This window comes from Chroogloeocystis siderophila 5.2 s.c.1, assembly GCF_001904655.1.
Lineage (GTDB): Bacteria > Cyanobacteriota > Cyanobacteriia > Cyanobacteriales > Chroococcidiopsidaceae > Chroogloeocystis > Chroogloeocystis siderophila.
In genome coordinates this window covers 228,878-282,821 of record NZ_MRCC01000007.1, presented here as the reverse complement: position 1 = coordinate 282,821, position 53,944 = coordinate 228,878, and the positions used below count along the sequence as shown (strand labels likewise).

Below are 53,944 nucleotides of genomic sequence, written 5' to 3'. Positions count from 1 at the left end.
AAAAGCCAGCACCCCTTTCATTGTCATTTTTCTATTATCAATGAATCAGCCCTGGCGGGTATAGGTGGGATCGGTAAAACTACTTTATCAGTGAAAGTTGCACAAAGCGTGCAAGACTGCTTTGAGTTTGCCATCTGGCGCAGTCTCCGCGACGCTCGATCGCTGAATGCATTATTGACAGTGCTGATCAAATTTATTTCCCAACAGCAGGAAGTTCACTTACCAGATACAGTAGGTGGTAAAATTTCACGATTGATTGAATACTTGCAGGCTTTGCGTTGTTTACTCATTCTCGATAATTTTGAAACAATCTTCAGCAGCAACCAAGAAATTGATTGAATCTTACCGAGGAAATCCACTCACGCTAAAGATTGCCGCAACTTCAATTTTAGATTTATTGAATGGTAGCATTGCGGATTTTCTCCAGCAAGGAACGATTGTTTTTAATGGAATTTGCAATTTATTAGCGCGGCAAATTCAACGGCTATCACCTTTAGAAGCACAAATTATGTACTGGCTAGCGATTAATCGCGAACCCGTTTCAGCCGCACAGTTGCAAGCAGATATTGTGCCTGCGGTATCGCGATCGCAGATTGTCGAAACTTTAGAATCATTAAATTGGCGAGCGCTTATCGAAATAAATACCGCAGGATTCACGCAACAACCTGTTGTCATGGAATACATGATCGATCAACTGATTAAACAGGTTTGTACAGAAATTACAACAGGTACAATTCAATTTTTCAATCGTTACGCGCTGATGAAAGCGACAGCCAAAGACTACTCCGAGACAGCCAAATTCGCGTCATTGTAGCGCCAATTTTAGCCAACTTACACGCCCAGTTTCAAGCTTCCGCCGCAATTGAACAGCAATTAAAACGTACGAACCGAATTTACTACTTTAGGGTACGGCGGCGGTAACACAATTAATCTGTTACGTCAGTTGCATGTTGATTTTAGCGATTATGACTTTTCTGGTTTAACGATTTGGCAAACATATCTTGCGGGAGTGAACTTGCATCGAGTTAATTTTGCAAATGCTCATTTTGCCTAATCAACTTTTACCGTAGCTTTAGTTAATACCCTCTGGGTCGAATTTAGTCATAATGCTAAACTCATTGTGACGAGTAATGCTAATGGTAGTGTTCGCGTGTGGAATGCCGCAGACGGTCAATACCTACGTAACTACGAAGGACATATTGGTTAGGTGTGGATAGAGACTTTTAGCCCCGATGGTATAATGCTTGCCAGTTGCGGCGAAGATGGCAAAACTCTCGCGAGTGGCAGTCATAACGAAACAATTCGGCTGTGGGATGTTACAAAGGTAACGTGTTTATGTACTATGCGATCGCCTCATTCTTACTAAGCGACGAACATCACGAATATTCAGAGTTAAACTCGCGCCAATACTGCATCACTCAAGCGCCTTGAAGTTATCGAAACCTAAAAGAGTCAAGGCTTCAATTAAATGCGATCACCTCCAACGCTGCATAATCGCATTTACTTATACTCCTGTTTAACACCGCTGATCACACTTTTGCTTGCTGAGTTCTTCACATTTTGTTACAAAGGTAGGAAGACGTTCCGTAAAGCTTAAAACGTTATGTTGTTCGGCGGACTTAGTGGTTTAACCAATCCCACTGGCACTGACTGGGGAGAGCGGATGCTCAACACAGTTGCCAGCCAAACGATTCGCCATTTGTTCACCCGTAGCGAATCGGTAGAAGTCGCTGTCCGCTGTTATCCCTCTAGTAAATTGTTGCAAGGTAGTATTGACAGCTTCAAAATGAGCGGTCGCGGTTTAGTGATTCGTAAAGACTTTTATGTCGAAGAAATGTCGTTTGAAACTGATGCGGTGGCGATTGACTTTAGCTCGGTTCTCGGCGGTAAACTCACGCTCAAACAACCTACACAAGCGGTTGCGCAAGTTACCTTAACTGAAGATGGCATTAATAATGCTTTCAATGCTGAACTTGTCAAAAAACGCCTTCAAAATCTTTCTCTAGCAGGCTTAGCCGATATTTCCGGTGGTGAGTCAATTTCTTTCAGCGATGTTCAAGTCCAACTGTTACCAGAAAACGAAGTCAAAATTGCTGCTAAAGCAGATATCAGTAACGGCGAACTCGTACTAATTAGCCTAAAAGCAACTTTAGCAGTAGAACGACGCCGACGTGTCACTTTTCAAAACCCCCAATTTGAAGCTCAAGACATTCCCGAAGCGCAACGCGAGCTTTCGCAAACTTTAACTAATGCTCTGGCAGAAATTTTGAATAACATGGTTGACCTAGATCGCTTTGACTTAGATGGCGTTATGATGCGGATCAACCGTTTAGAAACTCAAGGTCAAAAACTCATCTTCAGCGGCTACGCCCAAATTGATCGCATTCCTGGGAATGCCTAGTTGAGTTGCCTTGAGTTATTACTGAGGCAGTACTTTGAGTTTATCTTAGTTGCACTTCCTCGATTAGGTCGTTGTGGAGCGATCTTAAGAATAAAATAACTGGATCGAGTTATCAATTATGATGCTAGTTTGAGATGCCACCCACAACGATATTCCTGCTATTGCCATTCATATCTAGTAGATACTTGGCAAACAACCTATCGAGGGATTGTGTCAGCCGAGCATTTGGTGAACCTGTCATATGAGCGCAGAGCAAACGCTTGGTATGATATCTTCAGCCAAGCCTCAAACGGCGGTAACTTTACTTATGTTGCTGAGAATGAATCTGGCGAGATTGTCGGCTTTGCCAATGGAGGAGCAGAGCGTACAGGCGATCCAATATACAAGGGTGAATTGACTGCCATTTACATTCGACAAAGCTATCAGCGAAAAGAAATTGGAAAGTATTTAGTACAAGCTGTTGCGCAAAGGTTGCGGCGCTCAGGCATTAAATCAATGTTAGTGTGGGTTCTCGCCGATAATCCCGCGTGCCAATTTTGTGCTGTACTTGGAGGAAAACAAGTCCGCGAACAAGAGCTTGAAATTGGCGAAAAATCGCTGATCGAGGTAGCTTATCCCTCTTTTGTCACATTGGCGATAGTAAAATTCAGATGTCTTGCTGCATTTAGGTTTCGCCCTTTTGCCAAATTTGATTTACCAAAATAGGAAAGTCATGCTACATCAGCATTTTAGAATTCGCTCCAGCAGGAGTGACACAAGAGGGATATGGTTGGATAGATACGGCAAATCTGACAAACATAGTTATTGGGTAGTTATCGTTAGACAAAGTACTTTTAAATTGTTGATAGAGCGATCGCACAAAGTAAACCTCTTGCCTTCTTTATGGGAACTTTGTTTGTCCCGCAGGCACGATCGACGGCTGAAGTGCCTCATCCCTTGGCCACAGCGTTTTTGAAAGCAGTTGCAGTCAATACACACTATGACTTACTGTGTACACAAATATTTGGTATCTAGCAAAGTCCCTGGCGAACCGCCCCCCAACCCACGCCAGTTCCTACCAAGACTCATAACCGGTAGCGCCGCTGGGTGCGAAAGTCGGGGACTTGCTTGAGTGTATCAATCAAGTAAGTGGGCGGCATGCTCAAAAAGCCAGCACCCCTCTCATTGTCATTTTTCTATTATCAATGAATCAGCCCTGGGAGATGCGAGGGGGATTTAGGGAAGAAATTCCCACGCCATTGCTGGGTTAACCGGTCGTGGCTAGACCGACTGATTTTGGATCGACTAATTTAAGCGTGTTTTGCAACAGATCCTGCCCTTCAGGAAGTTGGCCTGTGCGGAGCCAGTGCTGAAGTTCAGCCGGAGGTTTAACCTGTTCTAAGGGCGATCGCAATGCTTCGCCCTCCAAAATTTCGGTTTGCAGTAGCGTCTGGGCAGTTTCTTCAAGCAGTTCCCGGTTTGTTTGCAAGACCGATAGAGCGACATGGTGAGCGCCATCGACAATTTCTTTCACCTCATGGTCGATTTCCTCTGCTACCTTGGGGCTGACTGAGCGGCGCGGGTTCGGATAGCCTTCCAAAAATTGCTGCTGAATTTTTTCAAACGCCACCGGGCCTAATTTATCGCTCATGCCGTACAGGGTTACGGCACGCTCCGCCAGATCGGTCGCTTTCTGAATATCATCACTTGCCCCTGTAGAAACTTCGCCGAAGATGAGTTCTTCCGCCGATCGCCCACCCAGCAAGGTCGCAATTCGTCCTCGCAATTCACTCTCGACCATTAAAAACCGATCTTCTTCCGGCAATTGCAGCGTATAGCCCAAAGCCCCTACGCCTCGCGGCACGATCGAGATTTTCTCAACTTTTCCTGCCCCTGGCATCAATGCCCCAACCAAGGCATGCCCCACTTCATGGTAGGCAACGGTCTTTTTCTCTAGATCATTGAGGACGCGCGATCGCTTTTCTAAGCCAGCCACCACTCGCTCGATTGCCTCATTAAAATCGGCCATCGTCACGGCATCCCGGTTTTGGCGGGCGGCGAGTAGGGCGGCCTCATTCACCAAGTTGGCCAAGTCGGCTCCGACAAATCCCGGCGTGCGGGCAGCAATTTTGTCTAGATCCACATCAGCAGCCAGCTTGACCCGTCGGGCATGAACCTCCAGAATGGCTTTGCGTCCGATCTTATCGGGGCGATCAACCGCAATCTGACGATCAAAACGACCGGGACGACGCAGGGCAGGGTCCAGCACCTCTGGGCGGTTGGTTGCCGCCAGGATGATGACCCCTGTATTGGCATCGAAGCCATCCATTTCAGTTAGTAGTTGATTGAGGGTTTGTTCGCGCTCATCGTTGCCGCCCACAAACGGGCCGCCCGCCGCCCGTGATTTACCAAGGGCATCGAGTTCATCAATAAATACAATACAGGGAGCCTGTTGCTTCGCTTGCTCAAATAAGTCGCGCACCCGTGCAGCCCCAACCCCAACAAACAATTCAATAAACTCGGAACCAGAAATGCTAAAGAAAGGAACACCGGCTTCTCCAGCGATCGCTTTTGCCAGCAGGGTTTTACCCGTTCCGGGTGGACCCACTAATAACACGCCCTTAGGAATTTTGGCACCCAGACGGGTATAGCGATCAGCGTGCTTAAGAAAATCCACAATCTCCTGTAGTTCTGCCTTCGCTTCATCGATCCCGGCCACATCTGCAAAGGTAACCCCCGTATCCCCCTCTGAGTAAATTCGGGCTTTGCTTTTACCCACCGTCAGTGCCGCTGGTCCTCCCTGAGCGCGAGTAAACAACCATGCCCAAATGCCGAAGAAGATCAGTGGCGGTAAAAACCAACTTAAGAGGGTGCCGATCCAACCCGTGTTGCTGGGCGGCGGAGCCGCAAATTCCACATTATGCTCTCGCAAAATCTTGGGCAAGTCCAAATCAATTGCCACTGGCGTTGTGGCAAAAACACGTGGCGATCCGGCTTCGCCGGGTTTGGGCTTTAACTGATACTCAATCCGATTCGGAGTAACAATCGCCCGTTCCACTTGTCCGGCTTCGACCTGCTCAACAAATTCGCTGTAAGGAACTTCCGGTAGTCGCGGACCCAAGTTGGGGAAGATCAGTAAGTTTAGCAAAAACAGGGTGACTAGAAAAATCAATAAGCTGCCACCCACATCTTTGGGGTTGGGTTGCTTTCGCGATCGTTGAGTTTCAGTTTCCACTGGCATAAGCACAACTTCCTTTCACAATCCTCAGTTCGGAAAACCCTCAAAGGTTCAGAAGGTTCTGGACGGGAAACGCTACTTCTGTGAAGAACCTACTGAAGATTAAATCCTGCATATTTACTGATTAGAGTAGAACATTCAAATCTGTGGAAAAAATGAGTACCGCGATCAAAACGATCATCCAACCAGATCGTTAGATTGTTGAGAGCATTCCTCAGAAAGTCCTCAGATTTAGTTGTCAACTTATTGGGTGTAGGTACGGTGTCAGTCTGAAGACCCTTGTTTGACAGCACCAGGCGTACATTGCGTAATTAGATTGCGTATTTGGAGGACGAATATCCTATGGCAACGATTAGTTTGAATGTTTCCACGGTCAAACCGCTGGGTGATCGCCTGTTCATTAAAGTAGCTCAGGCGGAGGAGAAAACATCTGGCGGAATTTTGCTACCTGATACCGCCAAAGAAAAGCCTCAGGTCGGTGAAGTAGTGCAAATTGGACCGGGTAAGCGTGATGAATCAGGAAATCGCATCCCAATGGAGGTCAGCATTGGAGACAAAGTTCTCTATTCCAAATATGCCGGCACAGACGTTAAGTTAGGCAGCGAAGATTACGTTTTACTGTCAGAAAAAGACGTGCTTGCCATTGTTGCCTAGAGACCTCTGCTCATTAAAATGAGCAAAAAAATCTGCTTTAGTTTCTGTTAGTTTCTGTCAAGTTCGGCTTCGTCGGCTGGATTCCTGTCAAACGTTCTACGCTCATGATCTCAATCATCTCAGGGAGGTAATTATCTATGGCCAAAACCATTTTGTACAACGATGTCGCTCGTCGCAGTCTTGAAAAAGGGATTGATGCGCTGGCAGAAGCAGTGGCTGTCACCCTTGGTCCCAAGGGGCGCAATGTGGTGTTGGAGAAGAAATACGGCGCACCACAAATTGTCAATGATGGTGTGACGATCGCCAAAGAAATTGAGCTAGAAGATCACGTAGAAAACACCGGAGTGTCTCTCCTGCGGCAAGCGGCATCGAAAACGAACGATATTGCGGGAGATGGAACGACCACTGCAACCGTACTCGCCCATGCCATGGTTCGAGAGGGATTGCGTAACGTGGCAGCCGGCGCAAATCCGCTGACACTGAAACGCGGTATTGATAAAGCCACCCACTTTATCGTTGACCGAATTCAAGAACATGCCCGTCAGATTGATGACTCAAAATCAATCGCCCAAGTCGCCACAATTTCTGCGGGCAACGATGCTGAAGTTGGGCAGATGATTGCCGAGGCGATGGAGAAAGTCGGCAAAGAAGGTGTGATTTCCCTAGAAGAAGGGAAGTCCATGCAGACGGAACTGGAAGTCACAGAAGGGATGCGCTTTGATAAGGGCTATATTTCCCCTTATTTCGTGACCGATGCAGAACGCATGGAAGCGGTTCTGGAAGAACCCTATATCCTAATTACTGACAGAAAGATTACCCTAGTGCAAGATTTGGTGCCAATCCTGGAGCAAATGGCACGAGCAGCCAAGCCACTCCTGATCATTGCCGAAGACATTGAAAAAGAAGCGTTGGCAACCCTGGTCGTGAACAACATGCGTGGCGTATTGCGAGTCTGTGCCGTCAAAGCACCAGGATTTGGCGATCGCCGTAAAGCTATGCTGGAAGATATTGCTGTTCTTACCAACGGTCAGGTAATCAGCGAAGATACGGGCTTGAAGTTGGAAAATGTCAAGCTGGAAATGCTTGGTAAAGCGCGTCGTGTCACCATCACCAAAGATGACACCACGATCGTGGCTGAAGGCAATGAAAAAGCCGTCAAAGCCCGCTGCGAACAAATTCGTCGCCAGATGGAAGAAACCGACTCATCCTACGACAAAGAAAAACTGCAAGAACGATTGGCGAAGCTCGCGGGTGGTGTTGCTGTCATCAAAGTGGGAGCCGCGACGGAAACTGAATTGAAAGACCGTAAACTCCGACTGGAAGATGCCATTAACTCGACCAAAGCTGCCGTGGAAGAAGGAATTGTGCCTGGTGGTGGCACCACCTTTGCTCACCTAGCTCCTCAACTGGAAGAATGGGCAAAGAACAATCTTCAAGATGAACAATTAACGGGTGCAATGATTGTGGCACGTGCCCTCTATGCGCCCCTGCGTCGGATTGCAGATAACGCCGGCGCGAATGGTGCGGTAATTGCTGAACGAGTGCGAGGGCTGCCCTTTGACGAAGGCTATGATGCCGCTACAGACACGTTTGTGAATATGTTTGAGGCTGGCATCGTTGACCCAGCGAAAGTTGCTCGTAGTGCCCTGCAAAACGCTGCATCGGTAGCGGGAATGGTGCTGACAACCGAGTGTATCGTTGTTGATAAACCAGAACCAAAGGAGAAAACCCCCGCAGGCGCCGGAGCAGGCGGCGGTGACTTTGACTACTAAGGTAACGGCTGAAACTGACACTTACCATTGAGGAGGGAATATTGGTTTCTCTCTTCAGTGGTATTTGTTAGTCAGGTAACTGAAGTTAATCAAGCACTTTCCATGTTTTTACTTGCTGCCAAATCAGCCGCCGCTAGCCAACGCCAAGCTGAAATTGTTGAAGTCATTTTACGCAATGGCTGGAATTACTTCCGCAGTCGCATTATCAAAGATGCCCAACCAGAACAACCCGCTTTACCACTGCCGCACGTTCTCAGGCAAATTCTCATTGAGTTAGGTCCGACCTTTGTTAAGCTCGGGCAGTTGCTGAGTACTCGCCCAGATTTACTAAGTCCAGAATATATTTCAGTCTTAGAAACCCTGCAAAACAATGTTCCAGCTTTACCCTGGAGTGAAATAGAACCAGTTTTACAAAACGACTTTGGAGAATCATTTCAATCTGAATTTCTCACCATTGAACCCGTAGCGATCGCGGCTGGTTCTCTGGCACAGGTGCATCGGGGGATTCTGAAAAATCGTCAAACTGTTGCCATTAAAATTCAACGTCCTGGTATTCGAGAAATTGTCGAGCGGGACTTGGAGGTTCTAGAATCTCTTGCTAACTGGTTTAGTCGAGATAAATTTGGACAAGCTTACGACTTACCTGGCTTAGCAGAAGAATTTCGATACAGTCTTTTGGGCGAACTTGATTTTTATCGAGAAGCTCGCAATACGGAACAACTCTGTCAAAATCTAAGAAATAGCCGTTTCTGGAAACCTGGACAAGTCGTTGTTCCCAAAGTGTATTGGAATTGGACAACAGATCGCATTCTGACGTTGGAATGGATTGAAGGGATCAAGCTGAATCAGGTTGATCTCCCCGAACCCCGCAAAAAGCGACTGGCAACCTTAGCGGTTCAGGTGGTGATGCAACAAATCTATCTGGATCGATTTTTTCATGCCGATCCGCATCCTGGTAATTTTTTATACATCGGTGATGAAACTCAAGACCGATTAGCCTTACTCGATTGTGGCATGGTTGCCATGATCGACCCCCGCACACAAAGTATTCTCACCGATCTGCTCATTGGCATTGTGTACGAGCGACCCAAAATTGTCACTCAGGCCATTCGAGAGTTGGGGTTTACCCGCTTAGAGGTAGACTTACGCGCAATTGAGTCTGCCTTTGACCGCTTGCTGAGGAGATTTTATACTCGGCCTTTAACAGAAATTAACCTGGCTGAGTTACTCAATGAAGCACTGAAGGTGCCACGAGAAAATAATATTCAAATGCCAGGAACGATTGGGTTATTCGTGAAAACGATCGCCAATGTGGAGGGAATCGCCCGCCAACTCGATCCCCTATTTCCCTTTGTAGAAGTCGCGCGTCCTGTTGTGGAACAGGCAATTCGTCTGCGCCTATTTGGAACTGAGCTATGGCAGGATGCTGTGCAGTCGAGTCTTTATTTATCCCGGTTAACTACCCAGTTTCCGCAGCGGTTTGAAGTGTTACTCGATCGCCTGGAGCGCTCAGAATTAGGAATCAATCTAGGTTGGCGACTGGAGCAAGAATTTCTGCACACGCAACAACAAGGGATGAACCGTTTGAGTTTAGCTATCCTGTCGATGGGTTCGCTGGTTTCTGGCGCAATTCTACAGCAATTATTGGGACACGATCCCTTATCTCCTCCTTTGATTGAAATTGTTAGTCAAGGCTTACTCTTATCTGGCATTGGGCTGATGAGTTGGGTCATTATCGCTCTTTTGCGTCCCTTTTGATTGCTTTTATTCTATGTACTCAAAACAATGTTTTTTTGATGAGAGCCAAAATACTATCTATTACATACTGCACTGCCAATGCCGCGAGTAAAATTCCCAACACTCTGGAAACGACATTAATCCCCGTCCGTCCAAGCCACCGAGTCAGGGTTTGGGCGATCGCCAAGGAACCATAAAGCAGCAACAATACGAACATGGCGATAGCTAAAACGATCGCCGTACCAAAGGGATAGATTGCCGCTTCCCCCTGCAAGACTAAAATGCTGGCTAGGGTCCCAGGCCCGGCTATTAAAGGAGTCCCCAAGGGAAAAATACTAATGTCTGTCCGGGTTTGGGCTTCCGATTCTTCTGCCTTAGTTTCTCGCTGCTGCTGGGCAAACACCATATCAACTGCAATTTTCAGTAACAAAATTCCAGCAGCTACCTGAAAAGCCTCAACACTAATGCCTAGATAACGTAGCAAGTTATTCCCAAACAATGCAAAAACTAATAAAATTCCTCCTGCGACTAAAACCGCCTGACGAATGATTCGCATTTGCACTTTAGGCGCATACTCGCCAGCCAGGGTCAGAAAAATGGGCACTAACCCAATCGGGTCGAGAACGACGAAGAGGGTGAGGAATGCCCGCAGAATAAAAGAGGTCATGGGAAAGATAATGAAGCATCAAGAATTGGCAGGTGTCAACGCCGTCGCCAGAACTTCCTCCGCCGCACTCACGGGTACAAACTGAAGCTGATGGCGCACTTCTTCTGGCACATCTTCTAGATCCGGTTTGTTCCGCTGGGGGAGAATCACTGTCTTAATCCCTGCTCGATAGGCGGCTAATACTTTTTCCCGAATTCCCCCCACTGGTAGCACTTTGCCCCGCAGCGTGATTTCTCCCGTCATGGCCACATCATTACGAACCAAGCGACCAGAGGCAACAGAGGCGATCGCCGTCACCATCGTCACCCCCGCTGAGGGTCCATCCTTGGGTGTCGCCCCAGCTGGCACATGCACATGCACGATTTTGCCCATAAATACCTTGGGATCAATCCCCAATTTTTCCGCATTAGACCGCACATAGGACAGGGCTGCCTGAGCAGACTCACGCATCACATCCCCCAGCATCCCGGTTAACACCAACTGTTCGGCACGTCCAGGCATCATGGTCGCTTCCACAAATAACACATCGCCGCCAGCAGGAGTCCAGGCTAAACCCGTGGCAATACCGGGGCGATCAATCCGTTCCACCACTTCATCAAGAAACCGGGGGCGACGCAGATAATCAGGAAGTTGCTCGGCTTCGACGGTAGTGGCTGTCACTTTTCCTTCCGCAATTTGGCGAGCCACTTTGCGCACCACCGCACCAATTTCTCGCTCCAGGCTGCGCACCCCTGCTTCACGGGTATATTCCCGAATAATCCGCTGGAGTGCCGCATCGGTAATTGCCAGTTCCTCTGGCTTGAGTCCATTTGTCCGTAGCTGTTTGGGCAGCAGATAGCGACGAGCAATGTGCAACTTCTCCATTTCGGTATAGCCGGAGAGACTTAAAACCTCCATGCGATCGAGTAAGGGAGAGGGGATGGTTTCGACAGTGTTGGCTGTGCAGATAAACAATACCCTGGATAAATCAAAAGGAACCCCCAAATAGGTGTCTACGAAGGTATGATTTTGGGCTGGATCGAGGACTTCCAGCAGGGCTGCTGCTGGATCGCCCTGAAAACTTCTGCCCAGTTTATCCACTTCATCCAGCATAAACACTGGATCAGCCGTTTCGGCTCGTCGCAGAGCTTGAATTAAGCGCCCTGGTAACGCCCCAATGTAGGTACGACGATGACCGCGAATCTCGGCTTCATCACTCACTCCGCCTAAACTAATGCGGACAAACTTGCGTCCCATTGCCCGGGCGATCGACTGTCCCAGGGAAGTTTTACCCACGCCGGGTGGCCCCACAAAACACAAAATCGGTTCGCGGCGAATATCTTCTAGCACCGGTTCTGGAGGCTTTTGGGAAGCTAGTGCCTCTTCTGGAGCCTTTTCCTGGACAGAGGATTGCTCTTCCAGAACAGCAGCGCGTTCACTCTTGAGCTTTTTGACCGCCAGATATTCCAGAATCCGGTCTTTGACCTTCTCCAGATCATAGTGATCTTCATCTAATACTTGGTGCGCATATCCCAGGTCGATCGCCTCCCCCGTGGTCGTGTTCCAGGGTAAACTTACCATCCAGTCGAGATAGGTACGAATCATGCCATATTCGGGTGAAATGGCGGGCAGTCGTTCCAGGCGTGACAATTCGCGGAATGCCTCTTTACGGGCTTCTTCGGGGAGCTGGGCTGCTTCCAGTTGGTTGCGTAGTTCTTGAATTTCTGCTTGTTCTGCGTTTTCTTCACCCAGTTCACGCTGAATTGATTTCAATTGCTCCCGAAGAATGTATTCCCGTTGAGATTTAGAAATTTTTTCCTGGGCATCCGAGCTAATTTGCTGCTGTAACTCCCGTACGGCTAATTCTTGTTGGACAATCTCAATCAGTCGCTGGAGTTTATTTTCCACTGCATCTAACTCCAGGATTTCTTGCCGCACGGGAGTTTCCATCGGGGTCATTGCCGCGACTAGGTAAGCAAACAGGCGAGGATCGCCAATGTTCTCACCAGCGGCGGCTAATTCGTTAGGAATATCCTCCGTCAGGGGCACCAGTTTGCTAAACAACTCACCCAGCGTGCGGCGCAGCGCTTCCAGTTCCGTACTCGCTGTCACCTGCTCGGTCGATTGTTCTACCCGCGCGACCAGAAAGGGTTCGGTTTGCAGAAATTCCAGGATGCGAATGCGCTCCAGTCCCTGAACGACGAGTTGGAGGGTGCCATCCGGTAAACGCAACAGTCGGTGAATAATGGCGGCTGTCCCCATACGGTAAATATCATCCGGACCTGCTGGACGGGCCTCTGGGTGCCGCTGCGCCACCAGTGCCACTAGCCGATTAGTACGCATGACTTCATCTACAAGCTTGACTGATCGCTCTTGCCCGACGACTATGGGAGCTACCGCCATGGGAACAACAACGGTATTGATCAAAGGTAATACAGGTAAGGCATCGGGAATTTTGGCAATATTTTGGGCGTCTGTTTCGGGACTCCGATCAGTACTGATAGAATCAATGTTCATAATCATACCTCCATTTTAAGTATAATTACATATAAAAATCCTCGGTCGTAACGAGCTTGGATGCGATCGCGCTCAATTCGCTGCTGGATGGGAACTTCCAGTCGAAAAGCACCATAGTGAATGTTAACAGCGTGGTACAGTCCCTCCCCTTCAAAGCTCTCCCAGGGGCGCACACCTTGAATTATCAGGGCATTTTCGTAGAGGGAAATTTCAAAGTCTTCTTCCACCATGCCCGCCACTTCAACTTTCACAATTAGGGCGGTGGGCGTTTCATAGAGGTCGGCGGCGGGTTGCCACTGTGGATAGGCAAAGCTTGCCTGAAGTTGACCTTCCCAAACGGTGGACTGGGAAGGCGAAGTTATGCCAGAAAAAACACCCGTATATCGGTAGCTAAATCGACGGTAGCGCATAAATTTGATGGTTTCAATGATGATTTTGATAGATAATTGTCTTTTTCCTGGAACTGGCAATCACCAGAGATGTACTTAAGCTTCAACAATAGGCATTTTGCAATAAAATTTTGACTCCTTAGAATGACAATTTAGTGTTTATCGTGGTGCGAATTTGCGATCAGGTTTTACAAACTTGATTTAACTCGATAATCCCACCCCATCTTCAATCCAAATGGCAACCGTGCCGCCATCAGCCAGGAAATCAGCCCAACCAAATTCATCAGTGTAGAGTTCTTCGGCTTTACTGCCATACATTTCGTAGCGATCGCGCACAACCAGGAAGCCATCTGGCGTTGCTTTAATGGTTGCCAGGTGATAGAAACGTTTGCTCGAACGTCCCGTATTCATACGAATTGCCTCCACACGGTTGTATGCATTATTGATGACAACAGCCATAGCCCCCTTTGCGCCAGGAACAAACCCCAATCTTACCCAGCCTGCAACGTTGGGATTGGCGTAATATTGTTCTTCACCTAGAGCAAACTGCTTTCTCAGTTGCAGGAGGAGATCGAGATAGCTATTCCCTGAGAGTTGAGCGCGATGCCACTGCCTTTCTGCCTCATACCAATTGCCTGAACCATAATAATCGGGGAAGAAAATACAAGGATACCCCTGCCGCCGTAGCAAAATGTAGGCATAGGCTAACGGCTTAAACCACTCCTCGACATGAGATTCATAGAAACGACCATACTCATAATCATGATTCTCAACAAAAGTAACCGCCAGTGCTGGTTGTTCAGCCATCAAGGTGCTGCTGTTGAGGTTTCTCAAATCATAGGCTTGCCCCTGACGACTGGCATCACCAAACTTGAATCGCAGGGGAAAGTCAAATAAACAAAGTCGTTGGGGATAGTCACCTTCTGATGTAACCCGTTTAATATAAGCATGGAGGGCATTAAGATCCCCAGAGAGATATTCTGCAACAGCAAATAAGTTTCTACCAGTAGACCAGCGAACGTGCCCTAGCCATTCGCGGATGAAGTCGGCATTAATGTGTTTCACTGCGTCCAGCCGCACGCCATCCACATCAAGCTCCTGAACGAGCCAAGACCCCCAGTATTTCATTTCCTCCCGCACATCATAGCGCCCATAATCCAGATCGCAGCCTGCTAAATAATCGTAATTCCCTTTTTCTAGGGATACCCATTGGGCAAAAGATTTGACTTGGGGAATATAATTTTCCTCGTTAAACAAGTAGCGATAAATATATTTGCCAGACGGTTCAAAAAATTCCCAGTCCCCTTGGCGAATTTTTGCGGCGGCATCCACACTATCAAAATGGCGAGAATACCATTTGAAGCTAGAGTACTTATTTTGCCGATCTGGGTATTCAAACTTTGTGTACCCTTGAATTTCAATTAGACCGCTTTCGTAGCCATCCCACCAACGCTCTATGTTGCGATTATCTTTCTCAACTCGAATTGCCTGCCAATAGTCATCCTGAGCACCTCCCATTTTGTGATTGAGAACCACATCGGCATAAACTTGAATTCGCTGATTTGTGCCATCACTGTGTAGTGCTTCGATGGCTGCTAGTAAATCTTGTTTGCTGCCATATTTAGTTTCTGGATTCGGATCGGGATCGCCAGAGATGGGAAATTCGCCAAGCTCAAAGTGAGCATAGACATCATAGCCAACGCTATTTGTGCGATTGAAAGCTGGCTTGTAGGCTGGTGGAATCCAAATTGCATCAATGCCAATAGATCTATAATGAGGAGCTTCATCTCTGAGAAACTGCCAAAGCTTTCTCCCCTGGCTACCGGGAAAACTATTTTCCTGGAGAAACCAGTGAAAGCCCTGCAACATGACACCATTTAGCTCAGAAGACACTTGGTTTTCCTCCGTATGCCAGGCGTGTCAAGTCATTTTCCCTCATGTTCATGATAGTGACCTCAATTAAGATCATTAAGATCATTTTCAGGGCAAAATTTGATTGATTCCATTCAATCTAAAAGTGGAAAATGCCAACCACCATCGAGTGGAGTCAGGCGATCGGCAAGGGGAGGTCCCCATGTGCCGGGTTCATACTCATAAACTGGCGATTTTCTGGTCAAAATAGGCTCCACAATTCGCCACTGGGCTTCTATTTCCTCCTGATGGGCAAACAGCATGGGTTCTCCTTTAATTGCATCTCCTAAGAGGCGCTCGTAGGGTTGCATTTCACTCGCAGGTTCAACCTGAGCAACCAGTCCTACTTCATTACCAACCATTCCCTCACCGGGTGCTTTAGAGCGAACTCCGATCGCGGTTAACATATTAGGACTGAGACGAAAGTAAAAATAGTTCGCCAATCCAAACGCCCGTTCACCAAACACATCTTGAGGAGGACGCTTGAGCCTGAGTAACACTTCTGTTGCAGAAATCGGTAGACATTTCCCCGCGCGCAGGTAAATTGGCACCCCTGCCCATCGCCAGGTTTCGAGTTCGAGCTTGATCGCTGCAAACGTTTCTACTTTAGAGTCAGGGGCAACATCAGTCTCCTGGCGATAGCCACGATATTGCCCCCGAACAACATCGAACGGATCAATTGGACGAATTGCTTTTAAGATACGTGCTTTTTCTTTGCGAATTGCATCACTATCCTCGGTGAGTGGTGGCTCCATAATGAGGCATGCAAGCACTTGAAGCAGATGATTTTGGATGACGTCTCGAATGGCGCCTGTTTCTTCATAAAACTTGCCGCGCCCCTGAATATCGAGAGTTTCAGCCATTGTTATTTGAATGCTAGAAACATGGGTACGGTTCCAGATGGGTTCTAATAGGGAGTTGGCAAAGCGCATATAAAGCAGATTCTGAACTGGCTCTTTGCCAAGATAATGGTCAATCCGAAAGATTTGTTCTTCTGAGAACAGCGTGTGGAGAATTTGATTCAGGTGGCGTGCAGATGCAAGATCGCGTCCAAAGGGTTTTTCTACAATGACACGCCCATTTTGAGAACAATTGACCTGCTTTAATCCAGCTACGACGGTGCTAAACAGGCTGGGCGGAATCGCTAAGTAAAATAAGGGACTCTTTGAGTTTTCTAGGACATGACAAAGCTTTTCATAAGTCGCGCGATCGCCATAATCTCCTGAAATGTAGCAAAGTAATGAACACAGCTTCTTAAAGGCAGCTTCATCCACCCCTTCCCGTTCCTCCAGGCTGCTGTGAATATGGCTTTGTAATTGCTCAATGCTCCAGTCACGCCTTGCTACCCCAATCACCGGAATATCCAGGTGTCCCTGCTGAATCATTGCCTGCAACGCTGGAAAGATTTTCTTGTAGGCTAAATCACCTGTGATTCCAAACAAGACAAGTGCATCAGACGGTGTGGCTACGATCATTTACCTCCAGAACCAGAACGGTAGGTTTCCACATGTCCACCAAACTCATAGCGCAAAGCAGAGAGCAGCTTATCTGCAAAGTCGGCTTGACCCCGTGAGCTAAATCGCGAGTAGAGGGCTGAACTCAAAACAGGCGCCGGAACGCCTTCTTCAACAGCAGCAATCAGCGTCCATCGTCCTTCTCCAGAGTCAGACACATGACCATCGAAGTCGTTTAATTGGGGATCTTTGAGCAGGGCAGTTGCCGTTAAATCGAGTAACCAGGAGCTAATCACACTGCCTCTACGCCACACCTCTGCGATATCGGCAAGATTAAAGTCGTAGTGGTAAAACTCTGGATTTCGCAAAGGCGTTGTTTCTGCATCCACAGCGTGCGCCTGTTTACCAATATTGGCGTAGTGCAGAATATTTAGCCCTTCAGCATAGGCTGCCATAATGCCGTATTCAATGCCGTTATGCACCATTTTGACAAAATGCCCAGCACCGTGAGAGCCACAGTGCAGATAGCCTTGCTCCACCGTTCCGACCCTTGTTACACGACCCGGTGTGCGTGTTGCGGCGGCAACCCCAGGAGCCAAGGCCGCAAAGATGGGATGCAATCGGTTTACTGTGGCTACCTTGCCACCAATCATTAAACAATAGCCGCGTTCCGCTCCCCAAATGCCGCCGCTGGTGCCGCAATCCACGTATTCAATGCCTTTGACTTTTAACTGAGCTGCGCGACGTATGTCATCAACGTAGTAGGAGTTGCCGCCATCAATTACAATATCGTCTGCATCGAGCAAAGGTACTAGTTCATGCAATGTAGCATCTACTGTTGCGGCTGGCAACATCAGCCAGAAGGTACGGGGTTTGGCAAGCGCATTCACTAAATTAGAGAAAGCAGTCACGCCACGGGCGATCGCTCCTTCCTTTACTAATGCCTCTGCTTTTTCAGGTTGGCGAGTGTAGCCAATAACTGTATGTCCAGCTTGTGTTAGCCGACGTGCCATGCTAGCACCCATCCGCCCTAGTCCGATTAATCCGAGTTCCATAACAAAAATCTCATCCATCGACTTTTTGCATTTAGACTTTCCATAGAATCGACAGAATTCCTCCTATCATTGCGCTAAGAGTGTAGATAATAGTCAAAAGCCAAAAGATTTGCGAGTAACGCCATCCAGTTTGATGGAAACGGTCGATCAGATGGGACAGGCTAATATCGAGTAAAAAAACGTTCATCCAACTGAGGGCGATCGCCACTGCCCATCCATAGATGCCACTATCCGTCAGGGCACCAACCAGAATCCAGGTAGCACTAAACGTCAGCGAGAGTAAGCCAGCCCAAACTGGAAACCCCGCTAGCCAACAGCCACGCACTCCTGCGGTTGCAATCATCAACAAAATCGCGCTGATTGGAGAATGATTAGTGACCGTGAACCAGCCCAAGCCGCCGAAAATAAGGATCAGCAAACTCAATTCTAAAAAGCCACTGATCTGGGAACGGAGCGAAGAAGAGAATGATAACGCTGAGCGATTATCACCTTGAAGCGAGTCTGAAATTTTGCTGATCATGATCCTGTAGCTCCTTGCGAACTTCTCTGGGAAGAGTCATGCAATCAATCTGATTTCAACGCACGTAATAGATCATCCCGTGTAATAATCCCAACCAGTGCGCCCGCTTCATCCACAACAGGTAGACGATTTACTCGTTTCTCTAGCATTAAATCAGCCGCTTGGGAGATAGGAGCATCTGGGGCGATCGTGATTGGGTTAGGTGTCATCACATCCTGAACTAAAATCCCTAAACTCTTTTTCAACTGCTGCACAAAATGATCAAGCGGTTCGAGATAAATAATTCCACCTAAAAACGAGAGATACAATGGCAAGCGAACAGGACGCTCTCTGAATAACAAATCTGCTTCTGAAACGACGCCAACCACCTTACCTGTTTCATCGACTACAGGAAGTCCACTGATGTGGTTTTCCTCAAGACATTGCAAAACCGTTTCAACAGAATCTATCGGCTTTACAGTCACCGGGTCGGTCGTCATCAAATCCTTAACCTGGCGCGTTTCAGTCAGCATCGTTGCATTTCATCCAAACTGGGCTATTTAAGCTTAAGCCGAAAATCTGAGGGAAATCTGAGGTGAATGAGTGTTGTCTTGTCTGTTAACGTGTGGGCGACTTACCAATCAGTTTTGACGTTGATAGATTTGCTGCCACAACTGATCTTTAAGGAAAGTCTGTGCCGCTTCAATATCTGCCTGTACTTCCGCAACGCTTCGTTGTTGCAGCATGGCGATTTCCTCCACCTCCCATCCTTCTAAGAGGTAAAGCATCAATGCCCGACGTTGCAGCTTGGGCAATTTCGATAATTGGGCAAACAACCACCGCTCTTTCTCATCAAGGCTGTAGGCATCCCAGGGTTCTTCAACTTCGTGTTGGGGAAGGATGTCTTCTAAAGTCAAAGATTCCAAATCGCCCCAAAATGGCTCATTGTCTAGAATCCAGCCACTTTCTACTCGAAACCGTGGATCATCTTCTGGAATTTCAGTCTCTAAAGAAATGGCAGGAATTGCCTTAGTTTCTCGCTCATCGATGATTTCATGCATTAGTCCACCGATCCATTGATCGAGGGGTTGCTGAGGTGGGCGTTGCTCAAAGCGTTCCCAGGCGCGGAGGATCGCTTCATCGAGTAGATCGGATACCGTCATTTCATCAGGGGAAACCTTGCCTTCTAGCTGAGCAAAAACTAATTCCCGACGGGCATGATTTCGCAAGTTGCGTAGTACAGGACGTAATAAATCAAAGAAGAATTCTCGGCGTTGTTGGCGAATATCTTGTTTCAACCATTCCAGGGCATTGGCAAAGTCTGTTTGCTGCTGTTGTTTTTTCCGGTGGGTGCGATCGCGCCGCAACTTATCTTTATGGCGACGAATTTCTTTTGCCAGAATATCGACAGCTTCATCGATCGCAGCTTGATACACGTCCTGTCGAGTTTTGGATTGAGCCACAAGCACCTGAGTCGGCAACATTAATACTGCTCTTGCTTGATAGCCGTCAGGATTGCGATCGACCATCAATCTTAAATGCCGTTGCTCCTCTGGAAATGTTTGCAAGAGTCGAGCAATTCGAGGCTGTTTTCGGCTCCAGTAGTCGCGAATTCCTTCTTTGACCGTATCGGGACAATTGTGAAAAATCAGATGCTGTACCATCAGTTCCTCCCGTGTATTGCAACAGTAAATAGTTGCTTTTTATACTTAAAACCCGAAGATTGGATGCCACTAGTGTTCGACAACTTCAAATCCTCTATCCCTATTACTGCAACTTTTACCAGGGAAACCTGTAGAAAAAATGAGACGTTTGTAGATTGTGCAACTTCAGCTTGACGAATTGACGGTGATGGGTTCCTGCGGAGAAATCATTGCCAGTGCAGCTTGTGTCATCACTAAGTTTCCTGCTAACTCCACCTGCTTACGTTCGATGACTCCCACCACTGTACGGGGGTTATCTTTATCAACTACTGGTAAGAGATATATCCCTCTAGCTCCCATACGCTCTAGTGCTGCGGCAATGGATTCATCCTCATAGGTATAGAGAACTTCTGTAGTGCAGATTTCTGCAAGCGTTTGCTGAAAGGGATTTTGATCAGTTGATTGAGATGCCTTATCGATAGACTGAGAGCGTTCAGCGACAACTTGGGTGATTTTTCGCCGAATGTCGGCGAGGGTGACCACTCCAACTAATTGTCCTGTATTATTAAGAACTAAAGCTGTATGGCATTTGTTTTGTAACATCGTTTGTCCTGCCTGAATTAATGGCATCGATGCAGGTAAGGCAAAATAATCTCGATTCATGAGGGCAGAAACAGCTACATCTCCCAGAAGCTCTATCTCATCCTGGTTTTGCAGATTTACCCCCATTTGGGGTAGATCTAATTCTCGATTTGAGGAATTATACTGCATCAAATCAACTACCCAAACACTGATCCCCACTGCCGCCATCAGTGGCAAGACAATCAGGTAATTGCGGGTCATCTCAAACAGCAACAGAATCGCAGTCAGTGGTGCTCTCACACTTCCAGCTAAAACAGCAGCCGTTCCCACTAGGGCATAGGCTGGAGGAGGTGCGATTTCGGCATGGGGCCAGATTGTAAGCAGGAAATTGCCATAAGCACTCCCCAAGCAAGCTCCCAGAAGCATGGCAGGCGCGAAGATTCCCCCTACCAAACCACTGCCTAAACTAATTGCCGTGGCGATTAATTTGACAATTAGTAAGACACAGAGAAATTGTAGAGAAAATTGCTCTCCTTGAAGAATTAACTCTAGCACATCATAGCCGACACCAAGAATTTGTGGCAGCTTGAGTGCCAGAAGTCCGACAATTATTCCTCCTAGCAGTGGTTGTGTAATAGCAGGTAATTTACCTATCCCTATTTGGTTCGTCCATTCACCTTGAAAACATGCCTGGGCAAATCGAATTGATCGCGTATAGATGATTGAAACTAAACTTGCTAGTATCCCTAAGCCAAAATAGTTCAACCATTCCCAGTAGTTCATTAATTGATAAGTTGGCAAATCAAAGGCAGGATGTGCTTCCAAAAAGCTTTGAGCAATTAAGGCAGAAATAACCGCTGACAGCAAAATTAAACTGGCAGCAGGGGTAGCAAATCGGGTTCCCAAAATGACCTCGATCGCAAAGAAGACTCCAGCAATGGGTGCATTAAATCCGGCAGCAAATCCAGCAGCAGCCCCCGCTCCTAGCAATAAACGATAGCGTTCTCGCGAAACTTGAAAGGTTTGTCCTAGTAATACACCTACACTAGAGCCAATTTCTACACTCGGTCCTTCTGGTCCTAAGGATGCTCCTGTTCCCAAAGATACAGCAGCAGCCAGCATTTTCACGAAGGGGCGCAACGGAGAAAACAGTTGGACTCTGGTATTACTCAACAGTGCTGCTAGGTCTTGTCCTAATAGGGTTGGAAACGACCAACGCAAGATACCAATCAGCAAGCCGCCCAAGGCAGGAATAGTAGCGAGTGTCCAAGTTCCCCATTTTAATAAGTAACTGAGTACCTGCACAAATGCCAAAGTTTGCACTAAGTAAATTAAGTTTTGAAATAAAACAATTGCTAAGCCTGCTCCTCCACCAATAATCAATGCAGAGAAGATTACCAAGACTTCTGGCGAGGGCTGCAAGCGATTCAGCAGGCTGGTGAGGCGATCGCTCAGCGAAGGGATTTTCGCTCCTAAGGACGGCAGTATTCTAGGTGGCGGAGTTGTCGCAGTCATTGAGTGGGGCTTGAATAAGGTGAATTGGTGCAACATGAGTGCCGATGAAAATCTGGGAGGAAGTTGCTAGACGTGTGAACTGCGCACGCAGGTCACACTAAACTTTTCAATTCGATCTTCATCGTTTGCTTAGATTATTAATTTAATTTCTAGAAGTTGTTAGTTCAACAAAAGCCTATGTCGGACACTACCGCCTCCAGTACCATGAGCGCGACTCCAAAGCCCAACTTACCTCAGCGCGCGATCGGACTATGGATTGTTACCGTCTGGATTGCTGCTGTGGGGATAACGAATTTGTTATCTGCCGTCACGCCAGGTGTATCTGAACGAATGGAGTGGCTAAGAGCAATTTTTCCCTTTGAGGTCAGTGCAGGCGGTAATTTATTTGCAGCACTCAGTGGTTTTTTTCTACTCAGCTTGGCGACAAATCTGCTGCGACGAAAGCGTTTAGCTTGGTGGCTTGCGGTTTTCCTATTAGGTATTTCTTTGTCCTCTCATCTTGTGAAAGGATTGGACTATGAGGAGGGATTACTGTCTTTGGGGCTGTTTGTCTTGTTGTTGCAGATGCGGCACCAATTTACAGCCCAATCTGATCGCCCATCGATCGCCCAGGGGGTACGGGTCTTAATCGGTGCATTATTGTTCACCCTAGCCTACGGTACGGCCGGCTTCTTTCTACTCGGTCAAGAATTTAGTACACGCTTCAATCTATGGCAGGCGATCGGACAAACTTTGGCGATGTTCTTCACGCTGGCTCAAGCTGGATTGGAACCAACGACGCGATTCGGGCGATTTTTTGCCACATCCATCTATCTGGTGGGAGCGAGTACATTGTCCTATGCGTTGTGGATGTTGTGGCGACCCGTGATATTGAGGGGAATACCTGCTACGGATGAAGAACGTCAACGGGTAAAAGCAATCGTACAACGTTACGGGCGCTCATCTCTGGCTCATTTAACGCTCTTAAGCGACAAGTCTTACTACTTTAGTCCTTCAGGAGAAAGCGTGATTGCTTATGTTCCGAAAGGACGAGGTGCTGTTGCTTTAGGCGATCCGATTGGTCCAGAAACAGACGTGACGCCAGCGATCGCAGGATTTGTACGATTTTGTCATCGCAACGATTGGCATCCTGCTTTCTATCAAACCCATCCTGATTACTTAGATCAGTATCACCGCCTGGGATTCAAGTCTGTCAAAATTGGTGAAGAGGCGATCGTAGATTTACAAAGATTTACGCTCCAAGGCAAAGCCGGACGAAATTTGCGGAATGCTGTCAATCGCCTGACAAAATTAGGACATCACGTCGATTTTCATACTCCGCCGCTGACAGACGCGCTACTCAACGAGTTGCGATCAGTGAGCGATGAATGGTTAAAAATGCAGCAGGGTTCCGAGAAGCGGTTTTCATTAGGATGGTTTGATGAAGTCTATCTTCGGGAATGTGAAGTTGCAGTCGTCCGAACACCAACCGGACAAATCAGTGCCTTTGCCAATGTCATTCCGGAATACCAGCTGAATGAAATCACGATTGATTTAATGCGGCGGCGATCAATCGTGGAACACGGCACTATGGAGTTTCTCTTTATTTCCTTGTTTCAGCACTTTAAAGAACAAGGGTATGACCGTTTTAATTTGGGCTTATCTGCCCTAGCGGGTGTGGGAGAAAATCCCTTTTCTCCTAAGTTAGAAAAAGCACTGCGTTACCTCTACGAGCACTTGACTCGGTTTTACAACTTTCGAGGGTTGCATGAATTCAAAGAGAAATTTCATCCCTATTGGGAACCCCGCTATTTTATATATCCAGGGGTGACTGCTTTACCGGAGGTGGTAGTGGCGCTGATTCGGGCTGATTCGGGCGATCGCCTGCTGGATTATTTCAGACCGGGTGCTTAATGAGAACTTAAGTTAGCCAACGGCGACTCTGTCTATTTGCAATTCTATTGCCAGAATTTGCAAAACGGTCAGCGCTGGGGGAATTCGCAAAAACACCATTGCCAGAAACGGCACAATCTCTGGAATGTTGGATGCCAGGATATAGGTCATAAATTTGCGAATATTCTGATAAATGGCGCGTCCCTGTTCGACGATCGCCATCACGATGGTAGCAAAGTTGTCATCTAACAAGACAATATCAGCCGCTTCTCGGGACACATCGGTTCCAATGAACCCGCAGAGATTCAATCCACTTTTGATCGCAGCCACCAACAGAGCCGCTTCGGTGGGATCGCCAATTTCTTGCCACTGACTAGAATCGAGTGGATGCACTAAATAGGCTTTAGAACACAGCGCCGACCCTGCCAGCAAATAGCGGACAAAGGAGGACGGAAAGGGAAGCAGTATTTATACCATGACTCTTCAATTGCGTCCTGTCCGTGTTGAAGGCTTTAGCCCCAGTGTGGTTGTGCAAGCTCCCTGGGAAGTTATGATTGCATGGTGAGCGATCGCCACTCTTCAAGCAGTGCTGGTGAAACATTAAGCGTAATGCTGGACTGGCTAAGGCTGGGAACCTCCAACCGCAGTGGCACCGCAGGGTTTAATTGCATCAAAATTGGCTGTAAATCATACTGAGCGACGTTCGGTTCTGGATGGGCAGAATCCGTAAAGATTTGCTGCGATACATCATTGGCTGTCCATGTTTTTCCGAGCGAATTGATCAATTTAAGCGGACGAGTGTGATCCACTTCTACAACACCAGGAAAAGCAACCAGGCGCAAATAAATAGTTGCTGTACCCTCTGGTCGTACTCGCTTAAAGGCGATCGCCTGCCAAATATTTCCCCATTGATCTTTCAGCGTTTGGCGAGACTGATACACCATTTGTCCAGGGGCTTCTTCCAGTTGGCGAATGGCAGCATGAACTGGATGAATCATAATTCCTACATTCAGACTCAATGCGAAAATCGCAGGGACAAGGATGAATAGAATCAACTGGCGGAGTGCAATCATTTTCATCGTTAAAACCAATATTAGGATTGTAGATTGACCGCATCTTGAATCGCTTGTTTCATATCATCAGGAATAAACACGGCATACATCCCGCGCAGATCACCTACATGCAAGTTGTAGGCTAAATCTTGGGGATAGTTATCTTTAACGAATTGAGGACGGTTTTCTTTTGTTCCATGACAGACCAAACAACTTGCTTCCACGTCAATGCGGCGATAATAGCGAGTTCCTGGCTGTCCATTTATCGTCTCTCGATCCCAAAGACCGATGAGTTCAGGTTCGCGCTCAAACTTTGCCAAGACGATCTGGGTGTGCAAGTTATCGGGAGCATGGGCAGGGTTGCGATATTTCTTCGCGATCTGCTTCACCTGCCAGCCATTCTCCTGGCTCAGTTGCATAGCTCGCATCCCCACTGGGCGGCAAACTTCCTGCATGGTTTGCATTGTGGGTTCTTCGGTGCGCCCTTCCAGAGAAGCAGCTAACCCAGAACGCATCACATCCAGATTTTCAATTTCTTGAACTGCGCGGGATAATTCACTCGGATTGGGAATGTTGGGAGCGGCTAGTGCCATTGTGGGTTTCCAACTGACTAGCAACAGACTGAAACTGATCGTGACAACTAGTTTGAGAATGGGGCTGATCATAGGCTGATGAAGGTTCTGCATTAATCCCTGAATCGGCTTTAACATAAAGCTCTCCTGATCCCTGACAAGCAGTTTTGGTGCAACGCCAACTAAAAGCGAAGGAAATAGATTGTTTTTTAGATCAAAAATTTTGTTTTTGCCGAAAAACGAGCTGTCTAATACAATTACGGTCAATAAGCTTGGTTGTCGGGGCAGCTAAATGCCGACATTGTGGAAAGTTTTGCCATCAAAGATTCAACATTTCTGCTGTAGCCCGTCATAACTAAAGCCATTAATACAAACTAAAACCTGCTCTACAAAGTTTCAAAAACGCTGTTATAGAGCTATACTCTTCCCAAAGAGTAAACAAATTTACAAAGTTGGGATGCCCTCTGTCACAGAATCGGCGAACTACTATTGTTGAACTACCACCTCTTGTGCATTACTAGCAGTTGTATCTTGCAAAGTCTTACCCTGAACAATGAACACCGAACAGGGTGCATGGTGAATTACATAGTTACTCACGCTATCTGATAACCATTCTCCTAAACCCGTCAAGCCACGACGACCCATCACAATCAAGTCGGCATCCCATATCTTAGCAAGCTGGCAAATAACTCCACCTGAATCGCCCAAGTTTTGTGTAAATTCAGTTGTGACATTGGCTGCGGCTGCTTTCTCTGCATAAGCACGCAAAAGTTTTAGGCTCCTTTCCTCTTGTGCTTCCCATTGTTTCCGGTGAGCTTCTGCCAATTCACTAGCTATTAGCGGCGAATAAAGCATTCCCATTGAAAAGGGTGCAAACCCACCCACAGCATCAGAAGATAAAACATGTAGCAGCATCAGTTTGGCTCCTGTGTCTTTCGCTAACTCCAGAGCTTCTTCAAACACTTGCTCACTGCCAGCGGAGTGATTGATCGCAACTAAAATCCGTTGATGCATTGGAATACTCCTTTAGTGAAGAATATAAAAAAGAAACCGGCGAATTCTCCAGATCTTTACGCCACCAATCCAAGCCGCAGTGCTTCCACCGCAAGTTGGGTTCGGCTACTAACTCCCATTTTGTTCAGCAGACTGCGGACATGGGTTTTAACCGTATCCACAGAAATTATCAAATGTTTGGCAATATCGAGATTGCTATATCCAGCCACAATTAGTTCCAACAAATAGGATCGCTATAGTTGCAAATTGAGTCTTGAAAATTTCGCACACACCACACTTTCATCAAAACTTGAAGTCTATTGCCATAGGTTAATCAGGAAGTCTAAGGACTTTCTGAGGACGTGGTACCGAAAGTACGCTGCGCGATCGGCCATCCGGCATGCTGCGTGATCGCAAATGCTTGCTTCAAGACACAGATTCAGCAGTCAGCAACGGCACCGTGACTGGTGGAGGCGGCGAATGATACAGTGTCTCGACCTTCTGTTTGAAATCGGTAAGATTTACAACGGTGGCGGGTTGTGGTAACAGAATTGAATAGGGTTTTTGACTCTGCCAGAGGGGAACTTGGCTGATGGTTTGTGCCAATAATCGTCGGTAAATTTCGCTCAAATGAGCCGCCACGATCGCCCAACCTAGAGTCGGATGCCAGCGACCAGCGGCATATTGTTGTAATCGCTGCACCCATTGCTCGCCTTGCAACACCTGTGCGATCGCTTCTGCCCAGACTGCTGGAGTGTTGGTGGCAACTCGTATTCCGGTTTCTTCGGGAATGACAGCGAATCTCGCACCGCCCAATTGTGAGGCAATAACAGGGCAACCCTGCGCGATCGCCTGCAGAGCTTTGTCAGCAAAGGGTTCATTCCAGTTAGCAAGCACACAGACATTCGCAGCACGATAGTAACGTTCAAAACCTTCAGATGCACAAGGTACTGACCAGTAAACATCATGCAACTTGAGCTGGGCAATTTTGCGTTGAATGGCGGAACGTATTGCAGCGGCATCATCTACTAAATTCAAAGTATCTGGAAGCCATACCCACTGATGTCTTCGGAAGCGATGGGGATTGGTCGTCGAGAGTTGATTCAGGTGAATGGCGACTTCAAGCCAGCGATCAACTTGCTGAATCCCTTGATTTGTGGATCGAGGAGATGGGGCAACCCATAAAATAACCGCGTCAGAGGCAGAATATCCTAACTCACACTTGGCTTCTACGTTGGATAGGTGACGCAATTTTTCGAATAAGGAGGATTGAAAATTGCGAGAAGTCGATTCATCATTGGCAGTGAGTCCAATGATTTCATCTGCATGTCGCCAGATTTCCCAAGCCACATAAGCTGAGGGATAACCACTGGTTTGCCGAGCAATTTCAAGTCCCTCTTGACTCCACAACTTGTCATATTGCCAATGAGAATGAATCCACTGAATGTTCTCTGACTGTTTCAGTTGCAATCCTACTTGACCTGCTAAACCATTCCAGGTGTGAATCAGCGGATAGTTTCGTCCTTCTTGAAGGGCAAATTTGCAAAACTGCTGCACAAATTGAGCAACATCTGGTGTGTCAAGGTAAATTTTGCAATGATTCGGTGAGTGCTGAACGGTCATCCAGTGATTTGCTAACTGATTACCTTCCCCGTTGCCAATTTTTCCAACAAATTGATCGACCTGCCACCCTGCCTTTGCCAGGGCTGACGCAAGTTGAGTAATCTGTTGGTGGATGTGTTGGGTATCGTTTGGCGCGATCGCGCCTTGAGTGAATCCAGAGCTTGAAGGCTGTTGATTTGGCTCAATGATCAATAGGGCGATCGCTTGCCGAGGGGGATGATATACCATATCGTCACCTCCATTAGCTGTATGCTCTAGGCTGCAATCATGGGAGCTTTCTGATAGCCATTAGGCTGATAACTCTTGGCCAATACGTCCCGATAAACTGCTTCATAGCCATCCACCATTGACTGAACGCTAAAATGCTGCTCAACATGCCGACGGCACACTCGACGGTCAATGGCAGGCACTCGATCGATCGCTGCAATACACTCATCAATGGTTTGACAGAGAAAGCCTGTTTTGCCGTGAACAATCACTTCTGGAGCCGAACCCATTGCCATTGCAATGACAGGAGTACCACACACCATTGATTCGGTCATCACCAAACCAAAGGGTTCCCGCCAGGTAATAGGGAACAGGGTCGCTACGGCTCCTCCCATGAGGTCGCTTTTCTGAGCATGATTCGCTTCACTCAGAAACTCAATTCGTTGACCATCAATCAGCGGTGCTACTTGCTGTTCAAAAAAATCTTGATCAGCGCGATCAACCTTTCCTGCCATTTTCAAATGCCAACTACTGCGTTTGGCAATTTCAATTGCTAAATGGGGACCTTTTTCCGGTGACATCCGCCCCAGAAATGCCAGATAGGGTGGATTGTCTGGCTGAGGATGGAAAACATAGTTACTTGGATCAATGCCGTTATAGACTGTGGCAATGTAATTTAAACCCAGATCATCTCGACGCTGGGAATTGGAAATACTGACAAAATTCTGGTGTTTATTTTTGATGTAAATTGGCTCAACCCAGGGTGGAATAATGCCGTGAGTGGTATGCACGGTTGGTGTTTTTACCAAATTGGCGTAAGGGAAGGCTTGAAAATCAACGTGGGAATGAATAATGTCAAAGTCGCTGGCATTTTCGTAAACTTTGCTCAGTTGTAAGGCGTCATAAACCTGGGCCTCTTGCGGCGTTGCTTCCATCAAGCGTAAGGGCTGAATTGCTCCAGGTTCCAGCTTGGCGAGGGTGATTGAATCAGCCGTTGCAAACAGCGTGACTTCATGTCCGCGTCGAACCAGTTCATCGGTCAATAAACTTACCACTAATTCTGTACCACCGTAGCCTGGAGGGGGAACTCGCTCCCACAACGGAGCAATTTGTGCAATTCGCATAGTCTGCTCTCCTAGTTTTGATAGAGTGAAGCGCGATCAATCAAAGTGCGTTTGAGCAAATTTTGAATTAGGAGAAGCTCGTGCAGTGCATCTGAACCTTTCCGATTTGAAAAATTAGGATGGGAGCAAAAGCCCTGTCATTAGAACCATCGCCCACGTAGAGGTCGCAATGACTAAACATCAGCCTGCGGCTTATTCGGCTAGAATCATGCCAAAGGGAAGAAGTGCGTTAAGCGTTGTTGGCTTAATGCAATTGACAGGTAAAACCTATCCTGAAAAAATGTAGAAATTCTGAAGCAATGATTTGTTGTGTTTATTTCTCTTTGCGTTAGACAGACCAATTCAAGCAAGCCGCAACTTCTCGATGCAGGGTCAACGGGTTAAAGGGTTTACCAATCAAGCCTTTGATTCCCATTACTTCATACTGCTTAACGTCCAAAGAGTCGGCTTTAGCCGTTAATAAAACCACGGGAATCGATCGCGTTTCTGGCTGAAGCAGCAGAGCATTGAGAAACTGGTAGCCATCCATTCCTGGCATCATCACATCCAGAACGATCGCATCGGGATGCTCTGTTCTAGCTTTCCGTAATCCCTCTTCTCCAGACTCTGCCACAATCACTGTCCAGTGAGCAATTTTTTCCAGACAGGTTTGCACAACGCGCCGCACGTCAAACTCATCATCGACAAACAGAATGCGCCTTGCGGTTTGAATGGTTGTTGCTGAGGAATCAATCATTGAATCATTGTTTGTTGCCGCATCGATCTGAGATTTGAGCACACCACTACACTTCTGGCGTGAGAGGTTTTATCCCAACTTCCTTTAAATTGATACTGAAGTTGTAATGTGCAGGCTTAATCGTTCAAGTGTATCAATTTTGGCGTTTCTCTTTTGGTAGCACTTAAACGATCCGCCTTACTTGAGATAACTGCAAAGCTCTCTACCATGAAGTTTCTCCCTAAACAAGCTAGAGTTTAAGTAAATAGGCTCCGCACCCTGGAAGATAGACAGTAATCAGTGCAGGTTTTGCTCCCAATTAAAAACCAAAATTCTAAGGAAACACTGAGAGGAGTTGAGGTTTCAGGTTGACTTGATTGCGTAGGGGGATGTACTGCGTTTTGCGGAGACAGGAATGGTTTGCTACAAACCCTTTTACCAGTGGAGTTGGGTACAGATTTGATCGGCGAGTTGCAGGACGCTAAAGGGTTTGAGGATGACCCCTGCAATGTTGTCAGCACCATCGCCACCCAACTCGTCTGTGGAGGTGGGGTCGGCGGGGTTACTGGCTGTGAAAAGAATCACGGGAATTGATCGCGTTACTATATTCGTTTTCAGGGTTTGCCGCCACTCCAAGCCATTGCCATCCGGTAGGCTCAGGTCGAGTAAGATCAGATCCAGTGGTTGGGTTTGGGCAATGGTGAAGCCGTCCTGTCCGGTATAAGCGGTCAAGATTGTCCAGCCCTTGAGGCGTTCTAGGGTGACTTTGACAATGCGACAGAGATCGGGTTCATCATCAATCAATAAGATGCAGCGATTTAGATTGGAATTAGACATAAGATACTGCTTTGAGGATAGGCAGAGTGTTGCCCATACACATGACAGGGTTAAAACTGAAGCGATCGCCCTCAACGGGTTGTGCGATCGTTGCCAACAACGGGGTACCGACAACGTGCTGTTGATTCCTGCCACGTCTGGGCTGAAGTGCTGCACCCAGGCGTTTAATCTAAACGCAATTGCAATGAATAACGGCAGCCCCGTCGTACTCGTCCTGAGCGATCAAAACATGAGTCACGAAACGGGCATCACTCCAAGTTTTTATCTTGGCAGGCAGTGAAATCTTTTGAAAATACGGCATTCTTGACAAAATAGAGCGTATTTCACGCCAGGCTCCTAAACTGAACGTTCTACCTTAAAGAACCTTCCCTCTTCCTGATGCTCTGGATGGGGCAGTGTGAAATAAAATGTACTACCCTTGCCCAGTGCGCTTTCTGCCCAGATGCGCCCGCCATTTTGTTGCACAATCCGGCGACAGATGGCCAGTCCTAGTCCGGTTCCGCCTTTTTGGCGAGAGTCAGAGGCATCAACCTGCTGGAAGCGGCCAAAGATGGTTTGTAACTTGTCTGCTGGGATGCCGCGCCCTTGATCGATGACCGCAAACTGGATGATAGACTCGGAGGCGATCGCCTCTGCTGTGACAGCGATCGCTGTTTGGGGAGGAGAGAACTTGATGGCATTGTTGACCAAGTTGACCAGAACCTGCACTAGCCAATCGGGGTCAGCCCAGATCCAGAGATCGTTAGGTACAGTTGCCTCTAGGTGAATTTGATGAGCAGTAGCGAGGGCTTCAACGCTGGAAAAGGCTTGCTGTACCAGGGAAACCGCCGGACACCACTGATATTTCAAATCCACCTGTCCCGATTCCAGACGATTGAGTGCCAGAATGTCGTTGACCAGTCTCACCAACCGCTCGATGTTGTTATTGGCAATGCTCACCATCTCTTTAGCAGTTTGGGGATCATCGTCCAAGATGCCTTCGGCCACCAATCCCAAAGCACCGCGAATTGAAGATAGTGGTGTGCGAATTTCGTGGCTGATGATAGAGATAAATTCTCGCTTGAGTCGCTCTAGTTCGCGCTGCCGGGTGACATCCCGTAGCACGATTAATCCCCCGGTTACGGTTGTGCTGCCGTTGTGCAAGGGCGAGTAGTGGGCTTCAAGAAATTGGATCTGCCCAGTTTGGGGATGGAAGTAGGAAAAGTCGAACGCCGTCACCGTATCTGCCGTGCCCAGAGGCAGGTGCTGAAGGGTAGCGTCTGGAACAAGGGAACGAAAGAGATCCATCTCACATTGCCCAATGGCGCGATCGCGGGGAATGCCCGTTAGGGTTTCCATTGCGGGATTCCAGAAGGTGCAGATACCCGTTTCATCAAACGCAGCAATGCCGTCTTTGCTGCTGTTGATGAGATGAAGCGAGCGATCGCGTTCCTGCCGCAGTGCATCCCGCAATTGCACCTGAGTGGTAACATCTCGTCCTTCGGCAATTAGCCACATCACCTGCTTTGATTGAGCCGAATGGACAGGTTTCACGGAGACATCAAAGGTATGGGGCTGCCCAATGGCGCTGTTGAAGGTGACTTCAGTGCGAAAGAAGTGCCCCGCCGCTGCCTGACTGACTGCTGTTTTGGCAGTTTCAGTTAATTCTGAACTTTGCTGCCAGAGGGAAAATTCCCAGAAAGGCTTGCCCAGTATTTCTTCCCGTGTCACTTGAGCAAAGATGAGGGGGGCTTGGTTAACTTCAATCAGTGTCCCCTCTGGAGTTAGCAGTCCGGCAAATTCGTCGAGTTCATCAAACACAGACTGAAACTTGTGTTCGCTGCGGCGGAGATTGGCTTCAGCTTGGTGTCGTTTTCTGGCTTCCCGTCGCAGTAGGGCATAGATGGTCGCCAGGGATACCAGACTTAAGCCATAGGCGATCGCTAGAATATGGTTTGCCGTGCGCGTCAGGCGGGCAGTGACGGCGATGCGCTGTTCCAGCAACTGTTGCTCGGTGGTGGACATCTGGTTGAGCAGGGCAAAGATTTGTCGCTGGAGGCGATCAGACGTTTGAATCACAGAGGAGATTCGCGCTTCAGATTGATTCTCCGTTAGGGATGGCTCCACCTGAGACTGATGGAGTGCCTGATACTGCTGCCAGAGAGTGTTGATTTCTTGTAGGCGAGTTTGCTGGGTAGGGTTGTCTGCCGTCAACTGCTGTAGTTGCGCCAGGGCTTGCTGCGTCTGTTGCACACTGGTTTGATAGTCTTGCAAAAAGATCTTAGAGTTAGACTCGATGCCCTGGGTCAACCGATAGCCTCGCTGCGCTTTCGCTGTGCCGTTCAGGTTGGTTTTTGTCTGCTCCAGGGTCAGCAACAGGTTGTAGGTATGTTGCACTTGTTTTTGGATGGCTTGCCACTCGCGGGCATTGAGGAGGGCCACAACGCCGGTACTGCCCAGAAGCAAAATCGCAACGAGCAATCCCATATTCACCAATCGCTTCTGAAGATGAAACCGACCCTCAGACAAAATGTTGCTCCTGGAATGGGCGGGTTTTTCTTCCATAGTTTAGCACTGAAGTGCTGACTACAAGCTATCCCAGCGTATGCTAAAGATTGTGGCTTAGGGCCACAGAGATACTGAGGGTACGGAGGAGTGGCTCTGTATCTCTATGGTGAAATTTCAGGTTATGGAGTCCTCTACCCAGTTAGGAGGTGTTTTGCTTGGCAGCGTTAATATCTGTTTTACTGACCATTACTCTGTCGCTATTGATCACTCGGATTGCCGCTGAAGCATTGACCTTGACTGGGCTATCTCGCGAGGCGGCTAAATTTCAAGCCCATTCTGCCATCACAGGTTCGGGTTTCACCACCAGTGAATCTGAGTTGGTGGTTGCTCACCCTGTACGCCGCCGTATTTTGATGTGGCTGATGCTGTTGGGTAATGCTGGGCTGATTACGGTGATTTCTTCGCTGGTGTTGACGTTTATTAATGTGGCAGGGCCGCGCGAGTGGCTGCCTCGGCTGGGGTTGCTTTTGCTGGGAATTGCGGTGCTGTGGGTGCTGGCAACGAATCGCTGGGTCAGTCGTTTGCTCTCGCATTGGGTGGAGTGGGCACTGCGGCGCTGGACTCATTTAGACGCGCGAGATTATGCCAGCCTGCTGCGTCTTGCGGAAGATTATGGGGTGATGGAATTGCAAATTGACCCCGACGATTGGCTGGCAGACAAGCCGTTGCAGGAAACTGATCTGTATCAGGAGGGGATGCTGGTGCTAGGAATTCAGCGGTTTGATGGAGCATACATTGGGGCACCTCAGGGTTCGACGGTGATTCATCCTGGGGATGTAGTGATTTTGTATGGTCGCCTGGATGCCTTCAGTGAGTTAGATTCTCGAAAAGCAGGGAGTGCGGGAGATCAGGCGCATCAGGAGGCGATCGCCCATCATCAAGAGCAGATGCGTCTAGAGTTGGAGCATCAGAATTCGACGCGGATGGGTAGGTAACTAACTCGTGTGGAGTCTCACTCAGAGTCTCGTATATTCAGCCTACCTTAAAATGGGCATCCCTTCCAGAGCACTCGTGCGTCCCAGGCGTTGTAAGATTCGCTGAATTAAATCAGCTTCGGCGATCGGCTTGAGGACGTAATCATCGGCTCCGACTGACAGGGCTTTATGCAACGTATTGGCATCGGCATGGGCAGACAGAAATAGGATAGGCAGTGCGTACCAATGGGCATCGCAACGAACCACTCGGCACAGGTCAATGCCGCTATATTCGGGCATGGACACATCTAGCAGTAGCAGATCGGGGCGGGTTGTTTGCAGCACCGACCAAAACTGGCTGGGATCGCTCAGCCCGGTGACTTGAAACCCCCAGGGTTGCAGTTGCGTCTGCAATCGTGTCAGCAGGTCGGGATCGTCATCTACAATCAGCAGCTTGGCGGTGATGGGATCAAAGCGGTGCAGCAGGCGATGAATGACGCGCCATATATCGCTGGGAGATGCAGGTTTTTGCAAGTAGGCATCGGCTCCCAAACGGGCAACGGTGATGCGATCGCGCAGCGTCTTTGAAGGAGAATCGCGCAACCTATCTTGCTGGGTCAAAATCAGGACGGGCGTAGGTCCCAGGCGTTTGATCTGGGTTAGGAGGGTGAGTCCTGTTTTCTGGGTATCTGGGAAGTCTAGATCGAGAATAATGGCATCGGGCGTTTGGGTCAAAAGCTGCTGACGGGCACTGGTGAGGTCGGTGGCTGTGTCCAGATGACATCCCCAATTGGGTGCTGCGGTTTGGAGTGGTTGTAAGAGGGTTAGATTAGGGGCAATCGCCAAAATCCGGTGGGTCAGCGGCGGTTGAGATGCTGTTGAGCTTGCAGGAGCCTTGGCGAAGAAAGGTTGGGTGGTGGCTTGCCGCAGTTGCTGTAACAAGCTGGTTAATTGAAGGGCGATCGCAGATTGAGGCGCAGCAAACCCTTGCTCGATGTGTCGCGCTAGTATTGCTGCCTCTGGTTGTCCATAAGCGCTGAGGGAACCGATCAACCGATGAGCAGTGGACTGGGCCTGCTGCTGTTGTGTTGGGGTTAGCGTTTGGTTGGCTAAGTGGCTGCTTGCTTTTTCCAGTAGGCTTAACTGCTCCTGGAGTCGTCCTTGAAACTCCTGCCACATTTGCCTAATGGCGGCGATCGCCTCCTGTTTTCCAATGTCAAGTTCCGGGGAGGGCGGATCCGGTTGCCAGGCTCGTAAGCGATAGCCCAGTCCATATAGCGTTTCGATCGGGTCGGTGGGCAGTCCGGCGGCTTCTAGCTTGCGGCGCAGTCCCCGGATTTGGGTGGTCACAGCTTCTTCCCCTGGGCATTCGTCAATTGACCAGGCGTGATCAAGCAATGCTTTGCGATCAAAAACCCGGTGAGGATAGCGCAAAAAGAGTTCCAGCAACCGGTATTCTTTGGGGGTCAGCTTAATGGGATTGCCCTGATAGGTGACTCTGCAAGCTTGAGGATCGACCTGCAACGCTCCCCAGGTCAGGGTTTCAGTAATAGGGGTCTGTCCTCGTCGCAGCAAGGTCCGAATTCGCGCCAGCAATTCTGCTGAATCGTAGGGTTTGGTGAGATAGTCATCTGCTCCTGCTTCTAACCCAGCCACGCGATCGCCCACTGCATCCTTCGCCGTCAAGAGCAAAATCGGGATAGTTTGCTGCTGTTGCCGAATCGTGCGGCAGAGGGAAATACCATCTGCATCAGGCAATATCACATCCAGCACAATTAAATCGTAGGGAACTGTTTGGAGCAGTGCCAGTGCCGTCTGAGCATCCGGCGCAACATCCACCGTCAATTGCTGAGCAGTCAGTACAGCGCTCAGAACAGAAGTTGTTTCGCGATCGTCATCGATAATCAATAGTTTCATCGTTCTGCCGCCACCCTACCACCCTTTATCTCCATTTTCCTACGATCAAACCAAGCAATGATTCACTTCCCCTTCAATCTAATAATTAGCGAGGCAAATTCAGCCAATCCTCAGAAAGTCCTCAGATTTTTTCCCTATTTTTAATTTGAATCTTCAGTGCAGAACTCCAGGAAATCCTATTTCTGCTTTTCTGGGTTCAGCACCATGGCAGATTCAGCATTTGTAGTTTGTAGTAACGACTTCAGTCGTGACAGGCTAAAGCCTGCACTACAAACTCAGCGAATCCTGTCCCCAGTAGTGGACTACCTGCCTAAAGCTTCAAGCATTCAGCGTAAACAACCCGCTGGATACAGTTCATTCGACCGCATAAACAACATTGCAAGTATCGACATTACAGGAGGTAAATTCCTATGGCACTCGTTCGTTGGGAACCGTTTCGGGAAATTGATACATTGCAACGGCAGATGAATCGCCTGTTTGACGAGATCATGCCAACCGCCCGCGAAACTGGAAATAGCATTACCTTTGTGCCCGCAGCCGAAATGGAGGAAACTTCCGATGCGATTCATCTTAAGCTAGAAGTCCCAGGTATGGATGCGAAAGATCTAGATGTGCAAGTATCAGCAGACTCTGTTTCAATTACGGGCGAACGGAAGTCAGAAACAAAAACGGAAGAAAAAGGAATGACTCGCACAGAATTTCGCTACGGCAAGTTCCAGCGTATAATTCCATTACCTGCGCGGGTACAGAATACCAATGTTCAGGCTGAGTACAAAGATGGCATTCTAAAACTCACCTTACCGAAGGCTGAAGAAGAAAAGAACAAGGTTGTGAAAGTGAACCTGGGTTAATCTAAAGCACTCAATCCTGAGTGATTTGTTCATTGATTGCACAAAGGGGATCGGAAACAGGAACTTCTTGCATCTGGAAAACCGATTCCCTTTAATCTGAAATCAGTTCTACACTCCTTTTATAGAGTGGTTCTCTAGGCATCAATTTACAGGATCTATTGCTTAGAGAAGGCTTAGTGAAGAGAAATTGCAGCTAAAACTCCAACTAAAGGCCACCAGAGTCTAGCTACCTTACGAAATCTGTTCAGTTCGTAATCGCAACTTTAGTCACCCCAAAAAACTAAAGTCAGGCTCTTCAGGTCCCCGTTGATCGTGCCATAAACCGTTTTAGGACATTTGGAATAGTGGAGGAAACAAACGATGGCAAAAGTCGTTGGCATCGATTTAGGAACAACAAACTCCTGCGTGGCAGTGATGGAAGCAGGACAACCCGTTGTCATTGCTAATGCCGAAGGCAGCCGAACCACGCCATCGGTTGTAGCATTCACCAAAACAGGCGACAAGCTCGTTGGACAAATTGCCCGACGGCAGGGGGTGATGAACCCAGACAATACTTTTTACTCGGTTAAACGATTTATTGGACGCAAGTATGATGAAGTCACCGAGGAAGCCAAACAGGTTTCCTACAAGGTTTTGCGAGACAGCAATGGCAATGTCAAACTTGACTGCCCAATTTTGAAAAAGCAATTTGCACCAGAAGAAATCTCCGCTGAAGTGCTGCGCAAACTGGTGAATGATGCCAGCAAGTATTTAGGTGAACCCGTTACACAAGCAGTGATTACCGTTCCAGCGTACTTCAACGACTCGCAACGGCAAGCTACCAAAGATGCCGGACGGATTGCAGGCATTGAAGTTCTACGCATCATCAACGAACCGACGGCGGCAGCACTGGCCTATGGGTTGGATAAGAAAAGTAATGAAACCATCCTGGTGTTTGACCTGGGGGGCGGCACGTTTGATGTCTCCATTTTGGAAGTGGGCGATGGCGTGTTCGAGGTTAAATCCACTAGTGGTGACACCCACCTGGGAGGCGATGACTTCGATAAAAAGATCGTGGATTGGCTTGCCACTGAATTTCAGCGCAATGAGGGCGTTGATTTGCGTAAAGACAAGCAAGCCTTGCAACGGCTGACGGAGGCAGCAGAAAAAGCCAAGATTGAACTCTCAGGAGCCACTCAAAGTCAAATTAATTTACCCTTTATCACCGCCACCCAGGATGGTCCCAAGCACCTGGATGTGACGCTGACGCGATCGCAGTTTGAGCAATTGTGTAGTGATCTGCTCGATCGCTGCCGCAAACCTGTAGATCAAGCTCTCCGTGATGCTAAGCTAACGGCGTCTGACATTGATGAAGTCGTGCTGGTGGGTGGTTCGACTCGCATTCCGGCGGTGCAGCAATTAGTCCGGCAAATGACTGGAAAAGAACCGTGTCAGGGCGTGAACCCGGATGAGGTTGTTGCTGTGGGTGCTGCCATCCAAGCGGGTGTATTGGCAGGCGATGTTAAAGACGTGTTGCTATTGGATGTCACACCACTGTCACTAGGGGTAGAAACCCTGGGTGGCGTGATGACCAAAATTATTCCTCGCAACACCACTATTCCAGTGAAAAAATCGGAAGTCTTCTCCACTGCTGCTGATGGCCAAACCAATGTGGAAATCCACGTCTTGCAAGGGGAGCGGGAGCTGGCAGCGGACAACAAGAGCTTGGGAACCTTCCGACTCGACGGCATTCCTCCCGCACCGCGTGGTGTACCCCAAATTGAAGTCACCTTTGACATTGATGCGAACGGCATTCTCTCTGTCTCTGCTAAAGACAAAGCCAGTGGCAAAGAGCAATCAATTACTATCACTGGGGCTTCGACACTCGATAAATCCGAGGTCGAGAAGATGGTGAAAGAAGCCGAACGCAACGCCGAAGCCGATCGCCGCCGCCGCGAACAAATTGATACCAAAAACACTGCTGATTCAGTTGCTTATCAAGCCGAGAAGCAACTCAAAGACTTGGGCGACAAAGTCCCCGCCGCAGACAAAACTCGTATGGAAGGGATGATTCAAGACTTGCGAACCGCGATCGAGCAAGAAAACTACGATCGGATGAAATCCCTCACCAACGACATTCAGCAGGCACTCATGCAAATTGGCAGCGCGGTCTATTCCCAAGCCAGTGGCGGCACCGCAGACGGTGGCAGTTCCACTAGCAGCAGCGGTGAAGATGTTATCGACGCTGACTTTGTAGACCAGCAATAACTCCAACACCACAGAGGTATCAAAAAAACTCAGTGCCCTCCGTGCCTCTGTGGTTCATTCTCTTAATATCTAAAACTACCAGGAGTGATAATCATGACTTCAGCATTTGCTAAGCCCCCAGAAAAGTGCGTTTCCGCTGCCTTCAAAGATGAAAAAAAGTTACAGGATGCTGTCCAACGCCTGCTTGATCGCGGTGTGCCCAAAGAGCGTATCTCCATTATTGGACGCAACTTCCAATCGGAAGCCCGTATTACTGGTTTTTTGACCAAAAAGGACGTAATCTTGGATGGTCTGGCCAGCGGTGCGCTGTATGGTTCCCTATTTGGCTCCGTTTTAAGCCTACTTACTGGGGTCGGTGTGCTGTTTATTCCCTTTTTAGGTGCAGTCGTAGCAGCAGGACCACTCGGTGCGGCTTTACTGGGAGCGACTAGTGGTGCCCTCTACGGGGCGCTGGGTGCAGGGTTAGGATCTGCTCTCATCTCATTGGGAATGCCCCAAGACAAGGCTGCCATTTATCAAACGCGCGTGCAGGCGGGTGAATTTTTACTGGTCGTAGAAGTTCCCGAAGAAAAATCAGGCGAGATCTTCCTGCTCTTACAAAGTGCAGGAGGTGAAGAAGTTGCCATTACAGATATGCAGTTGCCCCATGAGCCAGAAGGCGAATTGACGGGCAGTGACCAAATTTCGCCAGAGATCAAGGCGGATTTGTCAGAAGAGGCACAGCAAACCTTTGTGGAAACCTATAACCAGTCCCTCAGCGAATCTCCAGAGAAAACCAATGCTTTAAAAACAGCCTGGGAGCGCATCAAGCAATTATTCGATCGCGACGACAAGGGCATCTTTTCTAAACGCAAAGCAAGTTAGCTTCCCTGGGGTTCGACTCAATACCAACTGGATCAATTCCAAACGGCTCCTTACTTGACTTGATGGGAAACAGACAATGAATGCTGACACAGCAGATGAAATTCAACAAAGCTCAAGCTGGTCAATTGCATTAGGTGTTGTGATGGTTCTGCTGGGGGTTGGAGCAATTTTAGAACCGTTCGTTGCCACGATCGCAGTGGCGATCGCGCTGACCTGGTTTTTGTTAATTGTAGGTATTGTTCGGATCGTTCAGGCAGTTCAATCCCGCAGACAAAAAGGCTTCTGGCTCAAGCTACTGGTTGGGCTTTTCTATGTCCTCGCCTGGATTTTGCTGATTACTAATGTTTTTGGAGCGGCCCTCACCTTTACCCTCGTCCTAGGAAGCCTCATTTTGGTTGAGGGGATCTTAGAGGTGATTGCCGCATTTAAAGTGCGCCCAGACGGTAACTGGATTTGGCTATTGTTCAGTGGCATCCTGTCCATAATTCTGAGCGTCTTAATTCTGTATCAATGGCCCAGCAGTGCAACTTGGTTACTGGGAGTCTACGCAGGAACTAGTTTTTTGTTTACCGGAATCTGGATGATTATGCTGCCTCTGGCAGTTCGCAAGCAGATCAGCTAGGAGGCAATCATTCATGATAATTTGAGGCAAGAACTTGCCTCCCTCTCACTCTGGAACGCTTCAAGAAGTAAGTTACAACTAATAGGAGATTTGCTCATGACTCTTGCAAACATCATTCAGTCTGACGTTCAAGCTCATCAGGAGATTGAGAAGGAAAGACAGGAGGCAACAACTGAAGCTGAAAAGCGTGTCGATCAGGAAGCAATCGCGGCGATCGCCGAAACTCGCAATGCCATCACCGCAATCGATGAGGGTAAAACCCCAGATGCCATCCAAGCCCTAGAACGGGCAACTGGAAAGCTAGATATTCTGCTGGCACGGTATCCTAACCTCTCGCTTATCCCAATCTCGTCTCAAGTCACAGTCCTTGATTTGGCTCCGCTGGACTTTGACATCATTGCAGAAATTCGTGCTGCTGCGAAGGTCGCCACAGATGTCGATGATTTTCCCAATGCTCGTGCCCTATTGCATAACTTGACGAGCGAGATTCGCACAACCACAGTCAATTTGCCTTTAGAAACCTATCCAGATGCAATGAAAGAGGCAGCCCGATTGTTGGAGCGAGGACAGATTGATGAAGCGCGAACAGAGTTGAAACTGGCACTCTCAACTCTGGTTGTAACTGAACAATCTCGACCAATTCCATTGATCGTTGGACTTGCCAACTTAGTTGCAGCATCTGCACTTGCCAAAAACAAGTCGCAGAACATGACAGAGCAGGATCAGGATAAAATTTTGAAGTTGCTGAAAGAGAGTCGCACCCAACTCAATCGGGCAAAAGAATTGGGATATGTTAGCAGCAATACCGACTACAAAGAGTTGCAGCGGATGATTAAGGATATTGAGCGGCAAGTGAGAGCAAAGGACTCAACAGAAGGACCATTTGCCAAACTTCGGGAACAGTTCTCCAGTTTCCTAAAGCGGCGATCAGAGAAAGTCAGCAAGTCTGTACAAGAAGGTCAACAAGCCACAAATTCTCAAGCTAATTAACAGAGAAGAAAGCAGTTTTTTTATCCTCTACGTTCCTGTATCTTTGTTGAAAAATCATGAATCAACTTAATGTCCTGAAGAAGTTGCAGACTTTGGTGGTAGGTTTTTTAGTTTTCTGGCTATTACTCATCACTCCCACTTGGATGGCGAGTGCGGCTGCTATCTCTAATACGTCCAATCTTGAGAGCATCAATCAACCTGATTCCAGCCTTCAGCAAGAAATTGAAAAGGAAAAACAGGCAGCACTGGATGAGGCTGAGAGCCGTCTAGATCAAGAAGCGATCGCTGCCATAGAAGAAACACGCAAGGCGATCGCGGCAATTGCTGAGGGCAAAACTCAAGATGCATTACAAGCTCTAGAGCGGGCAACGGGCAAGCTAGATATACTTTTAGCCCGCTACCCTGAGTTAGGGTTGGTGCCAGCATTCACTCAAGTCGCTGTGATTGATGTCGCACCACTGGACTTAGATACCGTTCAACGTCTTCGGAATCAAATTAAAAGTGCCATTAATGCTGAAGATTTCCCAGCTGCGCGAGAACTACTCAACAATTTGATGAGTGAAATTCGCACCGTAACGTTCAACCTACCTCTCGCCACTTATCCAGATGCCATGAAACAGGCAGCGCGATTGCTAAACGAGAAACAAGCAGAAGCGGCAAAAGAGGTTTTGCAAAAGACACTTTCTACCTTAGTGATCACTGAACAAGCACGACCGATTCCATTGATTGAGGCTCACACAAAACTCCTTGGTGCTGTTGCTGTTGCCGATCTTGATCGAAGTGATGCTGGGCGACTCTTAGAAGACGCACGGAATTATCTACAACTGGCAAAAGAATTGGGATACGCCCGGCGCGATCCCGACTACGCTGAACTGGATCAAGCCATTAAAGATATCCAGCGACAATTGCGAGCAAACGAGAAAACTGCCAGCGCCTTCGCTAAACTACAAGACAAGTTCTCTAGCTTCTTTAATCGAGTTTCTGAGGTTAAGCAGGCTGCCTAAAAAGCGTGTTTAAAAATAAGCTCGCAAAGATTCGATTCTGAACTTTTGACCCTAACCAGCTTAGCGAGTCTAATATGTGCCCATTCTGGTCAACCTCCTTTATTTTTCCTAGCTTTATCGGAAACTCCGTCTTGAGAGGTATCCATGGCTACCACTGATTTCAAAGACTATTACAACATCCTGGGAGTCAGTAAAACCGCAACGCCAGAGGAAATCAAGAAAGCCTATCGTAAACTGGCACGCAAGTATCACCCAGACTTAAATCCTGGTGATCAAGAGGCAGAAGCTCGCTTCAAAGAGATCAACGAAGCCCACGAAGTGCTTTCTGATCCAGAAAAGCGACAGAAATACGACCAGTTTGGGCAATATTGGAAGCAAGCTGCTGCGGGGGCACCGCCGACTGGTGGGGCTGGCTTCGAGGGCATGGACTTCGGGCAATATGGCAGTTTTGATGATTTCATCAACGAATTGCTGGGACGCTTCGGGCGCGGCGGGGGTACTGCTCGGCGAGTCTACACGCACCGGACAACGACAAGACCCCAGGGCTTTGGCAACTATACTGACTTTGGTGACGACCCCTTTAGTCGCTTCACCGAAATGCCCGCTCAGGATACCGAAGCCGCGATCGCCCTCACCTTTTCTGAAGCCTTTCACGGCACCCAAAAACGGTTACAAATCGGGGATGAAACTGTTACCGTTCGCATTCCAGCTGGGGTAAAGTCAGGTAGCCGCATTCGGGTAAAGGGCAAGGGCCAAATCAGTCCCTTCAGTCAGCAGCGGGGAGATTTGTATCTCACCATTGAGTTACTGCCTCATTCTTTCTACAGATTTGAAGGAAATAATTTAATTTGTGAAATCCCGATCAGTCCCGTAGAAGCCGTACTCGGTGCCCAAATCGAAGTGCCAACGCCCGACGGCAAGGTGACCATGACCCTTCCCTCCGGAGTCGATTCGGGACAAACATTGAGACTACGCGACAAAGGCTGGCGTGATTCGAAAGGCAACCGGACGGATTTGTTGGTACGGCTGAAGATTGTCACCCCGAAGGAACTGAGCGTGCAGGAAAGAGAATGCTATGAAAAGTTGCAGCAGGTTAGCAGTTTTAACCCTCGACGGGCGATCGCGGAGGTGCATCTATGACTACTAGTATGGGGCTTTCACGAGTGGTTTGGTCTAATGCGGGCGATCGCCTCTACAGCTTTGAGCAAGCCGCTTACTTTACCCAAACTTCAGTGTCGCTGCTTGAGCAATTTGTGACCTTAGGTCTGGTGGAACCGACAGGCACCATGCTGCGCCGCCAGGATCTCGTTCGTATAGTGCAGATTCAACGCCTGCGCCGCGATTTGGGACTGAATTTAGTAGGTGCTGCGATGGTGCTAGACATGGCAGCCGAAATTGCACAACTTAAGGCACAACTGCGTGCTTATCAACAGAGTTGAAAACTAGTAACTAGTGGGCTGGTTGTTAAACATCAAAACACTGACTTGAATTAACGAATTGAACCATGAAACTAAGTCGCAACATTCTTCAACAAATATTAGAAATAGCAGCTGAAAAGGGAGAAGCTGGGTTTGAGGAAAAAGACATTTCCCATTTGTTCGGAGATGAATATGACTTGGTGTTCCACCTGGATTACCTGAATGAAAAAGGCTTGATCACTGGAGAATTTACCCCAGGAGCCTACGCCGCCTTTGCAATCGTGCCTGAACCAATTCACTTCATCCGCGGCAAAATCACAACTAAAGGACAACAGTATTTGCAAGGGCTGCGACAATCGGATGAAGCTGTTACGAAAGGCTAAGAAGGCTTGTAGGTAGGATTCTGTCACCGTCTGGAGGATTCAAATATGCAACCAACTAACCCCAATCAATTTACTGAAAAAGCCTGGGAAGCGATCGTTCGGACGCCAGAAATCGCCAAACAATTTCAACACCAGCAAATTGAAAGTGAACATTTGATGCGGAGTCTTCTGGAACAGGAAGGACTGGCCAGTTCTATTTTTAATAAAATTGGGGTGAATGTTCAGACGTTGCGCGATCGCACCAATGACTTTATCAACCGTCAGCCCAAAGTATCGGGTGGCAGTAGCGGCTCTGTTTATTTGGGGCGCAGCCTGGATACATTACTGGATCGGGCAGAACAGTATCGTAAAGACTTTGGTGATGAGTATATTTCGATTGAGCATTTAGTGCTGGCGTTTGCCAAGGACGATCGCTTTGGTAAAACGTTATTCCAGGCATTGGGGCTAAACGAACAAAAACTGCATACCACGATTGAACAAATTAGAGGGAGTCAAAAAGTGACCGATCAAAATCCGGAAGGCAAGTATGAATCCCTAGAAAAATATGGAAGGGATTTAACTAAACTGGCACGAGAAGGGAAACTCGATCCGGTAATCGGACGGGATGATGAGATTCGTCGCACAATTCAAATCCTGTCTCGCCGTACTAAGAATAATCCTGTGCTGATTGGTGAACCGGGTGTGGGTAAAACAGCCATTGTGGAAGGACTGGCGCAGCGAATTATTAGCGGCGATGTGCCGGAATCGTTGCGCGATCGCACCTTGATCGCTCTGGATATGGGTGCTTTAATTGCAGGAGCCAAGTACCGAGGAGAGTTTGAAGAACGACTGAAAGCTGTGCTTAAAGAAGTCCAGGAAGCACAGGGAAATATCATTCTCTTTATTGACGAAATTCACACTGTCGTTGGGGCTGGTGCCACCCAAGGGGCAATGGATGCAGGGAATTTGCTCAAGCCTCTACTGGCACGGGGTGAACTACGCTGCATTGGTGCAACGACGCTAGATGAATATCGCAAATACATTGAAAAAGATGCAGCATTAGAGCGGCGCTTCCAGCAAGTCTATGTTGATCAACCCAGCATTGAAGATACTATTTCCATTCTGCGGGGACTGAAAGAACGCTATGAAGTGCATCATGGCGTAAAAATTTCTGATAGTGCTCTGGTTGCTGCTGCGGTGCTGTCTACTCGCTACATTAGCGATCGCTTTCTGCCTGATAAAGCCATTGATTTGGTCGATGAAGCGGCTGCCAAGCTGAAGATGGAAATCACCTCAAAACCAGAAGAACTGGACGAAATTGATCGCAAGATTTTGCAGCTAGAAATGGAGCGATTATCCTTGCAGAAGGAAACCGATAGTGCTTCTAAGGAACGTTTAGAACGATTGGAAAAAGAACTATCGGATCTCAAGGAACAACAATCCGCGTTGAATGCCCAATGGCAAGCAGAAAAAGAAATCATCGATCAAATCCAAAAACTCAAAGAAGAGATTGATCGCGTCAACATTGAAATTCAGCAGGCAGAACGAGATTATGATCTCAATCGAGCCGCAGAGTTGAAGTATGGTAAGCTCACCGATTTACAGCGACAGCTAGAAGCTGCCGAAGCCCGTTTAGCGGAAACTCAAACCAGCGGCAAATCTATGCTGCGGGAAGAAGTCACCGAAGCGGATATTGCCGAAATTATTTCCAAATGGACAGGCATTCCGGTAAGTAAACTGGTGGAATCCGAGATGCAAAAACTCCTGCATCTGGAAGAGGAATTACACAAGCGCGTTATTGGGCAGGAGGAAGCTGTCACCGCCGTTGCCGACGCGATTCAGCGTTCCCGTGCCGGACTTGCCGATCCCAATCGCCCGATTGCCAGCTTCATCTTCTTGGGGCCAACTGGGGTGGGTAAAACAGAGTTAGCAAAGGCTCTAGCAGCCTATTTGTTTGATACGGAAGAGGCGATGGTGCGGATCGATATGTCCGAGTACATGGAGAAACATACGGTTTCTCGGTTGATTGGTGCGCCTCCGGGTTATGTGGGGTATGACGAAGGTGGACAACTTACCGAAGCCATTCGTCGTCGTCCCTACGCGGTGATTCTCTTCGATGAGATTGAGAAAGCCCATCCTGATGTATTTAACGTCATGCTACAAATTCTGGATGATGGTCGTCTGACCGATGCCCAAGGACGGACAGTTGATTTCAAAAATACGGTCGTGATCATGACCAGCAATATTGGCTCACAATACATTTTGGATCTGGCGGGTGATGATAGTAAGTATGAAGAAATGCGCGATCGCGTGATGGAATCGATGCGAGCCAGTTTCCGTCCAGAATTTCTTAACCGGATTGACGAAATTATTATCTTCCACAGCCTGCGACCGGAGCAGTTGCGCGAAATTGTAAAACTGCAAGTTCAGCGCCTAGAACAACGACTCATTGAACGCAAACTGGCTTTGAAACTTTCTGATGAAGCCCTCGACTGGTTGGCTCAGGTTGGCTACGATCCGGTTTATGGAGCACGTCCACTGAAGCGAGCCATTCAACGGGAACTGGAAACGCCCATTGCTAAGGCAATTTTGCGCGGAGAATTCCACGAAGGCGACACCATTTACGTTGGTATGGAAAATGAACGACTGGTCTTTAAGCGTTTGTCCCCTGAACTCCTCAGTGCTTCATAGCATTATCTACACCAGTATACTCAATTTCATACAACCCCAGGAGGAATCCGATCATGACGAACAATCTGGAATCATCCACTTCCATGACTATTAGCCCAGAAACCGATGCTCTGGTTGAACAAGAAATGGCAGGACAAAATGCGGACATCAAGCAAGAAACCAAGGCTTTGATCGAAGCGATCAAAAAACGCGCTCAGTCTGAAATTCAAGCTGCTCAAGAATTGACTCGTGAAGCCTATTTAGCGGCTGTGCGACGTGCCAGAGAAGCCATTGAAGAAACGAAATTGATTGATCCGGATCGCCTTGAACAATCAGTGCAGTTGATTCAGCAAGAAGCACAGAAAAATTGGCAGTCTATTGCTGATGAAATTCAACATTTGGGCGATCGCCTGTCCGAAGCCGCCAAAACTGCATGGGCGGTTCTCACTCAGGCGGAGTCTGACACTCATCATTCGGATTCTTGATTTCCTTTATTACTAACTCAATTACTCTCTCAAGCACTGATTAAGTTATTTTAGATTCTCTCGCTGAGAGGATGGGTAGTGGCATGATTGCAGAAATTGGCAAAACATTAGTGGCCGTCGGGGCAGGCGTTTTGTTGTTGGGAGGCTTGCTCTGGCTGAGCAGTGGAACGTTTAAGCATTTTCCAATCGGTCGTTTGCCAGGAGATATCCTGATCCAAAATGAACACATTACCTTTTATTTTCCCTTGGCAACGTCTATTTTGCTAAGCATTGTCTTGAGTTTACTGATCTGGATATGGCAGTCTGTCATACGTTAACAACCTTTTTAATTTGGGACAAAATTTAATAATTCAGACTTGCTCTCTAGATAAAGGAAAGATTTATGCTCAGTCAACAACAAGTAAGTGATTTAACGAGTTTCATCAGTGAGCTGGAAACTCCCACTTTGTCTATTTATACAGACATTAATCCTGCTAAACCAGAAAATAGCCGCAAAGCATGGCTATTACGAGTCAAAAATAGCTTGAAGGAGTTTACAGAACTGTCAGATGAACTCAAACAAAAAGTTTTTAACCTCCTAGAACAAGAACGCCCGAAGGCACGAACGCTAATTATGTTTGCGAATGATCAACTCATAGAAAGGATTGATTTGCAGGTTGATCTGCCAATAGTTGATTTAGCTCACGGCCAAGTCGAAGCTCGTTGGGGTAAACCGTATGTTACTCCGCTTTTATATGCCCTAGATGAATATGAACGTACAGGTGTTGTATTTCTAGATCAGAAAAAGTGGCGTTTTTTTGAGATCTATTTAAATGAAATAGAAGAAATTGATCGTGCGTTTGTTGATATTAATTCTGAGCAGTGGCGGCAGCTTTCTCTAGACAGTGTTGATCGCTACTATCCTGGTAAAGGAGCTTCACGAGGTGGTGCAGATTTTGATCGATTTGCGAGACGATTAGAGGGTTGGACATATCGACTTTACAAACAACTAATTCAGCATATTAACCAGCAAGTTCGGGAGCGCAGCCTTGATCGGCTAATACTAGCTGGCACAAATGAAACAACGCATTTTTTTAGGGAGATCTTGCCAAAGGTACTACGTGACAAAGTTGTCCGCTGTATTCCTTGTCCCCCCCAAGCAGATGTAAACTTGTCTGAGATTTTAAATAAGGTCACGCCAGTTATCAGAGATATTGAGCGGCAGTCTGAATTTGCTCTCCTTGCTCGCGTGCGAGAAGCAGGGATATGGGGAATGGAAAAAGTTTTGGAGTCCTTGCAAATGGGGCAGTTATACGCCATTATTCTTCCCTGGCAACTTAATGGAACGCTTTGGCAATGTTCAAATGGATGGCTATCACTCACTCCAATAGAAGGGAACGCTTTATTTCCAGACGAATCCATCTTTGAAGTTAAGTTAAAAGATGTTTTGCCTGAAGTTGCTATCGACTATGGTACACGCTTAGAATTTGTATCTGAAGAAACAGAACAGTTGCTTAAGCAAGACTTTGATGGAATTGCCGGTTTGTTGCGATGGTAAGCATATGAACGAGGGCGATAGCAGGAAGAAATTGGCGTATCTAATGAATGCATTCAGAGGATGATCATGACACGAATTCATTCAGGCAATGCTGGCAATCCTGGTTTCACCGAGAAACCATTGTCAGAAAACTGGAGTTTATTCAAGATTTAGTCTGCGCAGACAGACTTCGTTCGTGTAGCCGCGAATTTTATTCGCTAAGGCTTGGTGCCAGATCTGATGATCTCACAACCCTTAATGTATTTAAAGTCTTATCAGCACAACCACTAATAAAGCCTCCTTGTGCCTGAATCTGCTGAAGGTAGTCTAAAGCCTGTGAAGTGATAAGTTCCCCAGGCATCAAAACCGGAATTCCTGGCGGGTAAGGACAAATTAATTCTGCACAAATGCGATCGCTTGCTTGAGCTATCGGTACACTCTCACTTACCGCAAAATATGCTTGGCGCGGCGAAATTTGTATATAATATTCCATTTTACAAAACAGATTCTCCCATAAAGGCTTTTTATAAGTCAAGTTTTCTTTTTGATATCTTTGAGATACCAATTTGAAGGCTGATACTAACTTTTCGATATCTGCTTGCGTGTTGCCCAGTGAAATAATAAATGTGAGATGTTGCAATGATGCCAACTCTGCTGTAATGCCGAGTTCTTGGTGTAAGATTTCATCCGCCTCAAAACCTGTTAAGCCTAACCCTGAAACTGTTACCGTCAACCGCGTCGGATCGAGAGTGCAAAAACCTGGAGTAGATTTGCATTCTAAAACCGATAACCCAGAAATTTGATGAATTTGGGTTCGTGCTGCGGCGGCAAGCTGTAAGGTGCGTGACATCAGGTATTTTCCATGCAATGCCATTTGTTGTCGTGCGGCATCGAGCGAAGCAAGAAGTAAATAACTAGGACTTGTCGATTGCAACAGTTGCAAGGATTTACTAATGCGATCGCGATCTACCTTATTACTTTGGACATGAAGCATCGAAGCTTGCGTCATCGCTCCAAGAACTTTGTGCGTTGATTGCACCGTTAAATCTGCGCCCGCTGCCAATGCAGATATAGGTAAATCGGGATGAAAGGCAAAATGTGCGCCGTGGGCTTCGTCTACTAGTAAAGGAATGTTGTGCTTATGAGTAAGAGATGCGATCGCCCTAATATCGCCACACGCACCGTAATACGTCGGGTAAACGATCATTACCGCTTTCGCATCGGGATGCTGTTTCAGCGCGGTTGCTACACCTTCTAAAGTCACACTATGTGCGATATCGAGTTCTGCGTCATATTCTGGATTCAAAAAAACAGGAACTGCACCAGAAAGGATTAAGCCTGCGATACAAGAGGAGTGGGCGTTACGCGGCAGGATAATTTTATCTCCAGCACGACAAGTTGCTAAAATTGCGGCTTCGACTCCACAAGTGGAACCGTTAACTAAAAACCAAGTTTGTTCCGCACCGAAAGCATCTGCTGCTAAGTGTTGGGCTTCTTGAATCACACCTTCAGGCGCAAACAAATTATCTAATTCGGGAAGTTCTGGTAGATCAAATTTAAATGGACTTGAACTCAAATCACTAGCTAATTGCGAGGAAATACCTTGTCCTCGTTTGTGTCCTGGCGTGTAGAAAGCTGTATGGTTTTTGTTAGCACATTCGCGTAAAGCATCTAATATTGGTAAATTTCTTTGGTGTTGCTCAGGAAAATGCATAGAATAAAACGTTGATTTAAAATAGAAATCATTTTATATAGTTACCGAAGAAAAGCAGAGGGCAGGAGGTAGAAGGAAAGACTTTATTTTTCCTCTGCCAAAAGGGTCAAAAATCCCTAAATTTATTTATGAAAAAAAGATGTCTTTTGAGACGCATAGCGCAAAAAAAATACAATATCCTTATTAAATCCCCTAAACTAAATTCATTTAAGGAGATTCATAAAAACCTCCTGCCTCCTTAAGATAAATCACAATTTCCCTCTGCATCGCTGCTCGGCTATTTGTTTGTAGCAACTTTGAGGTAAAACAATGTTGAGCGATCGCACTAAGTCTAAATATCTAGATAGATGTAGTAGATAGCAGTTTTTGTCTAGAGTGGTAAGGTCAAGTCGATTTATTTGCAATGATTAGTCCCAATCCTAACCCTTTACCACAGCCAGAAATTCCGGCACCAGTTCCCAATCCTTTACCAGATCCTGCACCACCTACACCTGCACCACAACCAGTACCAAGTCCTATCCCTCAGCCTACACCAGGACCTGCACCGCAGCCAGTACCTGCCCCAATTCCCCAACCAATTCCTGAGCCAGTATAAGTATTATTTTAGATTCAGAGTGAGAGCTACTTTTTGTCTCCTCAGTTCTGGTAAGTGTAAAAGTCAGGTTAAACTTGGATGTTACATAATAGTTTTGAGAGGATTGCTGTAGGATAGCCAATCTTCGTTAAACTAGTTAAACTGACCGTTCACCTGCAAGAATTATATGCTCAGAGCCGGAATAGTAGGGCTACCCAACGTTGGTAAATCGACTTTGTTTAATGCTTTGGTTGCAAATGCCAAGGCAGAAGCTGCTAATTTCCCTTTCTGTACAATTGAACCGAATGTAGGTGTCGTTGCAGTTCCCGATGAACGGTTACAAGTTCTCGGAGAAATTTCCAATTCAGCGCAAATTGTACCAGCGCGAGTCGAGTTTGTTGATATTGCGGGTTTGGTTAAAGGTGCAAGCCAAGGCGAAGGTTTAGGCAATCAGTTTCTTTCACACATTCGCGAAGTCGATGCGATCGTTCATGTCGTGCGTTGTTTTGAAAACGACGATATTATTCACGTGGCGGGTTCGGTCGATCCCAAGCGAGATATTGAAATTATTAACTTAGAGCTAGCGTTAGCAGATTTAGCTCAAATCGAACGACGAATTGAACGTACGAAAAAGCAAGCCCGTACCAGTAAAGATGCCCAGTTTGAAGTTAGCGTTTTGGAAACATTAAGCGCTGCATTAAACGAAGGTAAATCAGTAAGACAAATCAATTTAACCGAAGAAGAAGCTGCAACAATTAAAGGTCTCGGCTTACTAAGTGGTAAACCGATTATTTACGCAGCAAATGTGTCGGAAGAAGACTTAGCAGCGGGTAACGAATATGTCGAACAAGTGCGACAAATTGCTTCTCAAGAAAACGCCCAAGTCGTAATCGTTTCTGCGCAAGTTGAAGCTGAGTTAGTAGAATTACCCGAAGAAGATAAAGCCGAGTTTCTCTCTTCGTTAGGCGTTGAGGAAGGCGGACTAAAATCACTGATTCGCGCGACGTATGAACTTTTAGGATTGCGTACCTATTTTACATCAGGACCTAAAGAAACTCGTGCATGGACAATTCATGCAGGAATGTCTGCACCGCAAGCCGCTGGTGTGATTCACTCGGACTTTGAACGCGGATTCATTCGCGCGGAGACGGTTGCTTACAAAGATTTAGTCGCGACTGGATCGATGAATGCAGCTAAAGAAAAAGGCTTAGTTAGAAGTGAAGGAAAAGAGTATGTTGTCCAAGAAGGCGATGTAATGCTATTTCGATTTAATGTGTAATATAGTACTAAGAAATCAATAGATATTAGGTGCTCTGCAACGTTTTTCAGCGCTACACCAATAAGTGTGCATAGCAGTAATAGAGTTTATCTGTCTAGCTGCGATCGCTCTTCTCCAATGTATTTTCGCTACCATTATCGCTTAATGATGCAGCAGAAACAGTAGTACTCATTGACTCGATTTTGTCTAAGTAATTTCTACTATATTCAGTTATCCTTACTTGTTCTTTGAAATCTCCACGTTCTGGCATATGAGAAATTGTTTTTCCAGGTATATTCTCAATAAAGCCTAGTGTGCGTAGATGTCTAAGCTCACGTTCAAATGATGGTTGTCTTTTATATATAAAGGGAGCATCGCTTGCTAGCTTACGCAAATGCTTTAATTCATAGTCATTAAGTAAGTTTTGACTAAGCTGCTGAGTTTTGCTTCTACTCGCAGCGAGTTGTGATTCTATCTAGGTTAAGCGCTGGAGTATATTGGTCACGGCTTCGATGTTAGCTTTATTGGTTTCAATATTGTCTCTTTGATTTTTTTGTTCAGCTTGAATTTGATCGAGTTCAAAAGTTATTCCATCTTTATTAATTCCGAGTTTTCTAAGACGTTCGATTAATTCGGAATTAATTAATAAGATAATTGTAAAAATAATTATCTCGGTTAGTTAAAATCTTGTGCGTACCCAACCGAAAGGAATCGCTAGCAAGTAGAAAAGACTAAAGTAAGTCACACAGACTAATAGAAAAGAATCCCACTTACTTTGATTGATGAATCGTCGCATCTTTATCATCGCTGTTTCACTAAGAGGAATTGAATATTAGGGTGTAAAAGATGGATACAGCACTCATCAAGAACATTCCAGAAAAATGTCAGGAAATATTTCGTGCCAAATTAATATTTTCCTTAGTTACCCGAATACATTCAAAAGCGCCAACGATGACAATCCAATTTGACACCGAAATTGCTAAGATGCAGATTTTCTTGGTCTT

Annotated in this window: 48 protein-coding genes and 1 pseudogene; 25 read left to right on the top strand and 24 right to left on the bottom strand. The window is 47.3% G+C overall.

All coding sequences use genetic code 11. The annotated features are described in order from the left end of the window. From NIES1031_RS10820 to NIES1031_RS10800, 5 genes are all read left to right on the top strand, one after another. Window positions 1–339 (top strand): NB-ARC domain-containing protein (locus NIES1031_RS10820; protein ID WP_143167752.1); only part of this gene is annotated, 339 nt, incomplete at its 5' end. Continuing rightward, window positions 302–814, top strand: a complete 513-nt coding sequence (locus NIES1031_RS10815) for a hypothetical protein (RefSeq protein ID WP_178378106.1) — start codon at window positions 302–304, stop codon at window positions 812–814. The genes NIES1031_RS10820 and NIES1031_RS10815, both read left to right, overlap by 38 nt. A gap of 393 nt (window positions 815–1,207) precedes the next feature. After that, window positions 1,208–1,366 carry a hypothetical protein gene (locus NIES1031_RS23765; protein WP_143167751.1) on the top strand — a complete coding sequence of 53 codons (159 nt, stop codon included), beginning with the start codon at window positions 1,208–1,210 and terminating at the stop codon, window positions 1,364–1,366. A 237-nt stretch (window positions 1,367–1,603) separates the two neighbouring features. Further along, the gene (locus tag NIES1031_RS10805; RefSeq protein ID WP_084544309.1) at window positions 1,604–2,401 is read left to right on the top strand and encodes an LmeA family phospholipid-binding protein; all 798 of its coding nucleotides are present in this window, start codon (window positions 1,604–1,606) and stop codon (window positions 2,399–2,401) included. A 210-nt stretch (window positions 2,402–2,611) separates the two neighbouring features. After that, entirely contained in the window at window positions 2,612–3,106 is a 495-nt protein-coding gene (locus tag NIES1031_RS10800) for a GNAT family N-acetyltransferase (protein ID WP_073549386.1), read from the top strand. A 541-nt stretch (window positions 3,107–3,647) separates the two neighbouring features. Here NIES1031_RS10800 and ftsH read toward each other — a convergent pair. Continuing rightward, complete coding sequence (ftsH, locus tag NIES1031_RS10795; protein WP_073549385.1) at window positions 3,648–5,621, bottom strand: ATP-dependent zinc metalloprotease FtsH; 1,974 nt, start codon at window positions 5,619–5,621, stop codon at window positions 3,648–3,650. Between the two features lie 339 nt (window positions 5,622–5,960). Between ftsH and groES the strand changes: the two genes are divergently transcribed. The 3 genes from groES to NIES1031_RS10780 all read left to right on the top strand — a co-directional run bounded on the left by groES (window position 5,961) and on the right by NIES1031_RS10780 (window position 9,802). Next, window positions 5,961–6,272 carry a co-chaperone GroES gene (gene groES, locus NIES1031_RS10790; RefSeq protein ID WP_073549384.1) on the top strand — a complete coding sequence of 104 codons (312 nt, stop codon included), beginning with the start codon at window positions 5,961–5,963 and terminating at the stop codon, window positions 6,270–6,272. Between the two features lie 137 nt (window positions 6,273–6,409). After that, a complete protein-coding gene (groL, locus tag NIES1031_RS10785; RefSeq protein WP_073549383.1) occupies window positions 6,410–8,044 on the top strand; it encodes a chaperonin GroEL in 1,635 nt (544 codons plus the stop codon). A gap of 57 nt (window positions 8,045–8,101) precedes the next feature. Further along, window positions 8,102–9,802, top strand: a complete 1,701-nt coding sequence (locus tag NIES1031_RS10780) for an ABC1 kinase family protein (RefSeq protein WP_218596749.1) — start codon at window positions 8,102–8,104, stop codon at window positions 9,800–9,802. 19 nt (window positions 9,803–9,821) lie between these two features. Here NIES1031_RS10780 and NIES1031_RS10775 read toward each other — a convergent pair whose 3' ends face one another. The 10 genes and pseudogenes from NIES1031_RS10775 to NIES1031_RS10730 all read right to left on the bottom strand — a co-directional run bounded on the left by NIES1031_RS10775 (window position 9,822) and on the right by NIES1031_RS10730 (window position 21,992). Next, a complete protein-coding gene (locus tag NIES1031_RS10775) occupies window positions 9,822–10,448 on the bottom strand; it encodes a MarC family protein (RefSeq protein ID WP_073549381.1) in 627 nt (208 codons plus the stop codon). A gap of 18 nt (window positions 10,449–10,466) precedes the next feature. After that, entirely contained in the window at window positions 10,467–12,944 is a 2,478-nt protein-coding gene (gene lon, locus NIES1031_RS10770; protein ID WP_073549415.1) for an endopeptidase La, read from the bottom strand. Window positions 12,945–12,946: 2 nt separating this feature from the next. Continuing rightward, window positions 12,947–13,414, bottom strand: a complete 468-nt coding sequence (locus NIES1031_RS10765; RefSeq protein WP_073549380.1) for an Hsp20/alpha crystallin family protein — start codon at window positions 13,412–13,414, stop codon at window positions 12,947–12,949. Window positions 13,415–13,534: 120 nt separating this feature from the next. Then, window positions 13,535–15,226, bottom strand: coding sequence for an alpha-amylase (locus NIES1031_RS10760; RefSeq protein ID WP_143167750.1), 1,692 nt, complete (start codon window positions 15,224–15,226; stop codon window positions 13,535–13,537). Window positions 15,227–15,339: 113 nt separating this feature from the next. Then, the gene (gene zwf, locus NIES1031_RS10755; RefSeq protein ID WP_218596748.1) at window positions 15,340–16,719 is read right to left on the bottom strand and encodes a glucose-6-phosphate dehydrogenase; all 1,380 of its coding nucleotides are present in this window, start codon (window positions 16,717–16,719) and stop codon (window positions 15,340–15,342) included. Next, window positions 16,716–17,774, bottom strand: a pseudogene (gene gnd, locus NIES1031_RS10750) (phosphogluconate dehydrogenase (NAD(+)-dependent, decarboxylating)); the annotation flags it as partial. The pseudogene gnd and the gene zwf, both read right to left, overlap by 4 nt. A gap of 10 nt (window positions 17,775–17,784) precedes the next feature. Then, window positions 17,785–18,171, bottom strand: coding sequence for a hypothetical protein (locus NIES1031_RS10745; RefSeq protein WP_218596747.1), 387 nt, complete (start codon window positions 18,169–18,171; stop codon window positions 17,785–17,787). Between the two features lie 146 nt (window positions 18,172–18,317). Then, complete coding sequence (locus NIES1031_RS10740) at window positions 18,318–18,752, bottom strand: CBS domain-containing protein (RefSeq protein WP_218596746.1); 435 nt, start codon at window positions 18,750–18,752, stop codon at window positions 18,318–18,320. Between the two features lie 141 nt (window positions 18,753–18,893). Beyond that, window positions 18,894–19,916 (bottom strand): HPF/RaiA family ribosome-associated protein, encoded by a 1,023-nt coding sequence (locus NIES1031_RS10735; RefSeq protein ID WP_073549375.1) that lies wholly within the window; start codon window positions 19,914–19,916, stop codon window positions 18,894–18,896. Between the two features lie 165 nt (window positions 19,917–20,081). Continuing rightward, entirely contained in the window at window positions 20,082–21,992 is a 1,911-nt protein-coding gene (locus NIES1031_RS10730; RefSeq protein WP_073549374.1) for a chloride channel protein, read from the bottom strand. A gap of 204 nt (window positions 21,993–22,196) precedes the next feature. On the opposite strand from NIES1031_RS10730, the gene NIES1031_RS10725 reads away from it, so the two are divergent. Next, a complete protein-coding gene (locus NIES1031_RS10725; RefSeq protein WP_073549373.1) occupies window positions 22,197–23,885 on the top strand; it encodes a phosphatidylglycerol lysyltransferase domain-containing protein in 1,689 nt (562 codons plus the stop codon). 12 nt (window positions 23,886–23,897) lie between these two features. On the opposite strand, the gene NIES1031_RS26350 is transcribed toward NIES1031_RS10725, so the two are convergent. The 10 genes from NIES1031_RS26350 to NIES1031_RS10675 form a co-directional block, all read right to left on the bottom strand. Continuing rightward, entirely contained in the window at window positions 23,898–24,257 is a 360-nt protein-coding gene (locus NIES1031_RS26350) for a hypothetical protein (RefSeq protein WP_236738801.1), read from the bottom strand. Between the two features lie 155 nt (window positions 24,258–24,412). Beyond that, entirely contained in the window at window positions 24,413–24,943 is a 531-nt protein-coding gene (locus tag NIES1031_RS10715; RefSeq protein WP_073549372.1) for a DUF3122 domain-containing protein, read from the bottom strand. A gap of 14 nt (window positions 24,944–24,957) precedes the next feature. Further along, the gene (locus tag NIES1031_RS10710; protein WP_143167749.1) at window positions 24,958–25,626 is read right to left on the bottom strand and encodes a Tll0287-like domain-containing protein; all 669 of its coding nucleotides are present in this window, start codon (window positions 25,624–25,626) and stop codon (window positions 24,958–24,960) included. A 348-nt stretch (window positions 25,627–25,974) separates the two neighbouring features. Continuing rightward, window positions 25,975–26,502 (bottom strand): universal stress protein, encoded by a 528-nt coding sequence (locus NIES1031_RS10705; RefSeq protein WP_073549371.1) that lies wholly within the window; start codon window positions 26,500–26,502, stop codon window positions 25,975–25,977. Between the two features lie 56 nt (window positions 26,503–26,558). Next, complete coding sequence (locus NIES1031_RS10700; protein WP_407919491.1) at window positions 26,559–26,711, bottom strand: LuxR C-terminal-related transcriptional regulator; 153 nt, start codon at window positions 26,709–26,711, stop codon at window positions 26,559–26,561. 196 nt (window positions 26,712–26,907) lie between these two features. Further along, window positions 26,908–28,332, bottom strand: a complete 1,425-nt coding sequence (locus NIES1031_RS10695; protein WP_073549370.1) for a glycosyltransferase — start codon at window positions 28,330–28,332, stop codon at window positions 26,908–26,910. A 26-nt stretch (window positions 28,333–28,358) separates the two neighbouring features. Then, window positions 28,359–29,435 (bottom strand): glycosyltransferase family 4 protein, encoded by a 1,077-nt coding sequence (locus NIES1031_RS10690; protein WP_073549369.1) that lies wholly within the window; start codon window positions 29,433–29,435, stop codon window positions 28,359–28,361. Window positions 29,436–29,763: 328 nt separating this feature from the next. Next, complete coding sequence (locus tag NIES1031_RS10685; RefSeq protein WP_236738798.1) at window positions 29,764–30,213, bottom strand: response regulator; 450 nt, start codon at window positions 30,211–30,213, stop codon at window positions 29,764–29,766. Between the two features lie 372 nt (window positions 30,214–30,585). Then, complete coding sequence (locus tag NIES1031_RS10680; protein WP_073549368.1) at window positions 30,586–30,987, bottom strand: response regulator; 402 nt, start codon at window positions 30,985–30,987, stop codon at window positions 30,586–30,588. Window positions 30,988–31,323: 336 nt separating this feature from the next. Beyond that, window positions 31,324–33,531 (bottom strand): ATP-binding protein, encoded by a 2,208-nt coding sequence (locus NIES1031_RS10675; RefSeq protein ID WP_218596745.1) that lies wholly within the window; start codon window positions 33,529–33,531, stop codon window positions 31,324–31,326. Window positions 33,532–33,959: 428 nt separating this feature from the next. Here NIES1031_RS10675 and NIES1031_RS10670 point away from each other — a divergent pair, with 428 nt between their 5' ends. Beyond that, window positions 33,960–34,469, top strand: coding sequence for a TrkA C-terminal domain-containing protein (locus NIES1031_RS10670; protein ID WP_218596744.1), 510 nt, complete (start codon window positions 33,960–33,962; stop codon window positions 34,467–34,469). Between the two features lie 42 nt (window positions 34,470–34,511). Here NIES1031_RS10670 and NIES1031_RS10665 read toward each other — a convergent pair whose 3' ends face one another. Then, complete coding sequence (locus NIES1031_RS10665; protein ID WP_073549367.1) at window positions 34,512–36,365, bottom strand: response regulator; 1,854 nt, start codon at window positions 36,363–36,365, stop codon at window positions 34,512–34,514. Window positions 36,366–36,775: 410 nt separating this feature from the next. Between NIES1031_RS10665 and NIES1031_RS10660 the strand changes: the two genes are divergently transcribed. From NIES1031_RS10660 to NIES1031_RS10600, 13 genes are all read left to right on the top strand, one after another. Then, on the top strand, window positions 36,776–37,216 hold the full coding sequence (locus NIES1031_RS10660; protein WP_073549366.1) for an Hsp20/alpha crystallin family protein: 441 nt from the start codon (window positions 36,776–36,778) through the stop codon (window positions 37,214–37,216). 360 nt (window positions 37,217–37,576) lie between these two features. Further along, the gene (dnaK, locus tag NIES1031_RS10655) at window positions 37,577–39,463 is read left to right on the top strand and encodes a molecular chaperone DnaK (RefSeq protein ID WP_073549365.1); all 1,887 of its coding nucleotides are present in this window, start codon (window positions 37,577–37,579) and stop codon (window positions 39,461–39,463) included. Between the two features lie 93 nt (window positions 39,464–39,556). Continuing rightward, complete coding sequence (locus tag NIES1031_RS10650; protein ID WP_009756729.1) at window positions 39,557–40,327, top strand: ChaB family protein; 771 nt, start codon at window positions 39,557–39,559, stop codon at window positions 40,325–40,327. 76 nt (window positions 40,328–40,403) lie between these two features. After that, window positions 40,404–40,949, top strand: coding sequence for an HdeD family acid-resistance protein (locus tag NIES1031_RS10645; RefSeq protein WP_073549364.1), 546 nt, complete (start codon window positions 40,404–40,406; stop codon window positions 40,947–40,949). A 96-nt stretch (window positions 40,950–41,045) separates the two neighbouring features. Beyond that, complete coding sequence (locus NIES1031_RS10640; protein ID WP_073549363.1) at window positions 41,046–41,939, top strand: YfdX family protein; 894 nt, start codon at window positions 41,046–41,048, stop codon at window positions 41,937–41,939. A gap of 56 nt (window positions 41,940–41,995) precedes the next feature. Continuing rightward, on the top strand, window positions 41,996–42,943 hold the full coding sequence (locus NIES1031_RS10635) for a YfdX family protein (RefSeq protein WP_009756726.1): 948 nt from the start codon (window positions 41,996–41,998) through the stop codon (window positions 42,941–42,943). Window positions 42,944–43,087: 144 nt separating this feature from the next. Then, window positions 43,088–44,083: a DnaJ C-terminal domain-containing protein gene (locus NIES1031_RS10630; protein ID WP_073549362.1), complete on the top strand. Its 996-nt coding sequence runs from the start codon at window positions 43,088–43,090 to the stop codon at window positions 44,081–44,083. Then, window positions 44,080–44,382 (top strand): chaperone modulator CbpM, encoded by a 303-nt coding sequence (locus NIES1031_RS10625; protein ID WP_073549361.1) that lies wholly within the window; start codon window positions 44,080–44,082, stop codon window positions 44,380–44,382. The genes NIES1031_RS10630 and NIES1031_RS10625 overlap by 4 nt, the downstream gene beginning before the upstream one ends. Before the next feature lie 65 nt (window positions 44,383–44,447). Continuing rightward, a complete protein-coding gene (locus tag NIES1031_RS10620; protein WP_073549360.1) occupies window positions 44,448–44,744 on the top strand; it encodes a hypothetical protein in 297 nt (98 codons plus the stop codon). Window positions 44,745–44,789: 45 nt separating this feature from the next. Then, the gene (gene clpB, locus NIES1031_RS10615) at window positions 44,790–47,414 is read left to right on the top strand and encodes an ATP-dependent chaperone ClpB (RefSeq protein WP_073549359.1); all 2,625 of its coding nucleotides are present in this window, start codon (window positions 44,790–44,792) and stop codon (window positions 47,412–47,414) included. Between the two features lie 53 nt (window positions 47,415–47,467). Continuing rightward, window positions 47,468–47,878: a hypothetical protein gene (locus NIES1031_RS10610; protein ID WP_073549358.1), complete on the top strand. Its 411-nt coding sequence runs from the start codon at window positions 47,468–47,470 to the stop codon at window positions 47,876–47,878. Between the two features lie 83 nt (window positions 47,879–47,961). Then, window positions 47,962–48,195, top strand: a complete 234-nt coding sequence (locus NIES1031_RS10605; RefSeq protein WP_073549409.1) for a DUF2905 domain-containing protein — start codon at window positions 47,962–47,964, stop codon at window positions 48,193–48,195. 65 nt (window positions 48,196–48,260) lie between these two features. Continuing rightward, complete coding sequence (locus NIES1031_RS10600) at window positions 48,261–49,415, top strand: VLRF1 family aeRF1-type release factor (RefSeq protein ID WP_073549357.1); 1,155 nt, start codon at window positions 48,261–48,263, stop codon at window positions 49,413–49,415. A 190-nt stretch (window positions 49,416–49,605) separates the two neighbouring features. On the opposite strand, the gene NIES1031_RS10595 is transcribed toward NIES1031_RS10600, so the two are convergent. Beyond that, window positions 49,606–51,108, bottom strand: coding sequence for an aminotransferase class I/II-fold pyridoxal phosphate-dependent enzyme (locus tag NIES1031_RS10595; protein ID WP_073549356.1), 1,503 nt, complete (start codon window positions 51,106–51,108; stop codon window positions 49,606–49,608). A 403-nt stretch (window positions 51,109–51,511) separates the two neighbouring features. Here NIES1031_RS10595 and NIES1031_RS10590 point away from each other — a divergent pair, with 403 nt between their 5' ends. Next, a complete protein-coding gene (locus NIES1031_RS10590) occupies window positions 51,512–51,703 on the top strand; it encodes a hypothetical protein (protein WP_073549355.1) in 192 nt (63 codons plus the stop codon). A gap of 166 nt (window positions 51,704–51,869) precedes the next feature. Then, window positions 51,870–52,961 (top strand): redox-regulated ATPase YchF, encoded by a 1,092-nt coding sequence (ychF, locus tag NIES1031_RS10585; protein ID WP_073549354.1) that lies wholly within the window; start codon window positions 51,870–51,872, stop codon window positions 52,959–52,961. A 94-nt stretch (window positions 52,962–53,055) separates the two neighbouring features. Here ychF and NIES1031_RS23760 read toward each other — a convergent pair whose 3' ends face one another. Then, window positions 53,056–53,334: a hypothetical protein gene (locus NIES1031_RS23760; RefSeq protein ID WP_143167748.1), complete on the bottom strand. Its 279-nt coding sequence runs from the start codon at window positions 53,332–53,334 to the stop codon at window positions 53,056–53,058. Between the last annotated feature and the right edge of the window lie 610 nt (window positions 53,335–53,944).

Coding starts and splice junctions, on each gene's coding strand:
- NIES1031_RS10715 (WP_073549372.1), bottom strand. CDS start 24,943: ATGAAAATGATTGCACTCCGCCAGTTGATTCTATTCATCCTTGTCCCT.
- NIES1031_RS10595 (WP_073549356.1), bottom strand. CDS start 51,108: ATGCATTTTCCTGAGCAACACCAAAGAAATTTACCAATATTAGATGCT.
- NIES1031_RS10645 (WP_073549364.1), top strand. CDS start 40,404: ATGAATGCTGACACAGCAGATGAAATTCAACAAAGCTCAAGCTGGTCA.
- ychF (WP_073549354.1), top strand. CDS start 51,870: ATGCTCAGAGCCGGAATAGTAGGGCTACCCAACGTTGGTAAATCGACT.
- NIES1031_RS10805 (WP_084544309.1), top strand. CDS start 1,604: ATGTTGTTCGGCGGACTTAGTGGTTTAACCAATCCCACTGGCACTGAC.
- NIES1031_RS10690 (WP_073549369.1), bottom strand. CDS start 29,435: ATGCGAATTGCACAAATTGCTCCGTTGTGGGAGCGAGTTCCCCCTCCA.
- clpB (WP_073549359.1), top strand. CDS start 44,790: ATGCAACCAACTAACCCCAATCAATTTACTGAAAAAGCCTGGGAAGCG.
- NIES1031_RS10740 (WP_218596746.1), bottom strand. CDS start 18,752: ATGACGACCGACCCGGTGACTGTAAAGCCGATAGATTCTGTTGAAACG.
- NIES1031_RS10600 (WP_073549357.1), top strand. CDS start 48,261: ATGCTCAGTCAACAACAAGTAAGTGATTTAACGAGTTTCATCAGTGAG.
- NIES1031_RS10650 (WP_009756729.1), top strand. CDS start 39,557: ATGACTTCAGCATTTGCTAAGCCCCCAGAAAAGTGCGTTTCCGCTGCC.
- zwf (WP_218596748.1), bottom strand. CDS start 16,719: ATGATCGTAGCCACACCGTCTGATGCACTTGTCTTGTTTGGAATCACA.
- dnaK (WP_073549365.1), top strand. CDS start 37,577: ATGGCAAAAGTCGTTGGCATCGATTTAGGAACAACAAACTCCTGCGTG.
- NIES1031_RS10630 (WP_073549362.1), top strand. CDS start 43,088: ATGGCTACCACTGATTTCAAAGACTATTACAACATCCTGGGAGTCAGT.
- NIES1031_RS10725 (WP_073549373.1), top strand. CDS start 22,197: ATGAGCGCGACTCCAAAGCCCAACTTACCTCAGCGCGCGATCGGACTA.
- NIES1031_RS10640 (WP_073549363.1), top strand. CDS start 41,046: ATGACTCTTGCAAACATCATTCAGTCTGACGTTCAAGCTCATCAGGAG.
- NIES1031_RS10665 (WP_073549367.1), bottom strand. CDS start 36,365: ATGAAACTATTGATTATCGATGACGATCGCGAAACAACTTCTGTTCTG.
- NIES1031_RS10605 (WP_073549409.1), top strand. CDS start 47,962: ATGATTGCAGAAATTGGCAAAACATTAGTGGCCGTCGGGGCAGGCGTT.
- NIES1031_RS10735 (WP_073549375.1), bottom strand. CDS start 19,916: ATGGTACAGCATCTGATTTTTCACAATTGTCCCGATACGGTCAAAGAA.
- NIES1031_RS10610 (WP_073549358.1), top strand. CDS start 47,468: ATGACGAACAATCTGGAATCATCCACTTCCATGACTATTAGCCCAGAA.
- NIES1031_RS10675 (WP_218596745.1), bottom strand. CDS start 33,531: ATGGAAGAAAAACCCGCCCATTCCAGGAGCAACATTTTGTCTGAGGGT.
- NIES1031_RS10710 (WP_143167749.1), bottom strand. CDS start 25,626: ATGTTAAAGCCGATTCAGGGATTAATGCAGAACCTTCATCAGCCTATG.
- NIES1031_RS10625 (WP_073549361.1), top strand. CDS start 44,080: ATGACTACTAGTATGGGGCTTTCACGAGTGGTTTGGTCTAATGCGGGC.
- NIES1031_RS10590 (WP_073549355.1), top strand. CDS start 51,512: ATGATTAGTCCCAATCCTAACCCTTTACCACAGCCAGAAATTCCGGCA.
- NIES1031_RS10635 (WP_009756726.1), top strand. CDS start 41,996: ATGAATCAACTTAATGTCCTGAAGAAGTTGCAGACTTTGGTGGTAGGT.
- groES (WP_073549384.1), top strand. CDS start 5,961: ATGGCAACGATTAGTTTGAATGTTTCCACGGTCAAACCGCTGGGTGAT.
- NIES1031_RS10730 (WP_073549374.1), bottom strand. CDS start 21,992: ATGACTGCGACAACTCCGCCACCTAGAATACTGCCGTCCTTAGGAGCG.
- NIES1031_RS10620 (WP_073549360.1), top strand. CDS start 44,448: ATGAAACTAAGTCGCAACATTCTTCAACAAATATTAGAAATAGCAGCT.
- NIES1031_RS10705 (WP_073549371.1), bottom strand. CDS start 26,502: ATGCATCAACGGATTTTAGTTGCGATCAATCACTCCGCTGGCAGTGAG.
- lon (WP_073549415.1), bottom strand. CDS start 12,944: ATGAACATTGATTCTATCAGTACTGATCGGAGTCCCGAAACAGACGCC.
- NIES1031_RS10680 (WP_073549368.1), bottom strand. CDS start 30,987: ATGTCTAATTCCAATCTAAATCGCTGCATCTTATTGATTGATGATGAA.
- ftsH (WP_073549385.1), bottom strand. CDS start 5,621: ATGCCAGTGGAAACTGAAACTCAACGATCGCGAAAGCAACCCAACCCC.
- NIES1031_RS10660 (WP_073549366.1), top strand. CDS start 36,776: ATGGCACTCGTTCGTTGGGAACCGTTTCGGGAAATTGATACATTGCAA.
- groL (WP_073549383.1), top strand. CDS start 6,410: ATGGCCAAAACCATTTTGTACAACGATGTCGCTCGTCGCAGTCTTGAA.
- NIES1031_RS10695 (WP_073549370.1), bottom strand. CDS start 28,332: ATGGTATATCATCCCCCTCGGCAAGCGATCGCCCTATTGATCATTGAG.
- NIES1031_RS10775 (WP_073549381.1), bottom strand. CDS start 10,448: ATGACCTCTTTTATTCTGCGGGCATTCCTCACCCTCTTCGTCGTTCTC.